The organism is Paenibacillus sp. EB106-05-06-XG162, assembly GCF_058791655.1.
In genome coordinates this window covers 1-57,671 of the sequence record NZ_JBYTDT010000024.1, presented here as the reverse complement: position 1 = coordinate 57,671, position 57,671 = coordinate 1, and the positions used below count along the sequence as shown (strand labels likewise).

Annotated in this window: 56 protein-coding genes and 1 riboswitch (1 of these 57 running past the window's edge); all 56 genes read left to right on the top strand. The window is 47.6% G+C overall.

The window, feature by feature from the left end:
- Positions 1-86, top strand: the 3' portion of a protein-coding gene (locus tag AC3WU2_RS28690; RefSeq protein WP_492458298.1) for an HD domain-containing protein. Its footprint begins 1,210 nt before the window's first position; 86 of the gene's 1,296 nt are visible here — the last part of the coding sequence; the start codon falls outside the window, past its left edge; the stop codon is at positions 84-86.
- Between the two features lie 50 nt (positions 87-136).
- The gene (locus tag AC3WU2_RS28685; RefSeq protein ID WP_492458297.1) at positions 137-904 is read left to right on the top strand and encodes a TatD family hydrolase; all 768 of its coding nucleotides are present in this window, start codon (positions 137-139) and stop codon (positions 902-904) included.
- 181 nt (positions 905-1,085) lie between these two features.
- A riboswitch (cyclic di-AMP (ydaO/yuaA leader) is annotated at positions 1,086-1,272 on the top strand.
- A 268-nt stretch (positions 1,273-1,540) separates the two neighbouring features.
- Positions 1,541-2,665, top strand: coding sequence for a resuscitation-promoting factor (locus AC3WU2_RS28680; RefSeq protein WP_492458296.1), 1,125 nt, complete (start codon positions 1,541-1,543; stop codon positions 2,663-2,665).
- 144 nt (positions 2,666-2,809) lie between these two features.
- Entirely contained in the window at positions 2,810-3,355 is a 546-nt protein-coding gene (rnmV, locus tag AC3WU2_RS28675) for a ribonuclease M5 (protein ID WP_492458295.1), read from the top strand.
- A gap of 5 nt (positions 3,356-3,360) precedes the next feature.
- A complete protein-coding gene (gene rsmA / locus AC3WU2_RS28670; RefSeq protein ID WP_492458294.1) occupies positions 3,361-4,263 on the top strand; it encodes a 16S rRNA (adenine(1518)-N(6)/adenine(1519)-N(6))-dimethyltransferase RsmA in 903 nt (300 codons plus the stop codon).
- A 106-nt stretch (positions 4,264-4,369) separates the two neighbouring features.
- Entirely contained in the window at positions 4,370-5,263 is an 894-nt protein-coding gene (yabG, locus tag AC3WU2_RS28665; protein ID WP_492458293.1) for a sporulation peptidase YabG, read from the top strand.
- Between the two features lie 125 nt (positions 5,264-5,388).
- Entirely contained in the window at positions 5,389-5,664 is a 276-nt protein-coding gene (veg, locus tag AC3WU2_RS28660; RefSeq protein WP_018759491.1) for a biofilm formation stimulator Veg, read from the top strand.
- Between the two features lie 153 nt (positions 5,665-5,817).
- A complete protein-coding gene (locus tag AC3WU2_RS28655; RefSeq protein WP_018759490.1) occupies positions 5,818-5,991 on the top strand; it encodes a small, acid-soluble spore protein, alpha/beta type in 174 nt (57 codons plus the stop codon).
- 143 nt (positions 5,992-6,134) lie between these two features.
- Complete coding sequence (gene ispE / locus AC3WU2_RS28650) at positions 6,135-6,989, top strand: 4-(cytidine 5'-diphospho)-2-C-methyl-D-erythritol kinase (RefSeq protein ID WP_379351592.1); 855 nt, start codon at positions 6,135-6,137, stop codon at positions 6,987-6,989.
- 84 nt (positions 6,990-7,073) lie between these two features.
- Entirely contained in the window at positions 7,074-7,907 is an 834-nt protein-coding gene (purR, locus tag AC3WU2_RS28645) for a pur operon repressor (protein WP_018759488.1), read from the top strand.
- Between the two features lie 6 nt (positions 7,908-7,913).
- Complete coding sequence (locus tag AC3WU2_RS28640) at positions 7,914-8,291, top strand: RidA family protein (RefSeq protein WP_492458292.1); 378 nt, start codon at positions 7,914-7,916, stop codon at positions 8,289-8,291.
- A gap of 138 nt (positions 8,292-8,429) precedes the next feature.
- Positions 8,430-8,714, top strand: coding sequence for a septation regulator SpoVG (gene spoVG / locus AC3WU2_RS28635; protein WP_018759486.1), 285 nt, complete (start codon positions 8,430-8,432; stop codon positions 8,712-8,714).
- 166 nt (positions 8,715-8,880) lie between these two features.
- Positions 8,881-10,275, top strand: a complete 1,395-nt coding sequence (glmU, locus tag AC3WU2_RS28630) for a bifunctional UDP-N-acetylglucosamine diphosphorylase/glucosamine-1-phosphate N-acetyltransferase GlmU (RefSeq protein WP_018759485.1) — start codon at positions 8,881-8,883, stop codon at positions 10,273-10,275.
- Positions 10,276-10,379: 104 nt separating this feature from the next.
- A complete protein-coding gene (locus tag AC3WU2_RS28625) occupies positions 10,380-11,333 on the top strand; it encodes a ribose-phosphate diphosphokinase (protein ID WP_018759484.1) in 954 nt (317 codons plus the stop codon).
- Between the two features lie 125 nt (positions 11,334-11,458).
- Positions 11,459-12,019, top strand: coding sequence for an aminoacyl-tRNA hydrolase (gene pth / locus AC3WU2_RS28620; RefSeq protein WP_492458291.1), 561 nt, complete (start codon positions 11,459-11,461; stop codon positions 12,017-12,019).
- 84 nt (positions 12,020-12,103) lie between these two features.
- Positions 12,104-12,334 (top strand): anti-sigma-F factor Fin, encoded by a 231-nt coding sequence (fin, locus tag AC3WU2_RS28615; RefSeq protein ID WP_083927291.1) that lies wholly within the window; start codon positions 12,104-12,106, stop codon positions 12,332-12,334.
- 229 nt (positions 12,335-12,563) lie between these two features.
- Positions 12,564-16,091 (top strand): transcription-repair coupling factor, encoded by a 3,528-nt coding sequence (gene mfd, locus AC3WU2_RS28610; RefSeq protein ID WP_492458290.1) that lies wholly within the window; start codon positions 12,564-12,566, stop codon positions 16,089-16,091.
- Complete coding sequence (locus AC3WU2_RS28605; protein ID WP_492458289.1) at positions 16,078-17,133, top strand: peptidylprolyl isomerase; 1,056 nt, start codon at positions 16,078-16,080, stop codon at positions 17,131-17,133. Before mfd ends, AC3WU2_RS28605 begins: the two co-directional genes overlap by 14 nt.
- A 285-nt stretch (positions 17,134-17,418) precedes the next feature.
- The gene (gene spoVT / locus AC3WU2_RS28600; RefSeq protein ID WP_018759480.1) at positions 17,419-17,961 is read left to right on the top strand and encodes a stage V sporulation protein T; all 543 of its coding nucleotides are present in this window, start codon (positions 17,419-17,421) and stop codon (positions 17,959-17,961) included.
- A 131-nt stretch (positions 17,962-18,092) separates the two neighbouring features.
- Positions 18,093-19,790 carry a putative polysaccharide biosynthesis protein gene (locus AC3WU2_RS28595; protein WP_492458288.1) on the top strand — a complete coding sequence of 566 codons (1,698 nt, stop codon included), beginning with the start codon at positions 18,093-18,095 and terminating at the stop codon, positions 19,788-19,790.
- On the top strand, positions 19,783-21,261 hold the full coding sequence (yabN, locus tag AC3WU2_RS28590) for a bifunctional methyltransferase/pyrophosphohydrolase YabN (protein WP_492458287.1): 1,479 nt from the start codon (positions 19,783-19,785) through the stop codon (positions 21,259-21,261). The genes AC3WU2_RS28595 and yabN overlap by 8 nt, the downstream gene beginning before the upstream one ends.
- Before the next feature lie 147 nt (positions 21,262-21,408).
- Positions 21,409-21,681, top strand: a complete 273-nt coding sequence (locus AC3WU2_RS28585) for an HU family DNA-binding protein (protein ID WP_018759477.1) — start codon at positions 21,409-21,411, stop codon at positions 21,679-21,681.
- A gap of 1 nt (position 21,682) precedes the next feature.
- Positions 21,683-21,961: an RNA-binding S4 domain-containing protein gene (locus tag AC3WU2_RS28580; RefSeq protein WP_018759476.1), complete on the top strand. Its 279-nt coding sequence runs from the start codon at positions 21,683-21,685 to the stop codon at positions 21,959-21,961.
- A gap of 209 nt (positions 21,962-22,170) precedes the next feature.
- Positions 22,171-22,452: a sporulation protein YabP gene (gene yabP / locus AC3WU2_RS28575; protein ID WP_314590661.1), complete on the top strand. Its 282-nt coding sequence runs from the start codon at positions 22,171-22,173 to the stop codon at positions 22,450-22,452.
- On the top strand, positions 22,449-23,036 hold the full coding sequence (yabQ, locus tag AC3WU2_RS28570; protein WP_492458286.1) for a spore cortex biosynthesis protein YabQ: 588 nt from the start codon (positions 22,449-22,451) through the stop codon (positions 23,034-23,036). Before yabP ends, yabQ begins: the two co-directional genes overlap by 4 nt.
- Positions 23,037-23,069: 33 nt before the next feature.
- Positions 23,070-23,390, top strand: a complete 321-nt coding sequence (locus tag AC3WU2_RS28565; RefSeq protein ID WP_018759473.1) for an FtsB family cell division protein — start codon at positions 23,070-23,072, stop codon at positions 23,388-23,390.
- A 133-nt stretch (positions 23,391-23,523) separates the two neighbouring features.
- Positions 23,524-24,006: a S1 domain-containing RNA-binding protein gene (locus AC3WU2_RS28560; protein WP_018759472.1), complete on the top strand. Its 483-nt coding sequence runs from the start codon at positions 23,524-23,526 to the stop codon at positions 24,004-24,006.
- A gap of 394 nt (positions 24,007-24,400) precedes the next feature.
- Positions 24,401-26,830 carry a stage II sporulation protein E gene (gene spoIIE / locus AC3WU2_RS28555; RefSeq protein ID WP_492458285.1) on the top strand — a complete coding sequence of 810 codons (2,430 nt, stop codon included), beginning with the start codon at positions 24,401-24,403 and terminating at the stop codon, positions 26,828-26,830.
- A gap of 96 nt (positions 26,831-26,926) precedes the next feature.
- Entirely contained in the window at positions 26,927-27,595 is a 669-nt protein-coding gene (locus AC3WU2_RS28550) for a tetratricopeptide repeat protein (RefSeq protein WP_492458284.1), read from the top strand.
- A 78-nt stretch (positions 27,596-27,673) separates the two neighbouring features.
- Positions 27,674-28,417: a vWA domain-containing protein gene (locus tag AC3WU2_RS28545; RefSeq protein ID WP_018759469.1), complete on the top strand. Its 744-nt coding sequence runs from the start codon at positions 27,674-27,676 to the stop codon at positions 28,415-28,417.
- Positions 28,401-29,369, top strand: coding sequence for a serine/threonine protein kinase (locus AC3WU2_RS28540; RefSeq protein ID WP_018759468.1), 969 nt, complete (start codon positions 28,401-28,403; stop codon positions 29,367-29,369). The genes AC3WU2_RS28545 and AC3WU2_RS28540 overlap by 17 nt, the downstream gene beginning before the upstream one ends.
- Before the next feature lie 39 nt (positions 29,370-29,408).
- Positions 29,409-30,863 (top strand): tRNA lysidine(34) synthetase TilS, encoded by a 1,455-nt coding sequence (gene tilS / locus AC3WU2_RS28535; RefSeq protein WP_492458307.1) that lies wholly within the window; start codon positions 29,409-29,411, stop codon positions 30,861-30,863.
- 67 nt (positions 30,864-30,930) lie between these two features.
- The gene (gene hpt / locus AC3WU2_RS28530; protein ID WP_018759466.1) at positions 30,931-31,470 is read left to right on the top strand and encodes a hypoxanthine phosphoribosyltransferase; all 540 of its coding nucleotides are present in this window, start codon (positions 30,931-30,933) and stop codon (positions 31,468-31,470) included.
- 88 nt (positions 31,471-31,558) lie between these two features.
- Positions 31,559-33,616: an ATP-dependent zinc metalloprotease FtsH gene (gene ftsH / locus AC3WU2_RS28525; protein ID WP_492458283.1), complete on the top strand. Its 2,058-nt coding sequence runs from the start codon at positions 31,559-31,561 to the stop codon at positions 33,614-33,616.
- Between the two features lie 230 nt (positions 33,617-33,846).
- Complete coding sequence (gene nadA, locus AC3WU2_RS28520; protein WP_018759464.1) at positions 33,847-34,785, top strand: quinolinate synthase NadA; 939 nt, start codon at positions 33,847-33,849, stop codon at positions 34,783-34,785.
- 191 nt (positions 34,786-34,976) lie between these two features.
- Positions 34,977-36,344: an extracellular solute-binding protein gene (locus tag AC3WU2_RS28515; RefSeq protein WP_492458282.1), complete on the top strand. Its 1,368-nt coding sequence runs from the start codon at positions 34,977-34,979 to the stop codon at positions 36,342-36,344.
- Positions 36,345-36,431: 87 nt separating this feature from the next.
- Positions 36,432-37,325, top strand: coding sequence for a carbohydrate ABC transporter permease (locus tag AC3WU2_RS28510; protein ID WP_018759462.1), 894 nt, complete (start codon positions 36,432-36,434; stop codon positions 37,323-37,325).
- Positions 37,326-37,341: 16 nt separating this feature from the next.
- Positions 37,342-38,223 (top strand): carbohydrate ABC transporter permease, encoded by an 882-nt coding sequence (locus AC3WU2_RS28505; RefSeq protein ID WP_018759461.1) that lies wholly within the window; start codon positions 37,342-37,344, stop codon positions 38,221-38,223.
- A gap of 9 nt (positions 38,224-38,232) precedes the next feature.
- Positions 38,233-40,029 (top strand): sensor histidine kinase, encoded by a 1,797-nt coding sequence (locus tag AC3WU2_RS28500; RefSeq protein WP_492458281.1) that lies wholly within the window; start codon positions 38,233-38,235, stop codon positions 40,027-40,029.
- Complete coding sequence (locus AC3WU2_RS28495) at positions 40,026-41,219, top strand: response regulator (RefSeq protein WP_492458280.1); 1,194 nt, start codon at positions 40,026-40,028, stop codon at positions 41,217-41,219. Before AC3WU2_RS28500 ends, AC3WU2_RS28495 begins: the two co-directional genes overlap by 4 nt.
- A 268-nt stretch (positions 41,220-41,487) precedes the next feature.
- A complete protein-coding gene (gene nadB, locus AC3WU2_RS28490; RefSeq protein ID WP_492458306.1) occupies positions 41,488-43,104 on the top strand; it encodes an L-aspartate oxidase in 1,617 nt (538 codons plus the stop codon).
- Positions 43,097-43,963 (top strand): carboxylating nicotinate-nucleotide diphosphorylase, encoded by an 867-nt coding sequence (gene nadC / locus AC3WU2_RS28485; RefSeq protein ID WP_492458279.1) that lies wholly within the window; start codon positions 43,097-43,099, stop codon positions 43,961-43,963. The genes nadB and nadC overlap by 8 nt, the downstream gene beginning before the upstream one ends.
- A 2-nt stretch (positions 43,964-43,965) precedes the next feature.
- Positions 43,966-44,736, top strand: a complete 771-nt coding sequence (locus tag AC3WU2_RS28480; protein WP_018759455.1) for a type III pantothenate kinase — start codon at positions 43,966-43,968, stop codon at positions 44,734-44,736.
- A gap of 28 nt (positions 44,737-44,764) precedes the next feature.
- Positions 44,765-45,658, top strand: coding sequence for an Hsp33 family molecular chaperone HslO (hslO, locus tag AC3WU2_RS28475; protein ID WP_018759454.1), 894 nt, complete (start codon positions 44,765-44,767; stop codon positions 45,656-45,658).
- A 78-nt stretch (positions 45,659-45,736) separates the two neighbouring features.
- The gene (locus tag AC3WU2_RS28470; RefSeq protein WP_492458278.1) at positions 45,737-46,699 is read left to right on the top strand and encodes a peptidylprolyl isomerase; all 963 of its coding nucleotides are present in this window, start codon (positions 45,737-45,739) and stop codon (positions 46,697-46,699) included.
- 223 nt (positions 46,700-46,922) lie between these two features.
- On the top strand, positions 46,923-47,861 hold the full coding sequence (gene cysK / locus AC3WU2_RS28465; protein WP_492458277.1) for a cysteine synthase A: 939 nt from the start codon (positions 46,923-46,925) through the stop codon (positions 47,859-47,861).
- A 208-nt stretch (positions 47,862-48,069) separates the two neighbouring features.
- Positions 48,070-49,623: an anthranilate synthase component I family protein gene (locus AC3WU2_RS28460; RefSeq protein ID WP_492458305.1), complete on the top strand. Its 1,554-nt coding sequence runs from the start codon at positions 48,070-48,072 to the stop codon at positions 49,621-49,623.
- Between the two features lie 330 nt (positions 49,624-49,953).
- Positions 49,954-50,544 (top strand): aminodeoxychorismate/anthranilate synthase component II, encoded by a 591-nt coding sequence (pabA, locus tag AC3WU2_RS28455; RefSeq protein ID WP_492458276.1) that lies wholly within the window; start codon positions 49,954-49,956, stop codon positions 50,542-50,544.
- A 3-nt stretch (positions 50,545-50,547) separates the two neighbouring features.
- Positions 50,548-51,540 carry an aminotransferase class IV gene (locus AC3WU2_RS28450; RefSeq protein ID WP_492458275.1) on the top strand — a complete coding sequence of 331 codons (993 nt, stop codon included), beginning with the start codon at positions 50,548-50,550 and terminating at the stop codon, positions 51,538-51,540.
- Complete coding sequence (gene folP / locus AC3WU2_RS28445) at positions 51,489-52,340, top strand: dihydropteroate synthase (RefSeq protein ID WP_492458274.1); 852 nt, start codon at positions 51,489-51,491, stop codon at positions 52,338-52,340. The genes AC3WU2_RS28450 and folP overlap by 52 nt, the downstream gene beginning before the upstream one ends.
- Before the next feature lie 430 nt (positions 52,341-52,770).
- Positions 52,771-53,133: a dihydroneopterin aldolase gene (folB, locus tag AC3WU2_RS28440; protein WP_018759447.1), complete on the top strand. Its 363-nt coding sequence runs from the start codon at positions 52,771-52,773 to the stop codon at positions 53,131-53,133.
- A 215-nt stretch (positions 53,134-53,348) separates the two neighbouring features.
- Positions 53,349-53,894: a 2-amino-4-hydroxy-6-hydroxymethyldihydropteridine diphosphokinase gene (folK, locus tag AC3WU2_RS28435; RefSeq protein ID WP_492458273.1), complete on the top strand. Its 546-nt coding sequence runs from the start codon at positions 53,349-53,351 to the stop codon at positions 53,892-53,894.
- Positions 53,846-54,061, top strand: a complete 216-nt coding sequence (locus tag AC3WU2_RS28430) for a helix-turn-helix domain-containing protein (RefSeq protein ID WP_026264165.1) — start codon at positions 53,846-53,848, stop codon at positions 54,059-54,061. Before folK ends, AC3WU2_RS28430 begins: the two co-directional genes overlap by 49 nt.
- A gap of 30 nt (positions 54,062-54,091) precedes the next feature.
- Positions 54,092-55,108 (top strand): tRNA dihydrouridine synthase DusB, encoded by a 1,017-nt coding sequence (gene dusB, locus AC3WU2_RS28425; protein ID WP_492458272.1) that lies wholly within the window; start codon positions 54,092-54,094, stop codon positions 55,106-55,108.
- A gap of 245 nt (positions 55,109-55,353) precedes the next feature.
- On the top strand, positions 55,354-55,830 hold the full coding sequence (greA, locus tag AC3WU2_RS28420; protein WP_314590717.1) for a transcription elongation factor GreA: 477 nt from the start codon (positions 55,354-55,356) through the stop codon (positions 55,828-55,830).
- A 110-nt stretch (positions 55,831-55,940) separates the two neighbouring features.
- Positions 55,941-57,449, top strand: coding sequence for a lysine--tRNA ligase (lysS, locus tag AC3WU2_RS28415; RefSeq protein ID WP_379351590.1), 1,509 nt, complete (start codon positions 55,941-55,943; stop codon positions 57,447-57,449).
- Positions 57,450-57,671: the final 222 nt, after the last annotated feature.

The following is a 57,671-nucleotide window of genomic DNA, read 5'->3' as shown; positions in this document are numbered from 1 at the left end:
TGTATTTTCCTGAAAATAAACTACGCGCCGTTGCCCACCTGCTTGATCGGGAAATTTCTAAATTATTCGATGTGCCAACGACATAATCAAGGACAAAAGATATCAAATTAAGACATTAGAAGGGGATTATGGACTGATGTTATTCGACACACATACGCATTTAGACGCTGAACAATTCGACGAAGATCGGGAGGAAGTCATTGCAAGAGCGCTGGAACAAGGCGTTACGCAGATGGTCAATATCGGGTTTAACCGTGAGACGATCCCGACGACCATGAAATTGGCGGAAAGCTATGATTTTATCTATGCTGCTGTAGGCTGGCACCCGCAAGACGCGATTACGATGCAGCCTGGTGACCTCGAGTGGATTGAAAAGTTATGTGCACATGAGAAGGTTGTTGCGATTGGTGAGATCGGACTGGACTACTACTGGGATACCTCACCAAAGGATGTGCAGCATCGCGTATTCCGTGAACAAATTCGGTTAGCAAAGCGTCTTAATATGCCGATCGTTATTCATAATCGGGATGCGCACGAGGATGTCGTTCGCATTTTGCGCGAAGAGCATGCTGAGGAATGTGGAGGCGTAATGCACTGCTTCTCCGGCAGCTGGGAAATTGCCAAGCAATGCCTAGATTTGGGATTCTATATTTCATTTGGCGGCCCCCTTACATTCAAGAATGCAAGGGTTCCCAAAGAGGTCCTCGCGAACGTTCCGAATGACCGATTTTTGATCGAAACGGACTCGCCATATTTGACGCCGCACCCCTATCGCGGGAAGCGAAATGAGACAGGTTATGTACGTCTTGTTGCGGAGGCGGCAGCGGAAATAAAAGGGCTAAATTTGGAAGAAGTTGCTAAAATTACGATGAAAAATGCCCAAGCCTGTTTCCGGTTAGGATGAAAAACGGTGAAAAACGCATGAAAAACTTAATAAACGGGTGAAATAGGTAGTTTTCATCTCAAAAATCGAAGAATATTACAAAATTTTAACCATTAATATCTAAAAATGAGTTTGATGCCTTCTTTACAAGCATGGAGCATTCAGAGTATGATTCAAATCAGAGTTTGAATATTGTTCCATCCATTTTGTATCGCTGAGTCTCCAAATTGGAGAGCGGGGGAACCGATATGGACCTTCTCAGGAGGGTTCGTAATTGATTTCTTAATGGGGTGAATAGAGGGCTTCTCGCCATGAGCGGGATAGCAATCTTAGGGCGACTCTCACGTCCGAATCCGACAGCTAACCTCGTAAGCGTGCAGGGAGAGGTACCCTCGTGCGGCCATCAACTATTGTTTCCAACAGGAAGCCACGAAAGAGACCCTCTTTACGCTAGGCTTCTTTTCTTTTGAATAAAGTTGAGTAGGACGTCATACTGTTACAGAACAGGAGGTGGGGGGACGTACCTAACAGAGGATGGTGTACAGCTGTCACATGCAGGTTGATGCGGCCGTTGTGCAAAAATACAGTATATAGTCTTCGTCAATTTATGATCATGCGTAACACCTGACGGCGGGACTATGAAGGAGGTCTGAAGACGTGGGCGTTTTCCAAACTAAGGAATCCCATGGTACACGATCATCCAGCATGTCTTTCGCATTGCGATGGATGCATGAAAACGTGCGTTTGATATCACTCGTGGCTCTACTGTCACTCGCGATGACTTTCATGTTAATGGTGGTGCTGAATGTTTACGCCAAGAAGGATATTTCTCTGGTCGTAGACGGACAACATATCCAGGTCGAAACGACTAACACAGTATTACAGCACCTACTGGATGAACAAGCTATACAAGTCGGCGCATACGACAAGCTGTCGATGCCGCTCCAATCGGAGCTCAAGGATGGTGACAGCGTTGAAATTACGCGTGCGGTTCCCGTTCTTGTCACAGCAGATGGTCAGACAAAAAACTTGTTTACGACCGAAAAAACAGTCAAAGAAGTACTCGCAGCTGCGAATATAACATTATCTGAAGACGATAAAATTACACCTGCGCTGAATACACCGATTTCGAACAAACTGGAGATTAAGATTACACGCGTCAGTACGAAGTTGGTAAACCGCGAAGTATCGATTCCTTTTGAATTCGTCAAAAAGCCCGATGCAACGCTCCTGCAAGGCAAACAGAAGCTAATCCAAGACGGAAAGTCTGGACTTGTTGTTCAGAAGATTGAGAAGGTCTTCGAAGATGGTAAGTTGGTTTCGATCAAAATGGTTGATAAGGCCTATAAATCCAAGGCAACACACAAGATCGTTGCTTATGGTACAAAGAAACCTGAGGCTAAAGTCCGAACTTTGTCTGCTGGCGGACCAGGGGTTGCGAAAATTCATAGCCTTGGTAAAGAAGTGAAATATGCAAAAGTGCTGAAAAATGTAACGTTAACCGCCTATTCTTCGGAAGAAGATGGCATTGGAACGCGGACGGCTTCAGGCGCGACCGTAACCGAAGGGCGCACAATCGCTGTAGATAAGGACGTCATTCCGATTGGCTGGTGGGTATACATCGAAGGAGTCGGATTAAGACGAGCGGAAGATACAGGTGGCGCTATTAAGGGCAATAAGATCGACGTGTATATTCAATCCCTAAAAACAGCGAATAAATTCGGCCGTAAGAAGGGGCATACCGTCTATGTGATTGGACCGGTCAAACCGTCGGCGAGCTAATGAGGGTCGTAATTCTAGGCCATGCTTCATTTGCCAATCGTGTATTAATCATATAGTATTATCCATAACAATATGCCATGATAAGAAGAGGGAAACCTCTTCTTTTTGTATTTTGCGGAAGAAAAGAAAGGAAGCGGATTGTACATGATTAAGGAAGTCATCGTGGTCGAAGGGAAAGACGATACCACGGCCATTCGGCGGGCTGTAGAGGCCGATACGATCGAGACTGGGGGGTCTGCCATTAACAATGCGATATTAAAGCGTATTGCGCTGGCTCAGGAGCGTCGAGGCGTGATCATTCTGACGGATCCGGATCATGCCGGGGAACGTATTCGCAAGATTATATCGAATCGTATCCCGGGCTGCAAGCACGCTTTCTTGAAGGAAGCGGATGCCACCTACAAAGGGGACATCGGTGTAGAGAATGCATCGCCTGAAGCGATCCGGTATGCACTGGATCATCTGCGAACGGAATATGAGAAGAATGAACAGCTCATCGATTGGAGTGATCTGATGGATGCAGGACTAATTACCCATCCGAATGCAGCGAGTCGTAGAAGGGCGATGGGAGATATACTTGGGATTGGCATGTGCAACGGAAAGCAGTTCTATAAACGCTGCGGCATGTTCCAGATTAGCCGAGAAGAGTTCTTGGCCGCGTTAGAGCAAATTGAAAATGAAGGGCTGTAGAAATAATGAAAGAAATCAATTCAGCTGGGGCACGCATCGATATTGCGACGCCGAAGCGGACGAAAGATATTATTGGAAAACATGGATTTTCATTTAAGAAAAGTCTAGGTCAGAATTTTCTGATTGATATGAATATATTGAACAAAATTGTAGATGCTGCAGAACTTGATGAGACCATGGGGGCTCTTGAGATTGGACCTGGGATCGGAGCGCTGACAGAACGTCTTGCGCAGACGGCAGCGGAAGTGACAGCAGTAGAGATCGATACACGGTTGATTCCGATTCTGGAAGAGGTGCTTGCACCTTATCCGAATGTAGGCGTCATTCATGGAGACGTACTGAAAGTGGATTTGAAGGAAATTTTCGAGGAGCGGTTCTCTAAGGTAAACAAAGTCAGTGTCGTGGCGAATCTTCCTTACTATGTTACGACGCCCATTCTTATGAAGCTACTCGAAGAACGTCTACCGCTGCAAAATATTGTGGTGATGATCCAGAAGGAAGTGGCGGACCGGATGGCTGCTCGCCCAGGTGGGAAAGACTACGGCAGTCTAAGTGTTGCAGTCCAATATTATTGCGAGCCAGAGCTGGTATGTACGGTACCGCATACGGTGTTCATTCCACAGCCGAACGTGGAGTCTGCTGTGATTAAGCTGAAGGTGCGGGATACACCGCCAGTTCAGGTCGCAGACGAAGCCCATTTCTTCCAAGTAGTACAAGCCTCGTTCGCGCAGCGACGGAAGACGATTGCGAATAACTTAAAGGCGAGATTCTTCAATGAAGGCGGCCGTGAGGCGCTGGAGGCCGCGTTACAGGAAGCGGGTATCGAACCCCAGCGCCGAGGCGAAACGCTAAGTATCGCTGAATTTGCGCGTCTTAGCGACGTATTGTTGGCAGCAGGACGGGTATAACCGCTAAAATCCGGTTGATTGCATGAAATCGATGTGGATTCGAACAGAAGATAGACACCAATCCATGGGCACCTCCATACGATAGACAGAAGAGGTGATTTGGGCCATGAAGCAAGGAGATCTTGTCGTTCGAAAATCGTATGGCGGAGACGTCACATTTCGCATCGAGGCATTTATGAAAGATTTAGTGATTATCAAGGGGATTGACTTTCGTCTATTGGCGGATGCTCCCACGAATGATTTGATGCCTGTAACCGAGGGGAAACCTCTACACTATAAAGAAGAACAGGCGTTTATTCGTGCGAAGGAATCGACTCGGCTTCTGGAACAGCATAGACGCGTGCAGACCGAGCGGAACCAGGCAGATTTGAATCAGAAAATGATGAACCACCAACCGTACTTTGAAGTACCCGGCAAAGTGCTCCACTTGGACGGGGATCCGAATTATTTGAGGAAGAGTCTGGATTTGTATAATCAACTGCGGGTCCCAGCCGAAGGACATTACGTGACAGAAGCAAACATGGCTGACGTCCTCTACCGACTGCTTCCCCGCGTAAATCCGGATATCGTTGTCATTACCGGACATGACGGCGTCTATAGGCATTTGAAGAATCGTGATTTGTACAGCTTGTCCAGTTATAAGAACTCTCAGAATTTCGTGAATGCCATCAAAACGGCACGGCAATATGAACGGAATTTCGATGTGCTGAATATCGTTGCAGGGGCATGTCAGTCGCATTTCGAAGCACTGCTCCAAGCAGGTGCGAACTTCGCAAGCTCACCGGGACGTATTCTCATCCATGCGCTTGATCCGGTGTATGTTGCAGCGAAGGCATCTTTTACACCGATCCGGGAGACGATAAATATTGTGGAAGTTCTCTCCCAGACGATTACGGGAACCGATGGTATGGGAGGTATTGAGACGCGGGGAAGTTATCGAATCGGTCTTCCGAAACTTCGAGACTTAACCAATTTGGACATCGTTCCGTCGATTCCGTGAATAATTTTCGAAATTTAACAAAATTGCCGTTGACAACTTCAAATAATCGTTGATATAATATTCATTTATTTGACATCACCCCTTGAATTGGTTATAATGGACAAGGAAAGAGGTGGTAGTTGACAATGGCTAAAAATGCGCTGTTGGAAATTAAACGTAGCCTAGAAGCCCATGTCGGGCGAAAAATTATGCTGCGAGCAAACGGTGGTCGCCGAAAGACCATTGAACGTACCGGTGTACTTGAAGAAACCTACCCATCTGTTTTCATTGTTAAACTTGACCAGGACCAGAACGCATTTAAGCGTGTTTCATACAGTTACGCCGACATTTTGACGGAGTCTGTGGAATTATCGGTATGCGAGGACGATGGCCAAGTGCGCATCACATATATCCAGAATTAAGGCTTTTGTAGTAAGCATCACGGCAGCCCTTCGGGGCTGTCTTTTTTCATGGAGTGATAGGTGAGTATGATCTGGATAGGGAACAGCCATACTAACGATAAGGGCAACGAATACACTCCAGTCATAAATACATCCCTTAAAGGAGGACCTGAGATGAGCCGCAGAAGAAGTGTCATGTCAGATCAATTGAAAGTTGAGCTTGCGAAGGACCTCGGGTTTTATGAGACAGTCCAGAATGAAGGTTGGGCCAACATCCGAGCGAAGGATGCAGGAAATATGGTTAAACGCGCCATCCAATTGGCTGAACAAGCCGCATCAAGAAAATAATCATCATGAGCGAAGGATGTCCGACACAGGTGGCGTTCTTCGCTTTTTATTTCCTGTGACGGCTTCAAATGACTTCAATATATGATTCTGATATAATATGTTAAGTTCGTAGAACGTTCGATCAGATAAAGTAGGTGAAGACCGTGAAAGTATATGAGAAAGCGCCAGCCAAGATCAACTTATTGCTGGACGTGTTACATAAAAGAGAAGACGGTTACCATGAAGTTGAGATGATTATGACGATGGTCGATCTCGCAGATCGTCTCGAGATGGAGGAATTACCTCGCGACACGATTATTATATCGAGTCAAGCGGGTTATATTCCGCTTGATGAGAAGAACCTTGCCTTTCAAGCCGCGAAGCTTATTAAGAACCGTTATGACGTCAAGCAGGGTGTCTATATCCACCTGGATAAGAAGATTCCGGTCGCTGCAGGTCTTGCAGGGGGAAGTAGTGATGCAGCAGCAACACTGCGTGGATTGAATCGCCTCTGGAAGCTGAATATTCCGGATCATGAACTTCAAGAGCTGGGTGCTGAGCTAGGTTCAGATGTTCCTTTCTGCGTGACGGGAGGCACGGCGATTGCGCGAGGTCGTGGCGAGAAATTAGAAATGATCCCGAATCCGCCGCAATGTTGGGTGATTCTAGCAAAGCCACCGATCAATGTCTCTACCGCCGATGTCTATGGACGTTTTCGGGTAGACAAGTTGAACGGCCACCCTTCTATGGCGGATATGATCTCAGCGATCGAAAATCAGCAGTTCCACGATGTGTGCGGACAACTTGGCAATGTGCTCGAAGATGTCACCTTATCGCTATACCCTGAAGTGCACCAGTTGAAGGACGCAATGATGAAGCTGGGAGCGGATGGGGTATTGATGTCGGGCAGCGGACCGACGGTCTTCGGCCTTGTATCGAAGGAATCCAAAGTGGCGAGAATCTATAATGGACTTAGGGGATTCTGCAAAGAAGTATATGCTGTTCGTATGCTCACATAATGAAATGAAGGAAATGTTGGTAAAATCCGTACAAAAATGATATATTTTCATTATAATATTCGGATTTAACAGAGGGGGAGTAGAATGAAAAAGTTAAAGAGAAGCGCCCGTCTGGTGGAAATGACACAATTTTTGTTACATCGACCCCATACTTTAATATCGCTCACGACTTTTGCTGAGCGCTACAATGCAGCGAAATCATCGATCAGTGAGGATCTAGTGATCATTAAGGAAGTGTTCGAAGAAGAGGGTATGGGAGATCTTCTTACGCTCGCTGGAGCGGCAGGCGGTGTGAAATTTATCCCGCGCATGCCGAAATCTATTTCATTGCCTATCATTGAGGAATTGTCTCGCAAGCTAGAGGATCCTGATCGGATCTTGCCGGGCGGCTACTTGTATATGACGGATCTTTTGGGGCAGCCTGCCCTGATGAATGAGGTTGGCAAAATGTTCGCAGCGGCATTTGCGGATGCTCAGATCGATGTGGTCATGACGGTGGAGACGAAAGGGATCCCGCTCGCTTACGCGACGGCTGCCCAGCTCAATCTTCCCGTGGTGCTCGTTCGACGTGACCACCAGGTGACAGAAGGCTCTGCTGTAAGTATTAACTATGTTTCGGGTTCCAATAAGAGCATTCATACGATGACGCTAGCACGTAGAGCACTCAAAGAGAAATCACGTGTACTGATTATTGATGACTTCATGAAAGCAGGCGGGACGGTTCAAGGAATGATTGATCTGCTGCATGAATTCGAAGCCGTTGTTGCAGGTGTGGGCGTTCTCGTCGAGTCTGGTGAACTGGAGAGCAATGAACGACTGCTGAATGATTATTATTCGCTTGCGAAGTTAACACATATTGATTTCAAGACCAAACAAATCTCGGTCGAACCTGGTAATTATTTTGGAGAGGAAGCGTGATTGAGGATGAAATTAGAAACGGTTGCAACAACAAATGCTCCGGCAGCGATTGGACCTTACTCACAGGCCATGAAATTTGGTAATTTATTGTTCACATCAGGGCAAATTCCACTTGGCCTGGATGGACAAATTGTTGAGGGTGGAATTGCAGAGCAGACGCATCAGGTTTTCCATAATCTACAAGCTGTCTTGGCCGAGGCAGGGGCTACACTCTCCAGCGTAATTAAGGCGACGGTGTTCATTAAAGACATGAATCAATTTGCAGCGTTGAATGAGATTTATGCATCGTATTTTGGTGACCATAAGCCAGCTAGATCAACCGTTGAAGTTGCCCGTCTCCCTAAGGATGTCCTTGTCGAAATTGAATTGATTGCGTCGATTTAATTCGATTAATGTCGAATCGCATAAATATTAGTTTTAAATTCAAAAAATATTCATAACAATGGTAAAAAAAAGAAGGAATTAGCATGGATGTGTGGAATTATACACCAAGTCTCTGATGGAAAAAGGTGGTGAACACACATGCAAATTACCGATGTAAGGCTCCGCCGCGTCAACTCCGAAGGGAGAATGAAGGCGATTGCTTCCATCACTATTGACAATGAATTCGTTGTGCACGACATTCGCGTCATCGACGGGAACAATGGGATGTTCGTTGCAATGCCGAGTAAGCGGACACCAGATGGTGAATTCCGCGATATCGCTCACCCGATCTCTTCCACAACTCGCGAGAAGATTCAAGCAGCAGTTCTCGCTGAATATGAGCGCGCAGCTACGGAAGAAGAAGTCATCGAAGAGGGAGCTTAAGGTTTGTAATTGCGCTTAGAGGAAGGGAGCCGGAGGACGGCTCTCTTTTCTTTTTGTTCAGAATAGGATATATTCTTTAATGAACTGATTAACATGTGCGAAGTATGTCTATTTGTTATGCGTCTAGAATGAGCATATGGTAAGAAGCGTTTGGGAGGTCGGAACCTTGAAGAGAATGGCAGTTGTGCTTGCTGCAGGACAGGGCAAACGCATGAAGTCGAAATTGTATAAAGTGTTGCATCCGGTATGCGGCAAACCGATGGTAGGTCATGTCGTCGATACCGTATCGCGTGCATCCTGTGAGCGTACAGTCGTTATTGTAGGTCATGGAGCTGATGCTGTGAAATCGTATTTGGGAGATCGTGCTGAATATGTATTGCAGGCAGAACAGTTAGGTACAGGTCATGCGGTGAAGCAAGCGAAATCGCTGCTAGGACATGAAGAAGGTTTGACATTAATTGTATGCGGAGATACGCCGCTAGTGACGGAGACGACACTTGAGCGTTTGATTGCGTTGCACACGGAGAAGGGTGCATCCGCAACGATTCTATCAGCGCATATGGCTAATCCTACCGGTTACGGAAGGATTATTCGTGGTGCCGACGGATCGGTTCAGAAGATTGTGGAGCAGAAAGATTGCACGCCTGACGAACAAGCGATTCAAGAGATTAATACAGGAACCTATTGCTTCGATAATGCGAAGCTTTTTGCCGCGCTGGAGCAAGTGACGAATCAGAATGTGCAGCAGGAATATTATTTAACGGATGTCATTGGCATCTTGCGTGCTGCGGGCGATATCGTTGATGCGTATTGCACAACGGATGAAGCTGAAGCGATCGGTGTGAATGACCGCGTTGCGTTATCGGAAGCCGAGCAATTAATGCGTGCTCGCATTAACCGTCAACATATGATCAATGGTGTGTCATTGATTGATCCAGCATCCACTTACATTGGTGCTGACGTTGTGATCGGTCAAGATAGTGTCATCTATCCGGGAACGATGATTCGCGGAAAGACCATTATTGGTAATGAATGCATGATTGGGCCTCATACTGAAATTGAAGATTCTGAGATTGGCGATGGCGTCATTGTGAAGCAATCCGTATTGTCGGAAGCGACGGTAGGCAACGGCTCGGGAATCGGACCGTTCGCTTATTTGCGCCCAGGTGCACGGATTGGTCAAAATGTGAAAATCGGCGATTTCGTTGAAATAAAAAATGCAACGTTAGATGACGGTGCAAAAGTAAGTCATTTGAGTTATATTGGCGATGCAACGGTCGGTAAGAATGTAAATATCGGTTGCGGAGCGATTACGGTCAACTATGACGGGTATAATAAATCTGTTACAGAGATCGAAGATGATGCCTTTGTCGGCAGTAACGTGAACCTAATTGCGCCAGTTAAGGTAGGCAAAGGGGCATATGTCGTGGCTGGATCAACAATAACGCATAATGTAGCAGAGAACGAACTAGCTGTTGCAAGAGAACGCCAAGTGAATAAGCCGGGATATGCGGAGAAATTGCGAGCCCGTGCTAGAGCGAAGAAAGAGCGTAATTCGTAAGCACAATAGGATTTATCATGTTTGGTTATCGGCAGGAACAAGACGAACTAGGTTATGATAGCAACACTGACTATACAACGACTGGCACGGAGGGTTTTTATTCTATGGCTTATTGTGACTCAAAATTAAAGATTTTTACATGCAACTCGAATACGTCTTTGGCACATCGCATTGCTGAACATATCGGCGTACCGATGGGAGATTCGGAGACACTCGCATTCAGCGATGGCGAGATCCATATCAAGCTAACCGAGAGTGTTCGTGGTTGTGACGTCTATGTCGTTCAATCAACGTGTGCACCGGTTAATGATAACTTGATGCAGCTGCTCGTTATGGTAGATGCTCTGAAACGGGCATCGGCGAAGAGTATCAATGTCGTCATCCCGTATTACGGCTATGCACGTCAAGATCGTAAGGCTCGTTCACGCGATCCGATCACAGCGAAGCTCGTTGCGAACTTGATCGAGACGGCAGGCGCACATCGCGTCATTACAATGGATTTGCACGCAACGCAAATTCAAGGTTTCTTCGATATTCCAGTGGATCATATGCTGGGTGTTCCGATTCTGGCGCAATATTTCCGTTCGAAGCAAATCGAGGATGTCGTTGTTGTCTCACCTGACCATGGTGGTGTTGTTCGTGCCCGTAAATTGGCTGATTTCTTGAAAGCCCCACTTGCTATCATTGACAAACGTCGTCCTGAGCCGAATGTGAGTGAAGTCATGAACATTATCGGTGAAGTTAAAGGGAAAACTGCCATTGTTATCGATGATATTATCGATACGGCTGGAACGATTGTTCTAGGTGCCAATGCATTGCGTGATGCAGGCGCCAAAGAAATTTATGTTTGTTGTACACATCCGGTCTTATCCGGACCTGCGATGGAACGTCTTGAAAATGCACCAATCACGGAAGTTATCGTGACAGATACGATTCCAATTACGCATCCTAATCCAACAAGCAAACTCAAAGTATTATCCGTTGCGCCTTTGATGGGCGAAGCGATTATCCGTGTCCACGAAGAGTTGTCGATCAGCAAGCTGTTCGAAATCGAATAAGAGTAAGCTAAGCATACGAATGATGAAGGGTTACAGCTCCGCGCCTAGTGGAGAAGTAGCCCTTGTCGTTCAAATATAAGAATCTATAAGTTTTACCTATAGGCATAGAGAGGAATTGCACACATATGAAATGGATTGTCGGACTTGGGAATCCCGGGACATCGTATCAGAAAACGCGGCATAATGTCGGATTTATGGCGATTGATGAACTAGCGAGACGTCATAACATCGCCGTCACCCAGAACAAATGCAAAGCGCTTATCGGCGAGGGGCATGTGAACGGGAAGAAGGTTGCCTTGATCAAACCGATGACGTATATGAATCTATCAGGAGAGTCGGTTCGGGCATTCATGGATTACTACAAAGTGAATCTGGAAGATTTAATTGTCGTCTACGATGATCTTGATACGGAGATTGGACGGATTCGTCTTCGTTATCAAGGAAGCGCAGGTGGGCACAATGGGATTAAATCAATCATTCAGCACACCGGCACCCAGATTTTCAACCGTGTTCGGATGGGGATTTCAAGACCGCCAGCAGGATTCAATATTGCCGATTATGTCCTCAATAATTTCCCGAAGACTGAAGCAGCGCCGCTCGAAGATATGATCGGAGCAACCTGTGATGCACTTGAATTTGCGTTGCAGCATCCGTTCGAAACGACGATGGCGAAGTTCAACGGGTAACCTGAAATCCATACTGGATAATACGGCTAATTCTGAGAAGGATGGGCATACTGGGGGTATATCCTACTCTCAGGAGGCATATAGATGTCAGTAAACTATATTTGCAGGCATTGCGGGACGTCGCTAGGCCGTATTGATCAAGAACATGTAAGTGAGACGCAACTCGGGTTCCATTCCTTGACCCCTGAAGAACGCAACGATATAATATCGTATAACTCAAATGGAGACGTTACCGTGCGAGTGACATGTGATTACTGCAGAGAAGCACTCGACAACCACCCAGAATTGTCGCTCTTATCGAGTCCACTACAGTAGAAGTGTTGTACAAAAGATGATAGAAGCCTTGGCATGTTCGCCGAGGCTTATTTGTAAAAGATCCGAAGAATGGTATGGCCCGTGTATACAAATTTGTAGAGGCGCTTCCCGTCATGAAGACGGCGAAGCCAATTCTACATGGTGTTGGTACGCGTTCTTGAACGCTGTATTTCCATGCCATTCCATGGATTCTCTTAAGAGATGAGTTATTCAGAGAGAGGTGCCCGCGTTGTTACACGCACTTATTCAAGCATTATCCGAAGATCGAGATTTTAAATCCATTACAGCAGGCCTTGAATCCGGGATGCGAGAGCAGCTCATATCAGGACTCACAGGTTCTTCGCGACAAGTTGTGATCGCTGCGCTATTCGAGAAGCTGCAGCGTCCGATCCTCATTGTGACCCATAATATGTTCGCAGCGCAGAAAATCACCGAGGATTTGCAGGAGTGCATTTCACCGGAGCATGTGATGTTGTATCCTGCCAATGAGCTGGTCGCAGCAGAATCAGCCATTTCAAGTCCTGAGACATTAGCGCAGCGCATCGATGTCTTGATGAAGTCCTCTCGCGGCTTCCGCGGTGTTATCGTCGCTCCTTATTCCGGTGTACGCAGATTCATTCCGACTCGAGAGATGATGAAGAGTGCACACCTCGATATTAAAGTCGGGGAGACGCTGGAGATTAATGCCTTTATGAAGCGTATGGTGGAGCTCGGATATGAACGGGTAGAGCAGGTCCAATCACGCGGTGAAATGAGCGTACGCGGCGGAATTGTTGACTTCTATCCACTAACCTCACGGCTTGCTTACCGGGTGGAGTGGTTCGGTGATGATATCGACTCGATTCGTACATTCGATCCGACGGATCAGCGTTCGGTGGACAAGGAAGAAGCCATCGTCATTCCACCATGTAAGGAGATTATTGCCGATGCACGGCGATTCCAGAATGCGGCTGTGCATGCATCGGAACTGCTCGATAAGCAGCTGGAGAAGATGGCGGATCGCAATGCGAAGATTTTGCTTCGCGAAGAGATCGGTCGTGAGCTCGAGATGCTGCGGGAGCAGATCTATTTTCCGGACCTCTATAAATATATTTCGATGTTGTTCCCGGAGCGGGAGACGTTATTCGACTACATGGCAGAAGATACTCTCCTCATTCTGGACGAACCAACGCGTATCTTGGAGATCTCGAAGCAGCTTGAACGGGATGAGAGTGAGTGGAATCTGCATTTGATGCAGAATGGCAAATCAATGCCAGGCTTCGTGCTCGGTCATACGGCCGATCATATGCTGCATCATCCTCCGTTCCAGACGTTGTTCTTGTCGCTGTTCTTACGTCAAATTCCGCATACGCAGCCGCAGAATATCGTTAATTTCATGTGCCGCGCGATGCAGGATTTCCATGGGCAGATGAACGTGCTCAAGGCAGAGATGGAGCGTTGGAAGAAGTCTGGGGCGACGGTCATGATGCTCGCGAGCAATGACGAGCGGACAGAGCGGATGCGCCGCGTTCTGCAAGATTACCAGATTGACGAGCCAATGATTCTGAAGGGCAACCTGCAGACAGGGTTCGAGCTGTCTTCCATCCACCTTGTCGTTATTACCGAAGGCGAGATGTTCTCGCAGAAGCAGCGTAAAGTTCGTAGTAAAATTGATAAAAAAGTCGATAATGCCGAACGCATTAAGAGCTACACCGAGCTGAAGGTCGGCGATTATGTTGTGCACACGAACCATGGTATCGGGAAATACATGGGGATTGGGACGCTGGAGATCAACGGCATCCATAAAGACTATCTGCATATTCTGTATGCAGGCGGCGACAAGCTATCCGTGCCGATCGAACAGATCGATATGATCCAGAAGTATGTCGGTTCGGAAGAGAAAGAGCCGAAGATATACAAGCTAGGCGGTAACGATTGGGCGAAGGTTAAAAATAAAGTGCGTTCTTCCGTGCAGGACATTGCGGATGATCTAGTCAAGCTCTATGCGGAACGTCAATCTGCACCGGGTTTTGCTTTCGAGAAGGACACGCCTGAGCAGCAAGAGTTCGAAGCAATGTTCCCCTATGATGAGACGATCGACCAATTGCGTGCGATTGAAGAGATCAAGAAGGACATGCAGAACAACGTGCCGATGGACCGTCTTTTGTGCGGTGATGTTGGATACGGGAAGACGGAAGTTGCCGTTCGTGCAGCATTTAAGGCAGCGATGGAAGGCAAGCAGGTGGCCGTCCTTGTTCCGACAACGATCTTGGCGCAGCAGCATTACGAGACATTCCGCGAACGGTTCGCGGGTCACCCGATGAATATACAAGTCCTTAGCCGATTCCGTTCGAAGAAAGAGCAGAATGAGACGATCAAGGGCATCAAACGTGGGACCGTCGATGTCGTCATCGGGACGCATCGTATTCTCTCGCAAGATATGATCTTCAAGGATTTGGGACTGCTGATTGTCGATGAGGAGCAGCGTTTCGGCGTATCGCACAAAGAAAAGCTGAAACGTCTGAAGACGAATGTCGACGTACTCACCTTAACGGCTACGCCAATTCCGCGTACGCTGCATATGTCGATGCTTGGGGTTCGCGATTTATCTGTTATTGAGACGCCGCCGGAGAACCGGTTCCCTGTACAGACTTATGTCGTGGAACATAGCAATACACTTACCCGGGAATCCATTGAACGTGAATTAGCACGCGGCGGACAGGTATACTATTTATATAATCGTGTTCAAGGGATCTACCAAATGGCAGAACAAATTTCGGCGTTGGTGCCGGATGCGAGAGTCGCTGTAGGGCATGGACAAATGTCCGAGCAGGAGCTAGAGAAGACGATTCTCGATTTCTTGGACGGCGAATATGATGTGCTCGTCAGTACGAGTATCATTGAGACGGGCGTCGATATTCCGAACGTGAATACACTCATCGTCCATGATGCCGATAAAATGGGCTTGTCTCAGCTATATCAGCTGCGCGGGCGTGTTGGACGTTCGAATCGGATTGCCTATGCGTACTTTACGTATCAACGGGATAAAGTATTGACGGAGGTTGCGGAGAAGCGTCTGCAATCGATTAAGGAATTCACAGAGCTTGGCTCAGGGTTCAAAATTGCAATGCGCGACTTGTCGATTCGTGGAGCAGGTAATCTGCTCGGTGCGGAGCAGCACGGCTTCATTGCTTCGGTCGGATTTGATCTCTACTCGCAAATGCTCGCGGATGAAATTCAGAAGCGGAAAGCTGAGATGGGCGGGGATTATGTTGCACCGCCGAAAGAGATATCGACTGTGATTGACTTGAGTGTCGATGCATATTTACCATCCGATTATATTTATGATAGTATTCAGAAGATTGAGATTTACAAGAAAGTCGCATCCTTGCGTTCCTTCGATGAAGGTGATGAATTGCAGGATGAGCTGGTGGATCGCTTCGGCGACTTGCCACTTGCTGTTCTACATTTGCTAGCGGTTGCGAGGCTCAAAATTTACGGTCGCTGTTATGGCATCGAGGCCATTTCGAAGAAAGGCGATGACGTTGTCATCCGTATTGCAGCGAGCGAGACCGATCACATTTATCGTGACAAATTAGCGCAGCTGGGTGCACAGTTCGATAAGCGTATTCGCTTTGAGCAGGGTCCAAGTATTATAATGAATGTGAGATGCAAAGGGCTAGATGATTCGCAGATGCTGCAATTGGTAGAAGATGTGCTTAAAAGCGCCAAAGAGGCGTTCAAAACGAAGGGAGAATTACAAGATGTTGTTAAATAACCGTAAAAGTGCTTGGAAATCCTTGATGATCACGCTTGTGGCGGTACTTATGGTATCGTTAATCGCGGGATGCGGACAGAAGAATGAGGGTTCTGCTGCCAAAGGAGATCAGAGCAAGGTCGTTGCGACGTATAAAGGCGGAACGATTACTGAGAATGAATTTAATAAAGAGCTCAGCATGATGACGCTTCTCTATCCGCAATACGCGCAAGTCGTAACGATGGATGAGTTCAGAGAATATTTGCTCAAGCAAGAGATCGCCTACAAAATTCTAGCTGACAAAGCAACAGATGCAGCGAAGAAAGACGGCGAGAAGAAAGCGAAAGAGCAATTGGACCAAATGAAAAAAGCAGCTGGGGATCAATACAAAACCGAGTTGGACAAGCTTAAATTATCGGATCAAGATGTGCTCGCTTATATGACGCGCTTGCTTACAGTTGTTGCGGATTACAATGCGAAAGTAACCGATGACCAGGTGAAGGCCGAATTCGAAAAGAATAAGCAAAACTTCACTACAGCATCTGTTCGTCATGTCCTTGTTGCCCTAGAAACGCAAGACGGTAAAACAAAGCGTACGAAAGAAGAAGCATTGAAACGTGCGAAAGAAGTTCAAGCGAAGTTGAAAGCACCAAATGCTGATTGGAATAAAATTGCGAAGGAGTACTCCGATGACGGAGGTTCCAAAGACAATGGCGGATTATATAAAGATGCAGCTGTAGGTCAGTGGGTTGAGGAATTCAAAAAAGCAGCCATTGAGCTTCCGCTCAATAAAATCAGTGATCCGGTTGAGACACAGTTTGGTTATCATGTGATGAAGGTCGAATCTCGTGTTGAGATGACGTTCGACAAATTGACAGCGGATCAGAAGGAATCGCTTCGTGGACAAGTTTCGGGGGCGAGCATGAATCAATTCATGGAGAAGGAATTGCCAGGTTTGATTACAAAAATCGACCTGCCTAAGGTAGGGAAAAAGGAAGATCCTAAGAAAGAAACTGGCAAAAAAACCGATGAAAAGACAGAACCAACCAGTGATAAAAAGTAATTAAATGTAATATCTGTAAATAAAATTGACTATTTTATGAACAAGCAGAAAATACGTGAAATTTTTTCACTATTTTCTGTTTTTTTGTGAAACGAATCCTTTATTTGAGCGTACAATCGAGATGTATAAGAAACTGGGAGCAGATGAATACTATGGTCAGATTTTAAATCAACCACCAGTTAAAGTTATTTCAAAGGACAGTTTTTTGAACTAACCACATCTCCTCATTTCCATGAACCGTAGTAGTAGAAGTACAACTGATAAGAAAGTGAGGCAACAAGAAATATGAAAGCTACTGGTATTGTTCGTCGTATTGATGATCTCGGACGGGTCGTCATTCCTAAAGAAATTCGCCGCACACTTCGAATCCGCGAGGGAGATCCACTCGAGATTTTTGTTGATCGCGATGGTGAAGTTATCCTTAAGAAATATTCCCCGATTGGTGAGCTTGGCGACTTTGCAAAAGAATATGCGGAGTCTTTATTCGAGAGCACAAATCATATAACATTGATTACAGATCGTGATAATATTATCGCAGTTGCTGGTGGATCCAAGAAAGAATATTTGGACAAGTCCATCGGATCTTTGGTTGAGGAATGTATGGAAAACCGTAAAACATCGATTGAGACGAATTCCGGCACGTATGAAATCGGAAGAGATAATCAAGAGACCATCAGCTCTTACGTTGTAGCACCGATCATTGCAGGTGGCGACCCTATTGGTACCGTTGTCATGCTTAGCAAAGACGAGAATACGAAGATGAGTATTCTTGAGACAAAAATGTCTGAGACAGCGGCTGCATTCTTAGGTAAACAAATGGAACAATAAATCGGGCTACCGATTTTATGAACTCCTATACTCGAAACATACGCAAAGCGTATGCTCGATTATGGGAGTTTTTTATATGTTATAATGAATGGATATAAATTCGGTTAGAATGGATGATTAGAGGGAGAACGATGAGAGAGCAGCAGGACATGGGTTCGATACCGACTACGGAATCCCACGTCGTTAAGGGCGCAATGGTACTTGGACTTGCAGCGTTGCTGTCGAAATTGATCGGGACGTTGCAGAAGATTCCACTGCAGAACATTGCGGGTGACGGAGTTTTTGGTATTTATAATGCGGTGTATCCTTTTTATATTTTGATTGTATTCCTCGCGACAGCCGGCTTTCCGGTGGCCATATCGAAGTTCGTAGCGGAGCGTATGGCCCATGATGATGAAGCGGGAGCAAGACGGATCCTGCATGTATCGATGGCCCTCCTCAGTGCAGCAGGCATCGCCGGGTTTATCCTTCTGCATCAGGGTGCAGATCGGATTGCTGGTTGGATGGATAACATCCACACGGCGGAAGCTATTCGCTGCTCTTCATTTGCGCTGCTGATTGTACCGGTGATGTCCGCCGTGCGGGGTTACTTCCAAGGGAAATCAATGATGGTCCCAACGGCGGTCTCTCAAGTGGCAGAACAATTGATCCGGGTAGCAACGATGCTCTTCTTGCTGCTCATCCTTACACGTGCAGGCTTGGAAGAATCGATCGTTGCTGCGGGTGCAGCACTAGGCTCGACAGCAGGAGGCGTGGCCGGGTTACTGGTGATGATGTATTACTATCGCAAAGATCGTAGAAGACCATCTCTACAGAGGGTTGAGATACGTGCACAAGGTGCCTCGCACGTGCAAGAGGTTGCTCCATTGCAGACGCTCCTATGGCAGCTTGTACGCTATGCGGTGCTCGTGTGCCTCGGAGCGATTGTGGTACCGATGATGAGTATTGTCGATACGTTTACCGTACCAAGGCTGCTGAAGATGTCCTTTGCAGATGAAATGCAAGCCATGGCAGCTTTCGGCATATATAATCGCGGTTTGCCGCTGGTTCAACTTGTTGGGATGGTTGCGAGTTCGATATCCGTATCGATCATTCCAGCCATCACACAGGATCACCTGAGCGGCAATCTAGACAAGCTGCGGCAGCGATCGACGATTTTGCTAAGATGGTCATGGATATTGGGCTCGGCATCGACACTCGGAATTGTACTGCTCGCAGAACCGATTAACGTGGCATTATACCGCGATTCGAATGGAACAGATACGATGGCATGGGTCGCATGCATGGCCGTGGTGAGTACGATCAACATCATGACTGGAGCGATACTGCAAGGGATCGGTAAGGTGAATGCGCCGGCTTGGCATTTGCTCATTGCTGTTGGAGTCAAGATTGCGCTCAATCTCTGGCTTGTACCTGTACTAGGCATGAATGGCGCAGCTATAGCAGGCGTGGCTGCTTACGGTATCGCGGCACTATTAAATGGGATTGTACTCTTTCAGACCCTAGGGCTGCGGATCTCATGGGGTGAGCTGGTCGTGAAGCCGCTTCTCATGATGGGGATGTTGTCCGTAACCGTGGGTGCGACCACAACCCTAATGCCGGAGCTGCTGCATGGATTCGGTCTAGCAAATGGGCGAATAGAAGCAGTCATTGTTACGCTTGTTGGCATTGTGATCGGCGTCGTTACCTTTGCAGGTAGCGGAATGGGATTCGGGGTCATTACGGCCCAAGAACTTGCGATGCTTCCCGGTGTGAAGAAGTATATCCCTAGGTTGGAGAGACTTGGGTTTTTAAAAAGAGGCATTAATGGAGGAATGAAGAGTGGATAAATCAATTACAGTGCTGGGGCTTGGTTCAGGTGATCCTGATCAGTTAACCCTGGGCAACTGGAAGAAACTTCAGTCAGCAACCCATGTGTTCGTACGTACAGAGCATCATCCGATGATGACGCTGCTGCAGGATGAAGGAATTGCTTATACGTCCTTCGATTCGCTCTATGAGCAGCATGATGACTTTCCTGAGGTCTACCGTGCGATTACAGATCGGTTGATTGTATTAGCCGGTGAACATGGCAATATTGTCTATGCCGTACCGGGACACCCAATGGTCGCAGAATCGACGGTACAGCAGCTTAGACAGCGTTGTGGTGAAGCGGGTATTGCCTTGCACATTACAGGCGGCGAGAGCTTCTTGGATCAGGCGTTTACACGTCTTGGGTTCGACCCCATTGAGGGTTTCCAGCTGCTCGATAGCAGCGGCCTGTCGTCGTCCTGGCTTCAGCCGCAGCTTCATACCGTGATCGGTCAAGTCTATGATGTCTTCACCGCTTCGGATGTGAAGCTGGTCTTGATGGAGCTGTACCCGGACGACTATGAAGTCGTGGTAGGGCATGCCCTCGGCGTACAAGGCGAAGAGCAGATCATTCGCGTGCCGCTCTATGAACTGGATCGTGTAGAAGGTTATGGTAATTTATCGCTGATCTGGGTGCCGCGGAGCGACGATGAACAGCTTCGTAACCGCACATTTGCAAGATTACACGAAATTGTCGGAATTTTGCGCAGTCCGGAAGGCTGTCCGTGGGATCAAGAGCAGACGCATCAGTCGATTCGCAAAAATTTGATCGAAGAAATGTATGAAGTGCTTGAGACGATCGATGATGATGATCCAATTCATATGCAGGAAGAACTTGGAGATGTTATGCTGCAGGTGATGCTGCATTCCCAGATGGAGGAGGAAGTCGGGACCTTCACGGTATATGATGTGATCCAGACGTTAAATGAGAAGCTATTGTTCCGTCATCCGCATGTATTCGGCGACCAGTCGGCAGGCGATGCGAGTGAAGCGCTCAAGAATTGGGAGCAGATGAAAGCTGAAGAGAAGCAGCGTAAAGGCCTAGATCAAGGCGTCACTTCGGTGCTCGATGGCGTGCCTCGCGATCTACCAGGATTGATGAAAGCTTACAAGCTACAGAAGAAGGCTGCGAAGGTTGGTTTTGACTGGGAGGACTTAAATGGTGTATACTCCAAAATCGAAGAAGAATTTGCGGAGCTGAAGCAAGCCGTCGCAAATGGCGATTCGCATGACGAGCAAATCGGCGAGCTGGGAGATTTATTATTTGCTGTTGTCAATGCGGCACGATTTATCGATGCAGACCCGGAAGAGGCGCTAGCGCGAACCAATCGTAAATTTACTTCTCGTTTTCACTATATTGAAGACCAGCTCCGTATAAATGGTAAATCTTTTGACCAAACTGATTTACTAGAGATGGAAAAATGGTGGCAAGCCGCCAAACGTCAGTAGAATAGGGGCTCAAGATCGACCTATTCGCTGGCAAAATTCTTCTCTATTTGACCTTTTTCGAAAAAAGCTGTCAAAAGAAGCAGGAATTTACTAACAAAACAAGAATACATAATCGATCTATTTTTCTAATTATGGGAGGAACTAATAATGAACAAGACAGATTTGGTAAACAACATTTCTACAAAAAGCGGATTAACTAAAAAAGACGTTGAATCGGTACTAAATAGTTTCCTTGGCGAAATTACAGATGCGCTTGCTGGCGGCGACAAAGTTCAATTGATCGGTTTCGGTACTTTCGAAACTCGTAAACGTGCAGGTCGTACAGGCCGTAACCCACAAACAGGTAAAACAATCGACATCCCAGCTTCGAACGTTCCTGCATTCAAAGCAGGCAACAAACTTAAAGACGCTGTAAAGTAAGATGCGTGTCGATAAATTCCTGAAAGTATCCCGATTAATTAAGCGTCGTACCGTTGCGAAGGACGTGTCCGATCAAGGGCGCGTACTCGTGAATGGGCGAGAGGCCAAGCCAAGCAGCAGCGTCAAAGAGGGCGATGAGATTACGATTCAATTCGGCCAGAAGCTGGTTACTGTTCGTGTCGAGCGTACGGCAGAGACGACCAAGAAGGATGAAGCTGCGCAGCTTTATACGGTGATCAAGGAAGAGCCGATTGCGAAATCGAATGATTTCCCTTGGTAGACATACATAGGTACAGAGAAGAGACGGAGGCGTTAATCGCTTCCGTCTCTTTTTGCTATACTAGTTTTCATCATTTTCGGGGCCCCCGCAAAGTACCTGACTCACCTTCGAAGTTAAGTCTCCACTTTGTAGGGTTATTTTGCTATACATGAAGTTCTAAAGTGGACGTCCCTCCCATAAGCTAGTCTTAGTAAAGGAGGGGCCATGCGATGGTGGAACAGGTGAAGACGAAACGGCAAGAAGTGAAGATGCTAAATCGTAAGCAGCTCGAGATTACCGGCGTAAGTAACGTGGAGAGTTTCGATAATGAGGAATTCCTGCTCAATACGGATTGCGGATTCCTCGCGATTCGAGGGCAAAATTTACATATCAAGAACTTAAGTCTCGAACAAGGCCTGATCGCGATTGAAGGCATGATTAACTCCCTGACTTATTTAGATGCGAACTCGCAAGGCAAATCCAAAGGATTTCTAGGGAAGTTGTTTAAATGAGTTTAAATGAACAATTTGTGGCCATGTTTGCGATGTTGATCAGTGGGCTAAGCATGGGGATCGTTTTCGACGGATACCGCGTGGTTGCCCACCAGCTTCATTTTCCCAAGTGGACCAAGCCAGTGTTGGATTTTTGTTACTGGGTGATCGCGGTTTGTTTCATTTTTCGAATGCTATATCTCACAAATCAGGGAGAATTGCGGTTTTATGTCTTTTTCGGACTCTTTCTAGGCGTTTGGTTCTATTTTTTATGGTTCAGCTTTACAACCGTACGCATTGTGGTAATCTTAATGAAGGTTATTAAGCAGATTGTCCGGTTGATTCAGCGCTTAGTGGAGATCTTCTTACTGAAGCCAATCATCGGCTTGTATAAATTGGTAAAGTTTCTCGTTCGAATTCTATTCCTGTCCGCTATGTTCATAGGCAGGATTGTGTTACAATTATTAAGTCCGTTTTGGCGGTTGTTCAAATTCCTAACGCGTCCCCTGTGGAGACACTTCAAGGTCCCTCAATGGGTGAAGCGGTCGCACGACTATGGGACAAGATTATGGAACCGCCTCTTTAAGCGCAAGCGTGAAGAATGAATCATGCTCAAACATCTCAGGGGGGATTACGGTATGTCGTCTAGGGTTCGTCAAGAACAGCCAACTAAATACACGGGCGCACGGAAACGAATCCGGCTCTGGATGATGTTCATGGTATTGTTTTTCAGCTGGGGGATTTATACATTCATTCATCAGACGGTGACACTGGCAAGTGAACGCGTGAAGCTGGAGGATAATCAGCAGATGCATCAGGAGACGAAGCTGCTGCAGTCGCAATTAGAGCAAGAGATTGCTCGGCTGAATGAGGATGAATATATCGGACAGATTGCAAGGAAGACACTCGATATGTACCCGCCGGGTGAGACCCCTATTGATAAGGGAATGCTCAAATAGCGGATTCGAATCGTGACGTGATATGCGTCTGTTGACCAAAGCTTCGGCATTCGGTATAATCACCATAGCCAAAGATTTTAAAGTATCAGAATCTACGGATTTGTATATTTTTAAGGGAGGATCATTTTATTCTATGGCAATTGAAGTGGGCACCAAGTTAGAAGGAAAAGTGACAGGGATTACGCATTTTGGAGCATTTGTAGATCTGTCAGGAGGTGTCACGGGTCTCGTTCACATCTCGGAGATCGCCGACAACTATGTTAAGGACGTCAATGATCATTTGAAAATTGATGATGTTGTCACGGTAAAGGTCATTAACGTGGATAAGGACGGCAAGATTGGTCTATCCATCAAGCAAGCGGTGGATAAGCCGGTGGAAGCGCAGACCAGGCCGCCAAGAGCGCCAAGACCAGATCGTCAGGGCGGACGTCCAGACGGTGACAGACCAGGCGGATTTCAACGAGATCGAGGTGGGCGTTCATTCAAACCACCAGCGAACAAGGCTACTTTTGAAGATAAAGTGTCCCGTTTCTTAAAAGATAGTGAGGAGCGCATTTCTTCCCTGAAGAAGAACACCGAAGGGAAGCGCGGAGGCCGCGGCGCGAAACGCATGTAATTCACAACTTCATCATGAAATAATGAACACCGCAACAGCTTCGGCTGCTGCGGTTTTTTATTGTTCTATTTTATTCGTCGACGCGGAATAAAAATACCGACAGGTTCCTACGGCATTCCTTGAAGTTCTGACGATTTGCCGTAGACTCTCCCCGAAAGCGTCTACAATTCGGTTGGAAATTCAGACATCATTCTCAATGCGATCATGTGTTATATTGGCGGGACCCCTTGTGCTGCAAGGGATTTAACGTGTTATGGGCAACGATTGTTTTTGTCGGAAACTTTTTTTGACGAGCCTACGCATTGTGACAAACTTTCTAAGGTCTCCTTTCTATAATGAGAATCACTCACTCATTAAGAGATTATGAGATTACGAGAAGAGGTGGTGTTCACCCATGCAAACCCCTAATGTGATGAATCGAGCTTATGAAGGGATCGCCGTACGGAAATGGACGATCGTACTGACCGGTATGGGCTTTCTGCTCGGGAAAGCAATGATACTTAATGAACTTGCGCCGTTCGCGGTAGCGTATTTTGCAGTGATCTATATGCTAAGGCGTGATCTTAGCGGCTGGCTCGCGTTAGCGCTGCTCGCAGGCAATTACTTCTCGGCCGAACCGGGTATATGGGCATTGGCTGCACAAATGCTTCTAGTTCTTCTCATTCAACGGGGAGTTGAAGCGTATAATCGACCGGAGTCCTCTTTTATGCCCTTAATCGTATTCACCTCTATGATGCTTGTCCGGTTGTTCGAACTCGTGGTCGGTAATCATATGTCATGGTATACGATTCTAATGGCGGTCATGGATGGAGGATTAAGCCTTGTTCTGACGATTGTATTTATGCAGGCACTGCCGATTCTGACGCGTGTTCGCAAACAGACGGCGCTTAAGAACGAAGAAATCATCTGTCTGATCATCTTGCTCGCATCGGTTATGACGGGTGCTGTCGGCTTTACAATCTATGGACTGTCGCCGGATCATATTTTCTCACGTTATTTAATTCTCTTATTCGCTTTTGTTGGCGGTGCGCCGCTCGGGGCATCGGTGGGTGTTGTGACCGGATTAATCTTAAGTCTTGCAGATTTACATGCCATCTATCAGATGAGTTTGCTGGCCTTCGCAGGAATGCTCGCAGGTATGCTTCGTGAAGGGAAACGTTGGTGGGTAGCTGGTGGTATGCTGCTTGGCTCCTCGATTCTTGTGATCTATCTCGGAACGACGGCAGAAGTGATTATGTCTACAAGTGAGACGGTTGCAGCCATTGCACTATTCCTATTAACACCTAAGGCTATGATTACGATGATCTCGAAATATGTACCAGGCACGCAAGAGCATGCCTCCACGCAACATGAATATGCGCGGCGGATCCGAGATATGACAGCGGAACGCGTGAATCAATTCTCGGAGGTGTTTAGGCAACTGGCAAGAAGCTTCGGACAAGTCGCGAGTAGCGGAGAGATGGTGCGTAAAGAAGAAGAGTTCGATCATTTTATTAATACAGTCACGACGCAGACGTGCTCGAATTGCTATCGGAAGGATCAATGCTGGGAAGGGAGGTTCCATCAGACATACTCCTTCATGACCGATATGATGACGGCGATTGAGGAGAATCCGAAGCTGAAGAAGGAGGATTTACCGGGATCATGGCTGAAGCTGTGCAGTAAGACGGATCAAGTAATGGGGGCGATGAAAGGGCAGTACGACCTGTATAAGAATGATTTGCATTGGAAAAGACAGGTTATCGACAGTCGGCAATTTGTGGCCGAACAATTAAGCGGGGTATCACAAGTGATGGATAGTCTCGTACGGGAAATTCAACGGGAAGGGGCGGCACTTCACAAGCAAGAGGAACAAATTCGAACGATGCTCGAAGAGCTCGGACTCCCAATTCAAGATATCGATATTATTAGCCTCGATACCGGCCAGATCGAGATTGAGATTGTACATACCTTCCGAAGGGGGCATGATGAATGCCGTAAAATTATCGCGCCTGTGTTATCCGATATTCTAGGGGAGCATATTGTTGTCGCTAGCGAACGGTTCGGTACAGCCGATGGGGGCCGGGACGGGGTGGTCATGGTCACATTCGGATCTGCGAAGGCGTTCGAGATTGATACGGGGGTGGCGAGTGCGGCCAAGGGGGGCGATGCATTATCTGGAGACAGCTACAGTACGGTGGAGCTTGGCAATGGGAAGTTCGCGGTAGCCATCAGCGATGGCATGGGCAACGGTGAGCGTGCGAAGCTTGAGAGCAGCACAGCGCTCTCTATTCTGGAGCGATTACTGCAATCGGGAATGGATGAGCAGATGGCGATTAAATCGGTTAATTCTGTTCTGCTGTTACGCTCTGCGGAGGAAGTGTTCGCGACCGTCGATATGGCGATTATTGATCAATATACGGCGAAGACAACGTTCATGAAGATTGGGTCAACACCGAGCTTTATTATTCGTAAAAATGAGGTGATCTCGATCTCGGCAGCTAATCTGCCGATCGGAATACTGCAGGATATTGAAGTGGATCTGTTGACGGTTCAACTGGAGCCGGGCGATACGCTTGTGATGATGACGGATGGCATTTATGATGCGCCGGGTCATGCGGTGAATAAGGAGCTGTGGATGAAGCGGGTGCTCCAAGAGATGAAATCGGACGATCCGCAGATGATTGCGGACGCCTTGCTCGAGATGGTTGTCAGGTGGCATCACGGCAGCATCTCAGATGACATGACGGTCGTTGTCGCACGGATTGAGCGGCACATTCCTGAATGGTCTACCGTGCATTGGCCAGGTTCAACACGGCTAGAACGTCCAAGGACGGTGAGCTGAAGAATTATGAAATGAGAAATTAAACAAAGCCTCCCTCATATGGTAAAATAATGAGCGATATGCCGTTATTTTGAATATAAGAGGGAGGCTTTTTGCTTGTTAACGAAATTTTTTCTGTTCTCGTTCTTACTCTATATTACGCGTAGTCCGATTCTAGCCATTATTCTACTTCTTGTGATCCTATATGTGTTGGATCGGCGATATGTCGGACTCACACCGAGCTTATTCAAGCCGTTCAGTCGGAACCGCCGCATCAACCGATTGAAGGAAGAGCTCCGGGCCAATCCGCATGCTTCCACATCGCGGTTCGAGCTAGCAAGATTGTACGTTGCACAGAAGAAATATCATGAAGCATGGGGTCATCTAGAACAAATCGAACGAGCAATGGAGGAGTCGGCGGATTATCATTTTGAAGTCGGTGTATGTCATTTGAAGCTAGGGCGCATCGAAGCAGGCGAGACACATATCTATAGAGCACTTGAGCTGAATCCACGCGTTGGATATGGAGATCCATACCTGCAGCTGGCTGAGGCATATCGTACGACGGAGCCGGAGAAGGCGATCGCGATGCTGGAACAATTCCGCCAGGTGAATTCCTCTTCTTGTGAAGCCTACTATCGTCTGGGGCAGCTCTATGAGCAATTAGGCCGCGGAGAGGATGCTCGCCGAGCATATCGCGAGACGCTCGAAATCTATCGATCCTTGCCGAAGTATAATAAGCGGAAACAACGACGCTGGGCAATTCTAGCGCGATTCAAAGCCTAACTTGGATTAAACTCTCTTAAATCTGGAAAGGATAGAATAGAGCATCGTATTCATCTTATTCCTAGGGGAGGGTTTATTGTGAAACAAATTCTATTGATTACGGATGGCTGCTCGAATGTCGGTGTAAGTCCGATTGTTGCTGCAGCGCACGCACGGGAAGAAGGAATTACCGTCAATGTTGTAGGTGTGGTTGACCAAGGTGCGATTGGCGAGCTTGGGGCGGCAGAGATTGCCCAGATTGCCAAAGCAGGCGGCGGGATGGATCGGATCGTTCAGCCGCATCAATTGTCACAGACGATTCAGATGATGACGCGGAAGACGGTCGTGCAGACGATTCATCAGGTGGTCGAGCGTGAGCTTCGGCAAATTCTGCACACGGATGCGACCCATATTGAAGATTTACCACCACAGCAGCGGTCAGAGGTTGTGAAGGTGATGGACGAGTTAACCGAGACAAGCGAATTGCAAGTTGCCCTGTTAATTGATGCAAGCGCAAGTATGAAGCCCAAGCTGCAAGCGGTTGAAGAGGCCATTCGGGATCTGATGCTGAGTCTGCAGGCGCGGCAAGGGAAGAGTGAAATCGCTGTATTCCACTTTCCAGGCCGAGCTTCCGACGAGACAGTTATGGATCTGGATTGGACACAGGACTTGTCCGGCGTGGGCTCATTATTCCGTCGAATGCAAATGCGCGGAGCGACGCCAACGGGGCCAGCGATCTATAAGGTGATCGAATTCATCCAATATGATAGAATGGTTGGAAGCGATCCTGGATTTCGCAATCAGTCAGAAACGGATGGGATGTTAGGTGACTACGTCGTTTAATGCAAGCTCGAGCCTTGCACCTGGTACGTGGATTGAGGGCAAATGGCATCATCGCAGGTACCTCGTCGAGCGTCTTCTCGGTAGAGGAGCGAATGGCGCCGTTTATTTGGTGAGACGGGGGCGCGGGACTGAGCTGGCTGCTTTGAAAATCGGATATGATGCGGTGGACCTTCAATCGGAGATTAATGTATTGACAACGCTCGCTACTCATCAGAATAAATCAGATCGCCGCATGCGGAATTCAGCATCGCGGCCTTTTCTGCTCGATGTCGATGATTACAAGCTAGGACAGATGGATATGCAATTCTATGTCATGCGGTATGTCGAGGGCGTTACGCTTCATCAGTATATGGAGAAGAATGGTCCTGAATGGATGGGGCTGATTGGGTACCGCTTATTACAAAAGCTGGTCGAACTGCATGAAGCGGGCTATGTATTCGGAGATTTGAAACCCGAGAATATTATGGTCTCGTCCTATGGACAGGTTGAGCTGGTTGATTACGGCGGCGTAAGTCGCATCGGACGAAGCGTCAAGCAATTCACCGAGAGGTATGACCGGGGATATTGGAATGCGGGATCTCGTGCCGCAGATCCGGGATATGATCTATTCGCCTTTGCGGTGCTGTGGTTGCATGTCATGGATGGCGCACGTCTGCGCCGGCAAGGCCCGGACCAGCTGCCTCAAGTTCGGAGTGCGAACGATTTGATCAACCTTGCACATACTCATATTCGTCTGAAATCTTATGAATCGTGGTTCAAGCGAGCCATTAGCGGTCAGTTCGCTTCTTCGCATGAAGCATGCAGTGAATGGAAACAGGCTGCAATTCGCAGTGGCAGCAAAATTTCATCGCCACCGATTCGTAGGCATACACCGGGTTGGTTGAAAGGGATATTCGTCGCATCCATTATTCTGTTAGGCTCGACCCTATACATCATCCTGCAATCCAATTAGAAGCTTTCCATGTTATATAGAGAGGGGCGGCATGAATTGATGCGAATGACGAAGATATACGCCCTTGCGGGGCAAGTCGAGCAAGTGGTAAGGGAGCACCAGCTATGGACTCCGGGGAGCACGATCGTTGTAGCTGTCTCGGGAGGGCCGGACTCGGTTGCGCTTCTGCATGTTCTTCATATGCTGGCGGCTCCCGAGCGGCATCATCTTCAATTGATTGTCGCTCATGCGAATCATGGATTCCGGCAGGAGTCTGTTGCTGAAGCTGAGATTGTTAAGCGCATCGCTTCAGACCTCGAGCTCCCTTGTGAAGTTGCGCATTTAGAAATTCCCGAATATATAGAACGTACAGGGATGAATAGCCAGGCGGCAGCACGTGAGCAGCGATATGCTTTCCTGCATGCGACAGCGGCCAAGTATGGTGCATCGCATATCGCACTGGCGCATCATGCAGATGACCAAGCCGAGACGGTGATGATGCGACTGATTCGTGGTTCAGGGGCAGCGGGTCTTGCGGGGATGGCCATTTCAAGAACGGAAAAAAATGTGGAACTTATTCGCCCTTTTCTACGTATATACAAAACAGATTTAGTGGACTGTTGTGAAGAAAGTGGCTTACAATATGTAACTGACGAGAGTAATAACTCCCGCAAATATGTCAGGAATCAGATTCGGTTGGATGTGTTGCCATTTTTGGGGCAATATAATGAGCAGATTGTGAAGGCATTGAACCGAACCGCAGACTTACTTCGTGCAGATAGTGATTATTTGGAACAGGAAGCGTCAGAGCAATTGACTGCGATTCTGAAGCGTACGAAGGGCGGATATCAGCTTGCCCGCGCTGATTTAACCAATACACATGTTGCTTTACAACGAAGATTTATTAAACTAATATTAAGTTATCTTGCACAAAAAACGGATACAGAATCCGATTCCTTCGATTATGAGAAGATTGAAGCGATCAGGCTGGGGATTCTTCAAACGCAGCCTACGACGTGGATGCTCGATATTTCGGAGCGAATCCAGTGCGTTCGGTCCTACGATCAGATCGATTTTATACATAGGCTTGATTCGCAAGGACCCGTAGCGTATGAATATCGAATAGAACGGGGGCACGGGGAACAGTGGATTTCTGATCATTCAGGGCTGTTGCGCTGGAATGAAATCAGCTACGATTCGGATTTAAGCGAAGTGAGGCCGAAGCATCGATGTATTGCCTTTTTTGATGCGGACTGCGTACACTTTCCGCTAATCTTGCGGAATCGTCGTCCAGGTGATCGAATGCGAATCCTTGGATTAAATGGGTCCAAAAAAGTACAAGATATTTTCATTGATGAGAAGATTGCACCAGTGCTTCGTGACGCTTGGCCTGTTATAACGGACTGCACAGGTCAAATTCTGTGGATACCCGGCGTTCGCCGTTCAGCACATGCGACGGTTGAAGAGCAGACGACGCGACTTGTTCGGTTGGAGCTCTGCAGTTATGAAGGGTAGCAACATCAGCTTTGAAATGTAATGGAAGGCAAGAAGCTTTCATAGTATACATTAGGAGGGGCCATCATTGTTTAACGACATTCAAGAAGTACTGTACAGCGAGGAACAAATTCAGACGAGAATTAAAGAATTAGGGGAAGTACTAAGCCGCGATTACGACGGGAGAAATCCACTTGTGATTTGTGTGCTGAAGGGTGCATTTATTTTTATGTCCGATCTAGTGAAGAACATGACAATTCCGCTCGAGCTTGATTTTATGGCTGTATCCAGTTATGGGAAAGCCACCAAATCATCCGGCGTTGTTAAAATTTTGAAAGATTTAGATGTACCTGTGGAAGGTCGCGACGTTATCATTGTCGAAGATATTATCGACAGCGGCTTAACACTCAGCTATTTAATTGATGTTCTGGAGCGACGCAATGCGAACTCGACACGTGTCGTTGCGCTCTTTGATAAACCGGTTCGTCGTACAGTCGACCTCGAAGCGGATTATAAAGGATTTGAACTACCCGATGCATTCGTCGTCGGATATGGTCTCGATTATGCTGAGAAATACCGTAACCTCCCCTACATTGGGATCTTGAAACCAGAGGTCTACTCGAACTAACAGCTGCAATCGATGCTTACCTCGTTCTATTGTGGTGGTAAGACATGCTATGGTAAAATAATTAAAGTGTCTTGAGAGGAGGTTGGGGATGAACCGGTTCATCCGTAATTCGGGTTTTTATTTGATTCTATTTTTGGTCGTGGTGGGTCTTGTTCAATTTATAGGCAATCGCAACGAATCTGCTGTAGAAATACAATATAGCCAACTTCGCGAAGCGTTAGAGGCTAAGAACGTAGCGGATATCTCGGTCCAATATCAAGGCAGAGCCAACTTGGTGACAGGTAAGTTTATTAAAGTACCTGATGGCGCCAAGACGGATAGTTTCTACTCTGTCATGCCTGACGACCCTACTGCTTATAAAGAAGTGATGGACGCAAGTAAGTCCAATGGATTTTCACTTAAAGTTAAACCGATGGAAGGCGAGAGCATTTGGCTCACGTTCCTGACTTCGATTATTCCGTTCGTTATTATGTTCGTCCTATTCTTCTTCTTGTTCAATCAAGCGCAGGGCGGCGGCGGTAAGGTTATGAACTTCGGCAAGAGCCGTGCTCGCCTATATAATGAAGAGAAGAAGAAAGTTACGTTCGAAGATGTGGCTGGTGCTGACGAAGAGAAACAAGAGCTTGTTGAGGTTGTTGAGTTCTTGAAGGACCCTCGCAAATTCGCAGCTGTCGGTGCTCGTATCCCGAAAGGGGTCCTGCTTAACGGTCCTCCGGGAACAGGTAAAACATTGCTTGCTCGCGCCGTTGCTGGTGAAGCTGGCGTACCGTTCTTCAGTATCTCCGGTTCGGACTTCGTTGAGATGTTCGTCGGGGTCGGTGCATCCCGTGTTCGTGACTTGTTCGAGAACGCGAAGAAGAATGCACCATGTATTATCTTCATCGATGAGATTGATGCTGTAGGTCGTCAACGTGGTGCCGGACTCGGCGGCGGACATGACGAGCGCGAACAGACGCTCAACCAATTGCTCGTTGAAATGGACGGCTTTGGTGCGAATGAAGGTATTATTATCGTCGCTGCGACGAACCGTCCAGATATTCTTGACCCGGCTCTTCTTCGCCCAGGACGTTTTGACCGTCAGATTACAGTTGACCGTCCAGATGTCAAAGGCCGCGAAGCGGTATTGAAAGTACATGCGAAGAATAAGCCGCTTGCCAAAGACGTGAAGATGGATGTTATCGCGAAGCGTACAACCGGATTTACCGGTGCAGATCTCGAGAACTTATTGAATGAAGCGGCGTTGCTCGCAGCCCGTAAGAATCGTAAAGATATCTCGATGCAAGAAGTGGATGAAGCGATCGATCGCGTTATCGTAGGTACAGAGAAGCGCAGCCGCGTGATCAGTGACCGCGAGAAACGTATCGTGGCTTACCACGAAGCAGGTCATACGATCATCGGTTACTTCTTGGAGCATGCGGATACAGTACACAAAGTAACGATTGTTCCTCGTGGACGCGCTGGCGGATACGTCATTATGCTTCCGAAAGAAGATCGCCTGCTTGTTACGAAGCAAGAGCTTCTTGACAAGATTACAGGATTGCTTGGTGGACGCGTGGCGGAGGAGATCTTCATTGGTGAGATCGGTACTGGCGCATACAGTGACTTCAAGCAAGCGACAAGTATTGCTCGCAGCATGATTATGGAATACGGGATGAGTGATCGTCTCGGACCAATGCAGTTCGGTAATTCGCAGGGCCAAGTATTCTTGGGTCGTGACTTCGGTCATGAGCAGAATTACAGTGATTCGATCGCTTATGAGATCGATCAAGAAATGCAGACGATTATTCGTAGTTGTTATGAGAAAGCGCAAGAGCTTCTTAAGAAGCACTCGCGTGAGGTTCATATCATTGCGAAGACATTGCTTGAGAAAGAGACGTTGGAGCTTGAACAAATTAAGCAATTGATCGATACAGGTTCGTTAGATGGTGTGACAGTTGAAGCAGATGAGAATTCAGCATCTACTGAGACTAGCCAAACGGTTGAATCCACGGATACTGCAAATGCAGTGAAAGTGAATATTCAATCGCAATCCGAATCCGATCAATCGAATAAATTTGCTTCAGACAAGGTCGATGAAGAAGTGAAAGAAGAATCACCAAGCACGGATGTGCATAACGATAACGAAGACACGGATAAAAAAGAGTAATGTATCAAAAAACCGGACAATAGCCTTTATTGTTCCGGTTTTTTTGATTTTTCCGGGGACCTCCTCAAAGGATCTGAATCACTTCGAAACCAAAGCACCACTTTGTAGGATGATTTTACGGTTTTGACAGATTGACATGCAACGCAAGGGTGTGTAAATTAAATGGTAACTGATTCGAGGGTCATAACGCGTTAAGCGTGGATGTACGAAATACTAAAGGGGTGGGTCTAGTGGAAGCTTTGGCATTGCAGCATAAGGCAGAGCAGAATCGCGAGTTGCGAGAACGGCTAATGCAATTAAAGAAGGAACGTAATGCAATCATTCTTGCGCACTATTATCAACGGGACGAAATCCAAGAGGTTGCGGATTTCCGAGGAGATTCATTCCTGCTCGCACAGAAAGCAGCAGAGACGGATGCTGAAGTCATTGTGTTCTGTGGTGTTCATTTTATGGGTGAGAGCGCGAAGATTCTAGCTCCGAATAAGACGGTTATTATCCCCGATGAGCGTGCAGGTTGCCCTATGGCGGATATGGTCAATGTCGATGGACTGCGCAAGCTCAAAGCCGAGCACCCGAATGCGACCGTGGTCACGTATATCAATTCATCTGCGGAAATTAAAGCCGAGACAGATATTTGCTGTACTTCTGCGAATGCAGTAAAGGTGATTCAATCGGTTGATTCTGAAGAGATTATTTGGGTTCCAGACAAAAATTTGGGCCACTATGTTCAACAATTCACAGACAAGAAGATGATTATCTGGGAAGGATATTGCAATACGCATGACATGCTTACGCTAAAAGATGTCGTAGAGATGAAGGCGAAATATCCAAACGCGCAGTTCGTTGTGCATCCGGAATGCCGTCCCGAAGTTGTCGAGATGGGCGATTTTATCGGTAGTACGACAGCCATTCTAGAATATTGCCGCAAATCCGACTGCCAGGAGTTTATTGTAGGAACGGAAGACGGTACTGGATATCAGCTTCGCCTGGATAGTCCCGATAAACAGTTCCATTTTGCTTCGAAGTTCCTCGTATGTCCGAATATGAAAGTGAACAATTTGAAGAAGCTCGTGAAATGCTTGGAGACGATGCAGCCGCAAATCTACGTTCCTCCTCACATTGCAGACAAAGCCCGGTCATCGTTGGAGCGCATGTTAGAAGTGAAGTAGCACTTATTAGACTTATGATATCGAACACGCCAAGAGCTCTTGTAAATCAAGGGTTCTTTTTTTTCAATATGGAAAAACCCCCACGTTGGCATGTACCTTGAAAAAACAAACATGACTCCCTAAATAACTGCATTGTAAGCGGTTGCTTAATCTTGGATAATGAGGGCATAAACCTGAAGGGGGATACAAATATGACAAGAAGATCACGAATGCTCGGAGCGGTTATGGCTGGGGTACTCGCGTTAAGCCTAGCGGCATGTGGTTCCGGCAGCAGCAATACCAGCGATACAACAACAAAACCAGCAGATAATTCATCAACAACAACGACAACAGATAACGGTAATAGTAACAGCAATGAGAAAATCACGATTACCTTCCAAAATATTTATCCGGATACAACGGATCCTAAAAACAAAATGCTTCATAAAATCGTGGATCAATATCAAAAAGATCATCCGAACATTACGATCGAGCTGGATTCGCTCAATACGGATCAGCAGAAGTTGAAGCTCAAAACACAAGCGGCTTCCAAAGAAGTTCCGGATATTACAATCGTGAATCCTGCAGCGCAAATGCAGCCGTTCATTGATGCTGACCTGTTCGCTCCGCTCAATGACATGATCGAGCAGAATGGATTGAAGGATACGTTCCAGAAGGGCATCTTGGATTACTATACGTTCAACGGTAATGTATACGCGCTGCCGGATGGCAATAACATCGCCGTCGTCTACTACAACAAGTCGCTGTTCGAAAAAGCTGGCGTGAAAGTACCGACCACATTCGAGGAAATGGTCGACGTCGTGAAACAGCTCAAAGCAAAAGGCATTACACCAATGGCGATCGGCGAGAAAGACTCCTGGACCGGTTCCTTCTTATTCATGAACGTCTTGCTCCGTACGAATGGTGGACCGGGATTCTTGAAAGACGTGGTAGGCGGGAAGAAAACGTTCGAAGATCCTGCCTTCAAGGAAGCTGTAGATGCATTTGAGTCTCTTATTCAAGCAGGAGCCTTCCAAGATGGCGTTACCTCCTTCGATTATAATGCGGGCGAGAACCTGTTCAAGACAGGCAAAGCAGCCATGTACTTCATGGGAAGCTGGGCAACGGGCGGAATCGAGACCTCCGAAGCCGGCAAAGACAACAACGTAGGCGTATTCAAATTCCCTACCGTGAACGGGAAGGGTAACCCGGATGAGTTCATGTTGGCGCCAGGAAGTGCGTTCGCTGTATCCAAAGACAGCAAGCATTTGAAAGAAACATTAGATTTCCTGAATTACTTCATGCTGAATTATCCAAAAGAAACCTTCGCAGCAAAAGGTGCGGTAGGGATTGCTCAGACGGTGGATGGCGACTTTAAAGCAGCCGGCTACTCCGATATGGCGATGGATGTATTGAATTTGTTCAAAGAGGTCAAAGGCGGAGATTTGGCATTCGATAACACGATGAACCCAGGTACAGCGCAAGCTCACTTATCCAGCATTCAGAACCTATTCGTAGCGAAGAAAGATGCTTCGGAAGTTGCGAAGGAACATCAAACGGCTTACGAAGAGAATAAATAATGAAATGAATCCGTCGATGGTATACGGAGGGGGACGTCTTACGCCCCCTTTCGTTGTCGACGAGAGGGACTGAAGGAGGCGGAAGCCTTGAACGTATTAAAAGTATCTGGATGGGTCATTGCAGCATTTGTGCTACCGTGCTTGCTTCTATATGTTTGTCTCGTATTTATTCCGATTCTCGTGTCCATCTACAGCGGTATGCTCGATTGGAACGGGATAGGTGCTTCGAAGTTTATTGGAATCGCCAACTATACCAAAATGTTCACGAACGATTCCGTTTTCTGGCCGGCATTAGGTAGAACGTTCCTATTAGCTGGGTTTTCCATGCTTGTACAAGTACCTATTGCTTTGTTCGTCGCAATTTTGATCAGTCGTTATGTTCGTAGACCTAATTTTCTCGTATCCAGCTATTTTCTACCCGTCATTCTGTCGGTCGTTGTGATCGGTCAGCTGTGGAAGACGATCTATAACCCAGCGTCTATGGGGGGAATGATCAATCAAATTCTTATTGGGCTGGGTCTCGATTCGTGGACTCACTCTTGGCTAACTGAACCGAAGGTTGCGATATTCGCTGTCATCTTGGTTAGTCTGTGGCAGTATTTGGGGTATCACATCTTGATTCAATTTACTGGCATTCAGAACATTCCGGCTGACATTTATGAAGCTGCCAAAATCGATGGCGCCGATGGCTTCAAGGCCGATCGATATATTACACTACCTATGATCGTTCCGATATTCAAAATTTCTGTCGTCCTAGCGTTCATCGGCTCACTGCAATCATTCGATCTGATTATGGTCATGACGGGTGGTGGACCGGCACATGCCACCGATGTCATTTCCAGCCATATGTACAATATGTCCTTCTTGTCGATGAAATACGGGTACGGTAGTGCCATTGCAACATTCTTGGTGTTCGTCTGCATGCTTGCAACCGTGATCATCAACTTCCTGTTCAACCGATTAGACAAACGATACTCGTAAGAAGGAGGTGCTCCCGATGAGCCAATCCGTAATCACTCCGGCTGTGAAACCCGTTATTGCTAAGCGGCTTCGTGGCTACTCGATCAAAAAAACGATTGTATTTATCTTGTTCGGCATTCTCCTTGTTACGCAGCTGTATCCATTGCTATGGTTGCTCATTTATTCACTTAAGACGAATGAAGAAATCTTATCCGGCAGCTTCTTTGCCTTCCCAGCGATATGGCAATGGGAGAACTACACCAATGCGGTAGCTGGCGGCAAGTATTGGAGCTATCTATCGAACAGTTTATTGGTGACTTCGATTACGATGGTAGGCGTTATTTTTCTATCTTCCTTAGTGGCATTTGCGATTACGCGGTTTCGTTGGAAATATGGCCAGGCGGTTATGCTGGTCTTCTTGCTGGGGATGATGATCCCGATGCAGGGGACACTGCTCCCTCTGATGGTCATCTTTAAGAACGTGGGGATTCTGAATACGCATTTATCCCTGATCTTGCCGTATATTGCATTTCAGACGCCAATCGCTGTCTTTATTCTGAGTGGCTTCATGAAGACAATCCCGCATGAAATCGAAGAATCAGCCATTATGGATGGTGCGGGGGTATTTCGGATATTCCGCAGTATGATCTTACCGGTATCCATTCCACCGATCATGACCGTATGTATCCTAACCTTTATTAACATTTGGAATGAGTATATCTTGGCAGCGACTTTCATTTCTTCGGAAAAGCTAAAGACGCTTCCCTTCGGCGTATATAGCTTCGTTAGCCAGTACTCCGTGAATTATGGAGCGATCGGGGCATTCCTTGTACTCGGCGCATTGCCGGTCATTGTTATCTATTTCTTGCTTGCGGAGAAGATCACCAAAGGTATGGTCGCTGGCGCAGTAAAAGGGTAAGATGTAGCTATGAAAAGTTACAATTCGATCCATGGCCGCTTGTTCATGATTTTCTTGTTTAGCATGCTTGGTCTGCTGCTCATTGTAAGTCTGGTCTATTACCAGCGGGCGACGGAGCAGATCAGGGATAAAGTTAGCGTCGTTGCTGAGAAAAATATATCACAGACCGCAGGTCTGTTCGACCTCATGCTCAAAGGCTATGACGGTGTAACCAAATCGCTGAACAGTAACAATGAATTAATGAGATTGCTTCATGCCCAACCGACGGCTGCGTCAGTGGCTGCGGTGAATATGGAACATCGCATCACCGATATTCTTGGGGTCGTGTTCTATTCACGTAATGATATTGTAGGCATACATGTGATCACGGATCAGGGGACCGTCTTCAGCTTTGATCGTTCGATCCGAACAGAAACGATGGGATACGTGGGGCAGCCTTGGTATTCCGAGCTCAAACAGTCGACTGGCGAGATGAAATGGCTTGGCGTATATCCGCAATCCCTGATGAGCAGCGATATCGACCGGCCTGTTTTTGCCTTTGGTCGTCAATTGTTCGATTTGAGTAGCTTGAAGCCCATCGGGCTTGTGTTGATTGAAGCTGACGCCAGTGCCATCTTATCTGCACTCTCCAATGCGAGTCTTGCACCCGGGAGCAGCGTGATGATCCGAGGGGCTGACGGCAAAGAAATTATTCGTACGAAAGCTGTGAAGGAGGATATGAATATTATTCCGCCGGACTGGCCGGGGGATATCAAACCGAATACAGTCGCTGTTCGCGAATGGAATCAAGCGTTAGTTACCGCAGCGCGGATTAATATAGCCCATTGGACGGTCATTGGCGTCACGCCTGATCGCGAACTGAAATTAGAAGTCAAAGAAACACAGCAATTCCTGCTCACTGTCATCATTGTGCTTGTCCTGGTAGCTACGATTGTGGCCACATTCGTATCCCGTTCTTTTTCATATCCATTCAAACGTCTGATCCAGCAGATGAAGCAGGTGGAGCTAGGGAATTTCAAAGGGAAAGTGCATGTCGATTCGTACGATGAGCTGAATGTGCTCGTTGGTTCGTTCAACCGCATGGTCTATCAAATGGATGAGCTGATTGAGCGGATCAAGCTCGCTTCGATTAGTGAGAAGAATGCGCAGCTTCAAGCGTTACAATCCCAAGTGAACCCCCACTTTTTGTTCAATACGCTTGATATGATCTATTGGATGCTCGATGAGCGGGAGAATGACAGGCTCGGTAAGGTCATTCTAGCGTTATCTCAAATTTTTCGTTACAGCAGTGATTGGGAAGAAGCTTCCCGCGTCAAGCTTCGAACGGAGCTGGATCAACTACAGCATTATTTGACGATCATTGAGACGAGGGTCGGAGGACGCGTGCAGACGGTGATTGAAGTCGAGGAACGCTGGCTCGATGCCGAGGTACCGAAGATGATCCTACAGCCCATTGTGGAGAACGCCGTAAAGTATGGACTCGAGCCGCTAAGCCGACAAGGCATATTGAAAGTATACTCCAGGCAAACGGAAGATCGGCTGGAAATCGTAGTTCAAGATAATGGGCTAGGCATCGATGAGGAAGCGTTATCCCAGTTGTCTCGGCTTCTTGCAGGCACACCGATGCTTGAGCTAGCTCCAGAAGAGACAAATATGCGCCGCGGCATAGGGCTTCTGAATGTGCATCGTCGCATCCGTTTAATGTATGGCGATCAATATGGCATCCGTGTAGAAAGTGTCCGAAACGTAGGAACGACGGTGATTGTCTCGTTCCCAATTCCTGAGAAGGAGGAACTGGAAGCATGAATATTCTAGTCGTGGACGATGAGCTTATCATTCGAGAAGGGATCGAACGTACGATTCATAAGAATTTTCCGGAGCACCGTGTCTTTCAAGCAGCCAACCCTGAAGAAGCTGTCGACTTGTTAACGAATGTTCCGATCATGCTGGTCCTTACCGATGTTCTGATGCCAGGGATGACAGGCCTTGAATTGATGGAGATCTCTCGCAAACGCCATGCTCATATCAAATGGGTGGTAATTTCCGCCTATTCTGAATTTGCGTATGCCCAAGAAGCCATTCGGCTTGGTGCCAAGGATTACTTACTAAAGCCGATCGGTAAAGAGATCTTGGTAAGTAAGATCGAAGAGTTAACTGAAGAAATTTCGCATGAAAATGAGAGAACGCAGGAAACCCTGCTATTGAAACGGAACTTGCGATTTTGGAGGGAAGGGTTGCTCGCTCGCTGGGCCGCTGGTCTAGATCTGGGCGGGATCGATTTGGCTCCGATTACGGGCAATTACCCGCATTTCCATTTGGTTATGGTACGGTTGGAGAGCGACTCGCATAGGAAGCTGGAGCATTTCATCGTTGAGAACGTACTCACGGAATTGATTGATACGGTGGGTAAAGGGTTTGTCGCCAATATGGATACGAAAAGCTTGTTAGGCCTCGTGACGTTGAATCATGACGAAGGACTTAACCCGTTAATTGAGCAATTGCGGAGCCATCTGAAACGGTATTTGAAGATACCTTTTCAAGTTCTCAACTCGGGACGGATTTCTGATGTAGAAGGTGTCCCTAAACAAGTTCAGCAAATGGTTAAGAACTCTGCATCGCAGGTCTATGATCATTATGCGACGGGCGGTGAGCATGCAGTAAATGTAGCGCTCCAATATATTCATGCGCACTATGCATCGGAGCTGTCCCTGGAGAAGGTGGCATCGGTTATCTATTTGAACCCGGTCTATTTCAGCCAACTGTTCAAACAAAAGACGGGAAAAGGTTTCAAAACGTATGTTACCGATATCCGGTTGGATCGTGCGATGGCCATGCTGCGGGAGTCGGAGCTGAAGGTAAGTGAGGTTGCTGAGCGGGTGGGCTACCCGGATGTCCGGCATTTCTCCCAAATCTTTCGGAAAAAAACAGGGCTTACCCCTTCTGAGTTTCGTGCGCATGAGCCTTGCTCTATGAATTGTAACGCCCAACATGAATAGTAATCACCGAGAGAGCGCCTAGAAGGTGCTCTTTTTTGCTGCGTTTTGCATATTAAAACTTTGTGAAGAAGTATTTTGGATAAGGGGTTTATTTATGCTCTCAACAGCATTAAAATAGATACAGTTTCATGCGGGATGCTTGGAAGTGATTATTCCAAGCTTATATGTGATAAAAAGAACATCATTGAACAAGAGATGAAGAGCATAAATAAAATCCTACAGGATGCGACATCGCAGCACTCTAGTATGAGGATAGGTGGGAATGAAGATGATTCCACAGTATTTGGTTGATTTTTCTCTACAAGATTTACCGAGAATCGATACGGATGTTATTGTCATTGGCGTTGGGATTGCAGGGCTTTTCACGGCGATTAAAGCCAGCGAGCAGAATCAAGTGATTATGATCACGAAGAAATCACTGATGGACAGCAATACGCGTTATGCCCAGGGCGGCATTGCAGCGGTTATCGCAGACGATGATTCGCCGGAATATCACGAGGAAGATACGTTAACAGCTGGGGCAGGGCTTTGCTCCGAAGAGGCGGTTCATGTGCTGGCTCATGAAGGGCCGGAAGGGGTCCGGCAGCTCATGAAGATGGGTACGGAGTTCGACCTGGAGGATGGCGAATTGGCGCTAACGAAGGAAGGGGCGCACAGCCACCGCCGTATTCTGCATGCCAACGGGGATGCGACGGGATTTGAGATTGTTCGTGCGTTATCGGAGAAAGCCAAAGTCAATCCAAAGATTGATATCTGGGACGACCATTTCGTGATTGATTTAATAACACATGATGGCGAATGCATCGGCGTACTGGCTCAGAAACCAGATGGCAGTCGTGTATTTGTTCAGGCAAAAGCAACGATCCTGTGTTCAGGCGGCGCAGGGCAATTGTACCGTTATACGACGAATCCTGATGTGGCGACAGGCGATGGAATCGCCATGGCATATCGGGCTGGGGCCAATATTCAAGACATGGAATTCATTCAATTTCATCCTACCTCCCTTTGTTATCCGGGTGCTCCAAGGTTTCTCATCTCCGAAGCGGTACGCGGAGAAGGTGCTTACTTGCGCAATATAAAAGGCGAGCGATTTATGGACAAGTACCATCATCAGTTGGAGCTTGCCCCTCGTGATGTTGTTGCTCGTGCGATCGTGAGTGAAATGGAGGAGACGAATTCTACATTTGTATTCCTCGATATTACCCATGAATCCGAAGCCTTCATTAAGCATCGCTTCCCAACCATCTATGAGACTTGTCTGAAATATGGGCTAGATATGGCTGCGGATTGGATTCCTGTGGCTCCGGCTGCCCATTATACGATGGGAGGCGTGCAGACGGATCTGAACGGCGAGACGAATTTGAAGCGGCTTTTTGCCTGCGGTGAAGTGTCTTCGACAGGTGTCCATGGAGCGAATCGTCTAGCGAGTAACTCCTTGTCCGAAGCGATTGTATTCGGCCGTCGGATTATCGAACGTATCAATACGTTGTCACCACAGGCGCAGGTTTCAATGGATATCTCCTTTACGGAAGACCGCAAGGAGGTGCCAAGCCAGGCCATCGTAGAACGACGGTTGAAGCTGCAGAAGGTGATGGTGCGATATGTCGGATTACGGCGTCATGCTGCGGGGCTGCTCAAGGGTCTGGATGAATTAAAACGGCAATATCCGATTTATCATACATGCTTAACCAAACGTGAAGAATATGAATTTGCCAACATGCTGACGTGCGCAACACTCGTGACGGAATCCGCGTTATGGCGCGAAGAAAGCCGCGGTGCGCATGCTCGTGAGGATTACCCTGAGCGTGATGATCTAGCGTGGCACAAGCATACCGTGTGTCGCCGTAATCATGGCATTACAGAGGAGCGAATTGAACATGTTTAATGCATATAATCAGGCACTGCGCGACCAGATTCGCGCATGGCTTCAGGAGGATATCGGGACGGGTGACGTAACGACAGCCTTCACGATCCCAGTTGGTGCACAGTCCAAGGGCATCATCCACGCTAAGGAAGCGGGTGTGATCGCAGGGATTCCTGTGGCTCAGCTTGTATTCGAAATCGTGGATCCGACACTGACATGTTATTCGCAGGTGGAGGATGGGCAATATGTTGATAAAGGTACGACACTTATTATCGTTGAAGGCAGTACGCATAGTATTTTGACTGGGGAACGCCTAGCTTTGAACCTCATGCAGCGTCTTTCGGGGATTGCGACGAAAACCCGTAAGTTCGTGGATGCGCTAGAGGGGCTTCCAACACGTCTTGTCGATACGAGGAAGACAACACCGGGCCACCGTGCACTAGAGAAGTATGCTGTGCGCGTTGGTGGAGGCGCTAACCATCGCTTCGGGTTGTATGATGCGGTCATGATCAAGGATAATCATATTAAGGGTGCAGGCGGTATTATACCGGCCGTCGAACGAGCGCGTATGAACATTCCCCATACCATGAAAATCGAAGTTGAGGTCGAGGATTTCGATCAACTCGAAGAAGCACTGCAAGCGCAGGCGGATATTATTATGTTCGATAATATGAGTCCATCGCGCATGGCGGAAGCCGTACGACGAGTGAAATCGCGTGCGCCACATATTGTGACCGAGGCATCCGGCGGAATTACGCTTGAGAGTATTCGTGAGAAAGCAGAGAGCGGCGTTGAAGTCATCTCTGTCGGCGGGTTAACGTATTCGGTTGCAGCCTTGGACATTAGTCTAGATCTAAATGAGAAGAAGGCGGAGGCATAAAAGTGATATTGGTTATCGATGTAGGGAACACGAATATCGTATTGGGACTCTATCAAGATCGTGAACTGCTGCACCATTGGCGGTTAAGTACGAATCGGTCTGCAACGGTAGACGAATATGGCATTCAAATTCATAATTTATTCCGAATGGGCCGTGTGGAGACGAGTGCGATCGATGGGGTGATTATCTCATGCGTCGTGCCGCCGATCATGGGTACACTGGAGCATTTGTGCGAGACTTACCTTGGTAAGACGCCGCTCGTTGTTGGACCGGGCCTCAAGACGGGACTCAATATTCGTTACGAAAACCCACGTGAAGTGGGGGCGGACCGTATCGTGAACTCGGTCTCCGCGATTGAACAATATGGCGGGCCACTTATTGTAGTCGATTTTGGTACAGCGACGACCTTTGATTACATTGATCAGAAGGGTAATTATTTGGGCGGAGCGATCGTTCCGGGTCTTGGCATTTCAACGGAGGCTTTGTATCAACGAGCTGCCAAACTGCCGAGAATCGACCTGTCGAAGCCGAAATCCGTCATCGGGCGCAACACCGTACACTCTATGCAGGCGGGAATTATCTACGGTTATGCGGGGCAAGTCGATGGGATCGTTGAGCGGATGAAAGCCGAGACAGGTGAGAACCCTAAAGTCATTGCCACAGGCGGACTTGCGGCGCTTATCGCGAAGGAGTCGCGATCGATTGATGAGATTAACTCCATGCTGACATTAGAGGGCTTGCGTCTCATCTATCAACGAAATCAGCATGCATAATAGGAAATACAGAGCAGGAGGTACGAACATGACAGAAGCAGGACAACAGAAAGATTATTTGATTCGGGGTACAGCCTATAACGGAAAGGTGCGTGTATTTGCTGTAAGGACGACACAACTGGTGGACGAATTGAGACGCCGTCATGGTACCTATCCGACTGCAACAGCGGCACTTGGACGTACGGCATCGGCAGCTGCCATGATGGGTGCGATGCTCAAGGGTGAAGAGAAGCTGACGATTCAAGTGAAAGGGAACGGACCTCTTGGACAAATCGTAGTCGATGCGAATGCGTATGGTGAAGTTCGCGGTTACGTGAACAATCCAGATGTTCATTTGCCGAGCAATGCGCAAGGGAAGCTGGATGTTGCTGGTGCAGTAGGACGCGAAGGCTTCATCTACATGATTAAGGATTTGGGGCTTAAGGAGCCTTACCGTGGCAGTACGCCGATTGTCTCAGGTGAGCTCGCGGAAGATTTTACGTACTATTTTGCCAAATCAGAACAGACGCCTTCTGCGGTAGGACTTGGTGTTCTCGTGGATACGGACGGATCTGTTATTGAAGCCGGCGGATTTATTATTCAATTATTGCCGGGATTAACCGATGAAGAAATTACGAAGATTGAGAATGCACTTGGTGTGCTTCCGACGGTAACGACTTTGCTTAATCAAGGAATGGATCTCGATGAGATGCTGCGCCAGATCGTGGATGATGTGCAGATTATGGATCAGATGGACATTCAGTTCCGCTGCCAATGCTCGCGTGATCGGGTAGAGACGACATTGCTCAGCCTTGGAAAATCTGAGATTGAACAGTTGATTGCAGATGATGAACAAGCCGAAGTCATTTGCCACTTCTGTAATGAGCCGTACCAATTCAACCGTGAAGAGCTCGCTGCTTTGCTCGAGCGTGCCACGAAATAAGAAGCATGACGAGGTGTACCACCTGCTAGATCAGTCTTGAAGTACGATGGAAAAGGATATTGGGGAAGAATGACAAGGATGGAGAAAGGCCTTTGGGTTTCTGTTACGGTGCTGGTAGGTTGTGTTGTTATTTTATCATGTATTATTCTGCTTCGATTGTCGGCGTCGGAGACGAAGGAGCAGGAAGGTTCAGACGCCTCGTCACAGCGTGAAGATTCATTGTCATCCTCGAGCGTAATTGCTCGGCTTGGAGGTGATTCCATCACCGAAGGGCAGATGCAGCACGAGCTGTCGAGGAAATATGGCGTGCAAATGCTGCAAGACATGCTGAAGGAGAAGGCTGTTGATCAAGAGGCAGCGCTTCTAGGCATTGAAGTGACACCCACAGAGGTGGATCAAGAGCTGAAGCGTGTGGTGGCTGGGTACGAAGATGAGGAAGCCTATTATAAGCTGATGCTTGAGCAAGCTGGGTTAACACGGGCTGGCGTACGTGATGATATCTATCGCGGGCTACTCATGGATAAGATTATGATCGTTTATGCGAATGTTCGGGAAGACGAGATTAACGACTATATTTCGGCCAACCCGAAGGTATTCCATGCGCCTGAGCAGCTTAACATCTCTCAGATCATGGTGGATACGAAGAAAGAAGCTGAGGAAATCCTGGAACAACTTGCTGATCATGCTGATTTTGCATCATTAGCAGAACAATATTCAACGGATGTCTTCTCGTCGGATCAGGGCGGCGAATTAGGTCTTATTGATGTGGATGATCCCTTTACGGACCCTGTTATTCTTGCCTCTGCCAAGCGTCTTGAGGTTGGGCAAGTCGATGGTCCGGTCAAGCTCAAGCAAGGATACGCGATTATCCAGTTGAACGGCAGAATAGCAGCGCGATCGATGAGTGATGAGGAGTCTCGCATCGTGGCGCGCAAAGAGATTGCACATACGAAAGGGAAGTCTTTGCAAGAAATCGAGCAGGATCTCCTTGAGAAATATAGGGCGGAAGTCTTGGATTCGAAATATCTGGCGATCCAATGAATAAGTGCTCTGTAAATACGATATCGTATTTACAGAGTATTTTTTTGTGCCTAGTAGGCAATTCAGGCGTGGATTTTGGGCATATGCCTGTTATTTTAAAGATCTGGTACTTTTTTCATGTGATGTGTTGACAACCGCTTCGCTGGTTTGATACTATGATATTAATTTAAACCTACTGAATTAGTCGGAAATAATAAATTGATGAATACTGGGAGGCATTATCATGGCTAGAATCGTACAGAATGTTACGGACCTTATTGGAGATACACCTCTTGTTCGCTTGAATCGCATTGTGCCTGAAGGCAGTGCAGAGATTTACGTGAAGCTGGAGTATCAGAACCCAGGCTCCAGTGTGAAAGACCGTATTGCGATTAACATGATTGAAGCAGCGGAGAAAGAAGGCCGTATCAAACCAGGCGACACCATCATTGAGCCTACGAGTGGTAATACAGGGATTGGACTTGCGCTTGTCGCAGCAGCGAAAGGCTACAAAGCGATTCTTGTTATGCCAGAGACGATGAGTCTTGAGCGTCGCAACTTGCTTCGCGCGTATGGTGCAGACTTGGTGCTAACACCGGGTGCGGAAGGAATGAACGGTGCCGTTCGTCGTGCGGAAGAGCTCGCTGCCGAGAATCCCAGCTATTTTATTCCTCAACAGTTCAAGAACCAAGCGAATGTTGAGATTCACCGTCTAACGACAGGCCCTGAGATTGTTGAAGCGATTAACTCGCTTGATGGTCAGTTGGATGCCTTCATTGCAGGGATCGGTACAGGCGGAACCATTTCCGGCGCAGGTGAAGTCTTGAAACAGAACTTCCCGAATATTCGCATTGTTGCGGTAGAACCATCGGCATCACCAATTCTTTCTGGCGGTAAACCAGGACCTCACAAGATTCAAGGGATCGGAGCGAACTTCATTCCAGAAATTCTGAATCGTGAGATTTATGATCAGATCATTACGGTTGAGAATGATGATGCGTTCGAAATAGCGCGTCGTGTTGCGAAGGAAGAAGGGATTCTAGTCGGTATATCTTCCGGTGCAGCGATTCATGCGGCATTGAAGGTTGCAGCTGAGCTAGGAACAGGCAAACGTGTCGTTGCGATCGTCCCAAGTAATGGCGAACGTTATCTCAGCACACCGTTGTTCAATTTCGAGAACTAATCCTAAATTGATCTATTGCGAAAATAAATGATAAATGATAACCCTCCTGCGATTCGATATGCAGAGAGGGTTATTTGCACAAATAGAACATGGTATACTAGCAACCATATAAGAAGACATTCGAATCGACCTTCGAAGTCGTGGTGCGATATCGCGGTATTCGGAGTTCGTTCATATAGACCGTTCGCAGGGGGACAAGATCGTGAAGATGACAATGACGACAAGGGAGCAATGGAAGGAATGGAGTGCAGCGTATTCGGTGCTGCCGATGGTGCGCAGATTCCCATGGCATGAAGCGGAGCGGGGTATCGTATCATGGCGCAAGGCTTGGGAGGCTGCAAGTGAGTATTCTTTCGTTCTTGAGAGTGGGAAAGTTGGGCGATACACCTTCTTTGGCCTTGCACCGACTTCGGTTATTCGGGGGAAGGGAGATCTGGCGGAGACTTCCGAAGGGGTTAAGCTGGAAGGGGCACCTCTATCTGTTCTGAAGAAATGGATGGCACCTTATCAGGCTCCAACGATCGAAGGCGCACCGAAGTTCATTGGGGGCTGTGTAGGGTATCTTAGCTATGATATCGTTCGTTCCCTAGAGCGACTTCCGTTATATGCAGCAGATGATCTGGATCTGCCCGATTATGTGTTCATGCGGATGGATGAGGTCTGGATCGTGGATCATGAGGCACAGGAACTGATCTGTGCGGTTCATATGCCATGGGATAGAGATCGGAATTCGAAGGACAAGCTTAATTCGTTGTATCTCGCAGCGGAAGAGCGTATAGAGCGGATGAAGCGATTATGGGATGCACTGGTGGACCAAGGCGTTGGATCGGAGGAAGAGACGCGTATGAGGCGATTGGCGATGTTTCAAGAGGAAGGCCAATCGTTACTTCAGGGCGCAGGTACACTTGAAGGGATGGATACGGTATTCCCACGGGCCGATTTCGAAGAAGCCGTACGTCGAATCCAACAATACATTGGCCAAGGGGATGTATTCCAGGTTAATCTATCGCTTCGTCAGAGCATGGGGGTAAATTCCTCACCGGAGCAATTATATGAATGGCTGCGTCTCGTGAACCCTTCCCCTTATATGGGAATGCTTCGCTTCCCTGATTTCCAGATCGTCTCCGCATCACCGGAGCTGCTCGTGAAGCTGGAACAGGGGCGTGTGAGTACACGGCCTATCGCAGGGACAAGACGGCGTGGGCGCACGGAAGAAGAAGATCTTCAGATGGAAGAGGAATTACGTACGAATGAGAAGGAGCGGGCAGAGCATATTATGCTTGTCGACCTAGAACGTAATGATCTTGGACGTATATCGCGCTATGGGTCTGTTCGGGTAAGTGAATTGATGGCCATTGAACGCTATTCTCATGTGATGCATTTGGTGTCAGAGATTGAAGGCGAGCTTGCAACAGGCAAAGACGCTTATGATATCCTAGCGGCGACATTCCCGGGAGGGACGATTACGGGGGCACCGAAAGTGCGCACGATGGAGATTATCGAGGAGCTCGAGCCCGTTCGCCGCGGGCCGTATACCGGATCTTTTGGGTGGATTGACTATAATGGGAATATGGAATTTAATATAATTATTAGAACGGTGACGCTTAAGGATGCGAAGGCGCATATTCAGACGGGAGCAGGGATTGTTATTGATTCGGTCCCCGAACGGGAATATGCAGAATGCCTGAACAAAGCGAAAGCGATGTGCAAGGCGATTCAGTTGAGTGAGCTTGAAGCGAACACCATATTGAGCAAGAGCTAGGAGAGGTAGTTCAAAAAGTTATCTTTTGATCACGAAGTAGTTCGAGAAGTGATTCCACATCGAATCTTGCGTTCATCCTCGAATAGGGTATGCTTCCGAAGTATGTTTCCATAGGAAACATTTTAGGTACTCATGTAGGTTTTGCCTACACTCTGTTTCCTCCTGAAAGTTTTTCGCAGAAAAACTTGCTACGGAAGCATTATCCGAGGATTCACGCAACCTTGACGAGAGTGCTTCCGATGTGAGTTTTCTTCGAAAACTTCTAGGTGCTGAAAAGCCACCTTTTTGAACACGCATGATTTAGAACGAGTTGAGAGGAGAAGAGATGAGATGATTTTAGTAATCGATAACTATGATTCCTTCACGTATAACTTGGTGCAGTATTTAGGTGAATTGGGTGAAGAGGTGGTCGTACACCGGAACGATGAGATTGATATCGCAGGGATTGAGGCGTTGAAGCCTGATCATATTTTGATCTCACCGGGGCCATGCACACCGAATGAAGCGGGCATCAGTATGGAGGTTATTGCATATTTCAAAGGTAAAATACCGATTCTTGGCGTGTGCCTAGGCCATCAATCGATTGGACAAGTGTTTGGCGGCAACGTCATTCGTGCGGAGAAGTTGATGCACGGGAAGACGTCGGAGATGCACCACAACGGCGCAGGTTTGTTCGAGGGATTGCCCACGCCGTTCACGGCAACCCGTTATCACTCGTTGATTGTGGAGCGGGAGTCGCTTCCGGATTGTCTGGAGATTACAGCCGAGACAGCGGACGGTGAGATTATGGGATTACGGCATCGCGAGTACCCAATTGTCGGCCTACAATTTCACCCCGAGTCGATAATGACGGACCACGGGCACCGGATGCTGAGCAATTTCTTGCGATTACGCGCCGGCGCACCGACTGGTGAAGCGTAAACGATGCAGCTCATCGGATTTAACGGTCGTATCGTTTCGCCGCAAGAGGCCATGATCTCGGTACTGGATCATGGCTTTTTGTACGGACTCAGCTTGTTCGAGACGTTCCGCACCTACGGCGGACGTCCATTCCTGCTGAGTCGCCATTTGGACCGCCTCGCGGATGGCTGCCGCGCGGTCGGGATCGAGCTCCCGCGCGATGCACAGCTCGCGCAGGTCCGGCGCCACGTCGCCGAGCTGCTGCAGGCCAGCGGCCTGCGCGACGGCTACGTGCGCTACACCGTCACGGCTGGCGACGCTGCGCTCGGCCTGCCGGAGAGCACGTACACGACACCGAACGTCGTCGTGTACGCCAAGCCCTTGCCCGCCGCCGTGCCGCTGGTGGCCAAGGGCAAAGCCCTACAGCTATTGCGCACGCGCCGCAATAGCCCGGAAGGCGATGTGCGTCTCAAATCCGCACATTACATGAACAACATCCTCGCTAAGCGAGAGCTCGGTGAGACCCCTTCGGCCCGCGCGTCGCACGGCGCGCCCGCCGAAGGCTTAATGCTGAACGCCGCAGGTCACGTCACCGAAGGCATTGTCAGCAATGTCTTCTTTGTGAAGAACGGCGTGTGCTGTACCCCTGCGATCGATACCGGCATTCTGCCCGGTATCACGCGCGGCTTTGTGCTGGAGCTGGCGCAGCAGGCAGGCATCGCTATGGAAGAGGGTTATTATACGTGGGAAGACCTTCTCGATGCCGATGAAGTGTTCATCACGAATTCGATCCAAGAGATTGTACCGATCCATACCCTGTACGACCTCGAAGGTGTCAGATGGCGTGCCGAATCACGTCAGCCGGCAGGCAATCCAGTATTTATAGAGGCATCTCGTACCATTACGCTTCAATTACACCAGGCCTATCAACAAGCGATAGACCTACATAAAGGCGGGACAATAACATGCAACCAACCATCTACCATCGACAATATTCGCTCGGTCCCTCCTCGTTAACCCTTGGAACCCGGACACAAATCATGGGGATTCTGAATGTTACGCCCGATTCCTTCTCGGACGGCGGACGTTATAACGCCATCGATGCTGCAGTTGCCCATGCGAAGCAGCTTGCGGCCGAGGGTGCTGACATCATTGACATCGGAGGGGAGTCGACACGCCCTGGGTTTGCTGCCGTACCATTAGAGGGAGAACTGGAACGCGTCATCCCCGTGGTTCACGCTATCCATGCAGCAGCGCCAGAGATTATCCTGTCTGTGGATACGTACAAAGCTGAAGTTGCCCGACAGGCGCTCGAAGCCGGCGCACATATCATTAATGATGTGTGGGGATTCAAACGCGATCCGCAAATGGCTGCCGTCGCTGCGCAAGCAGGTTGTCCGGTGATTCTCATGCATAACCGAGAAGAACGGGATTATCGCCACTACATGACAGATATTTTGAATGACCTTCGGGATAGTATTGCGCTTGCTCGCGCTGCGGGTGTAGCGGATGAGCAGATTATCGTCGATCCAGGGATCGGATTTGCCAAGGATTATCAGGAAAACTTATATTTCATGCGTCAGCTGGATCAGCTTCATGAACTCGGGTATCCGATTTTGCTCGCAACCTCCCGCAAACGATTCATCCGTACAGCGCTTGATCTTCCTGTCGATGATGTCGTGGAAGGAACGGCAGCTACCGTTGCTTTTGGTATCGCCCAAGGCTGTCAGATCGTGCGCGTGCATGATGTGCAGAAGATTAAGCGTACCGTCGATATGTGTGATGCGATGCTGTATGCCTCAGAGCCGAATTACTAATTCCCTTATAGAGGTTGTTCAAAAAGTCATCATTTGCCCACATCAGAAAGTGACTTTCTTTCTGATTGGCGTCTAAACCTACATTACGATCGCGGTCGCTCATCGAGGAGTTACTTCGATAAAGGTTTATACATCACGAAGTCATCCAAGAAGCATAATCGACATCGAATCTTGCGTTCACCTTCGAAGAGCATATGCTTACGAAGTATGTTTCCTTCGGAAACATTTCAGGTACTCATTTAGGTTTCGCCTAAACTCCGTTCCTCCTAAAAGTTTTTCGGAGAAAAACTAGATACGGAAGCATTGGCCCTTCAGGTTCTCGCAACCTGAGCATATGCTTACGATGTAAGTTTTCTACGAAAACTTTCAGGTGCTGAAATGCCGACTTTTTGAACACGCACTTACAACTCACCCTAAAGGAGCTGAAATGATGGATACAATGACATTAACGCGCATGGAGTTCTACGGTTATCACGGCGTGTTCGAAGAAGAGCGTAAGCTAGGCCAGCGTTTCTACGTTGATCTGGAGATGAAGATGGACCTCTATCCAGCCGGATCAACCGATGATTTGACTGCATCCGTGAATTACGCCGAAGTGTTCTACACGGTCAAAGAAGTGGTCGAGACGAAATCTTTCCAACTTATAGAAACATTGGCGGAAAATATTGCATCTACCGTACTCGCCACTTATACTAAGATCAACGAATTGACGGTGCGTGTCATTAAGCCGCATCCGCCCTTTGACATTCATTTTCAAGGTGTTACAGTTGAAATTTGTCGCCCAAGACGTTAGATTGATGTGTAGAGGAAGTTCAAAAAGTCAACATTTGACCACGAAGCAATCCAAGAAGCATAATCGACATCGAATCTTGCGCTCACCTTCGAAGTCCGGTACTCATTTAGGTTTCGCCTAAACTCCGTTCCTCCTTCTTCAGGTTCTCGCAACCTTCTCGGTGCTGAAATGCCGACTTTTTGAACACGCACGTATAGAAAGTGAGAATATAGCCAATGACTTATTCCAACCCCTCGGATCATTCTGAGGTTTATATTGCTTTAGGGGCTAATTTAGGGGACCGTGAACACACGTTGATGACGGCGATTGAACTGCTGGACCGTCATCCGGCGATCACGGTTCTGCGTGTGTCTTCCATGTACGAGACAGACCCGTTTGGTTATGTGGATCAACCTGCATTTCTGAATATGGCGCTTGCCGCTAACACTAGCCTTGAACCCGAGGCCCTGCTCCGAGTATTAATGGAGACAGAGAAGGAACTGGGTCGTGTCCGAGATGTGCACTGGGGCCCGCGTACGCTGGATTTAGATTTTATTCTAATGAATAATCAGCTGTTTACATGGAACTCTGAGACATTGATTCTCCCTCACCCACGGATGCACGAGCGACTTTTCGTGCTGACTCCGCTCTCAGACATTATCCCTGCAGGACTTCTGCACGAATTCGTACAGGACGCTATGGATAAACTGGAGGGAAAGGAAGGCGTTCGCCGTTGGAGAACTATCAATTGGCACAGCGGATCCGAGCATTCCGCAAATTAAAAAACCTTACGCAGCAGCAGCTTGCGGACCGTATGGATATCTCTGTTGCCGTACTTGGCGCCATTGAACGCGGTAACCGTAGACCTGAAGAGACTCTGCTCATCCGGATTTCAGAACATCTTGGCATTACAATGGAAGAATTAACTGGTGCGATGAACACGCGATAAATATGGCAATTCTAGAAAGAGGTTATGATTATGCTTAAAATCGGCAATATCGAGATGAAGAACCAAGTTGTGCTTGCCCCTATGGCTGGCGTGTGTAACCCGGCTTTTCGTCTTATCGCCAAAGAATTTGGTACCGGTCTGGTATGCGCGGAAATGGTTAGTGACAAGGCCATTCTGCATGGCAATAAAAGAACGATTGAAATGCTCTACGTCGATGATCGTGAGAAGCCGTTAAGCTTGCAGATTTTTGGCGGAGACCGTGAATCGCTTGTCGAAGCGGCGAAAGTTGTCGATACGCAGACCAATGCCGATATTATTGATATTAATATGGGATGCCCTGTGCCGAAGATCACCAAGTGTGATGCAGGCGCACGCTGGCTCCTCGATCCGAACAAAATTTATGAGATGGTATCCGCCGTTGTTGATGCAGTGCAGAAGCCTGTTACGGTGAAAATGCGCATCGGCTGGGATTCCGATCATATCTATGTTGTAGAGAATGCGAAAGCAGTAGAGCGTGCAGGCGGTCAAGCGATCAGCGTGCATGGTCGTACACGGGAGCAATTGTATACAGGCAAGGCTGACTGGGCATATATTAAAGATGCCAAACAAGCGGTATCCATTCCAGTAATCGGGAACGGGGACGTAGCTACGCCAGAGGATGCTAAGCGGATGCTCGAAGAGACGGGCTGTGATGGGGTGATGATTGGTCGCGGCGCACTCGGCAATCCGTGGATGTTATATCGTACGGTAGAGTATTTGTCGACAGGGATTTTGCTGCCTGATCCATCCGCACAAGAGAAGATCCGGATTGCGATTCTTCATATGGACCGTCTTGTTGCCTTGAAGGGCGAATCGGTTGCGGTCAAAGAGATGCGTAAGCATCTGGCATGGTACCTCAAGGGATTATCGGGTGCTGCGCGCATCAAAGACGTTATTATGGAAGAAACGCGTCGGGACGAAATGGTACGAATTTTAGAACATTTTGTAGAATCATTAGACCAAGCCGATCAAGCTACCTCAGATGAAGGCGAAAAGGTCGTTCATTAGACAAATTGTGAGCTCAGCCGTGAATAAAGCGGTTTCATAGGGTGGAGCAAGTGTCATTGACATTTCGGTTGGCTTCCCCTATAATTCTGCATTAGTAAATTTGACTCGGTTTGAGAAGTACGTTCTATATGATTCAAGTCATCATGATTTCCGAGCGAAATATATTTTTAAATAAGAAAATGAATTCGTATCTGCAATCGTATCGGGTGCGAAAATCTCTCACATGACAGGAGAATCGGTGAAAAATGAGCGATAAAGAAGTAATTCTGACCCAGGATGGTCTGAAACGGTTGGAGGAAGAATTAGAGAACCTAAAATCCGTGAAGCGCCGTGAAGTCGCAGAACGGATCAAGATCGCAATTGGCTACGGCGATATCAGTGAGAACTCCGAATATGAAGATGCGAAGAACGAACAAGCATTTATTGAAGGACGGATTATTACGTTGGAGAAGCTGCTTCGCAACGCCCGCATCATTAACAAGGATGAGATTGATGTGGATACAGTAAGCATCGGTTCCAAAGTTGTTGTGGAGGATTTAGAGTTCGGCGATACGATGGAATATTCCATTGTCGGTACAGCAGAATCCGATCCGCTTCAGAACAAGATTTCGAATGAAAGCCCAGTGGGCAGAGCGATCCTTGGCAAGAAAAAAGGGACCGTAGTTGATGTTAACGTTCCAGCGGGCATTATCCAATATAAAATCGTAGATATCAAAAAGTAAACTCGAATTTCGTGTAGAAACGCTTTCTGTCCACAAAAAGGACGCCGAAGGCGTTTCTACTTGCTATAATAGGGTATAACGTTTGAGCTAATGAAGGAGATGACACAGGAATGTCGGAAGAAATAGTAAGCCAGGAAACCGAACTTAGTGAATTGCTTCAGATTCGTCGCAACAAATTGGACGAGCTGCGCAAGTTAGGGATCGATCCATTCGGCAAGAAATACGTGAGAACACATACAGCGAAGGAAATCCTAGATGCGTATCAAGATGTGAGCAAAGAAGATCTTGAAGCGCAAACTGTTGAAGTCAGTCTAGCAGGTCGTATTATGGCCAAACGCGGCATGGGTAAAGCAAGCTTCGCCCACATTCAAGACTTGAGCGGCAAAATCCAAATCTATGTGCGTCAAGATACGGTACCTGCTGAGAAATATCAAGGTTTTGATATTCTTGATCTTGGCGACATCGTAGGTGTAACAGGCACCGTGTTCAAGACGAAGACAGGCGAGACTTCTATCAAAGTGAAGGATCTCGAGGTTCTGTCGAAATCTCTATATCCGTTGCCGGATAAATTTGCAGGATTGAAAGACGTAGATCTTCGTTATCGTCAACGTTATGTTGATTTGATCATGAGTCCGGATGTACAGCAGACATTCATTTTACGTTCCCGTATTATTCAGTCGATGCGTCGTTACCTCGATAGCAAAGGATTCTTGGAAGTGGAGACACCGACACTGCATACCATTGCTGGGGGTGCCGCAGCACGTCCATTCATTACGCATCACAATGCGCTTGATATGGAATTGTACATGCGTATCGCAATCGAACTTCACTTGAAACGTCTAATCGTCGGTGGTATGGAGAAAGTCTATGAGATTGGCCGCGTGTATCGGAATGAGGGGATTTCGACTCGCCACAATCCAGAGTTCACGATGATCGAATTGTACGAAGCGTATGCGGACTACGAGGATATCATGAACTTGACGGAGCAGACGATTGCACATATCGCACAAGAAGTGCTTGGTACCACAACGGTTGATTACCAAGGACAAGAAGTGAACCTGGCTCCGGGCTGGCGTCGTGTATCCATGGTTGATGCTGTTAAGGAAGCTGTAGGCGTAGACTTCAAGCAAGAGATGAGTCATGAAGAGGCACATCGCCTTGCCAAAGAACATAAAGTTCCTGTGGAGCCGCATATGTCGGTAGGCCATATTTTGAACGCGTTCTTCGAGCACTTCGTGGAAGAGACGTTGATTCAACCAACGTTCATTACAGGACATCCGGTTGAAATTTCGCCGCTTGCGAAGAAGAATGAGCAAGACCCGCGCTTTACGGATCGTTTCGAGCTATTCATCGTGGCACGTGAGCATGCGAATGCATTTACGGAGTTGAATGATCCAATCGACCAACGTGAGCGTTTCGAAGCGCAGTTGCGTGAGAAAGAACAAGGTAATGACGAAGCGCATGAGATGGACAATGACTTTATCCGTGCATTGGAATACGGTATGCCACCAACAGGTGGACTGGGTATCGGGATTGACCGTCTTGTGATGCTGCTTACGAATGCACCATCCATTCGTGATGTGCTGTTATTCCCGACGATGCGTCATTCGGCGGAGTAGTTTGCAGTGATAAGGGGCAATCTTGGAGCGTACGCGTTCTAAGGTTGCTTTCTCTTTTTTAGAATGATTTAGTTTGTAAAATAATACCTGTTGCATCAAACTTCGTGTCCGTGATATATTAGTATTCCGCCCAAGAGAGACGGGCCAATAATATATCGCAGCTTATCTTCTTTAAAAGAGATTTTAAAAAAGATTCAAAAAAAAGCTTGCATTATGAAATCA

What these genes read in the sequence shown, in the direction of transcription:
- tilS (WP_492458307.1), top strand. Translation starts at nt 29,409, where the DNA reads ATGCGAATGACGAAGATATACGCCCTTGCGGGGCAAGTCGAGCAAGTG.
- spoIIE (WP_492458285.1), top strand. Translation starts at nt 24,401, where the DNA reads ATGCAAACCCCTAATGTGATGAATCGAGCTTATGAAGGGATCGCCGTA.
- pth (WP_492458291.1), top strand. Translation starts at nt 11,459, where the DNA reads ATGAAATGGATTGTCGGACTTGGGAATCCCGGGACATCGTATCAGAAA.
- AC3WU2_RS28460 (WP_492458305.1), top strand. Translation starts at nt 48,070, where the DNA reads ATGACAATGACGACAAGGGAGCAATGGAAGGAATGGAGTGCAGCGTAT.
- rnmV (WP_492458295.1), top strand. Translation starts at nt 2,810, where the DNA reads ATGATTAAGGAAGTCATCGTGGTCGAAGGGAAAGACGATACCACGGCC.
- folK (WP_492458273.1), top strand. Translation starts at nt 53,349, where the DNA reads ATGACTTATTCCAACCCCTCGGATCATTCTGAGGTTTATATTGCTTTA.
- AC3WU2_RS28505 (WP_018759461.1), top strand. Translation starts at nt 37,342, where the DNA reads ATGAGCCAATCCGTAATCACTCCGGCTGTGAAACCCGTTATTGCTAAG.
- AC3WU2_RS28470 (WP_492458278.1), top strand. Translation starts at nt 45,737, where the DNA reads ATGGAGAAAGGCCTTTGGGTTTCTGTTACGGTGCTGGTAGGTTGTGTT.
- AC3WU2_RS28565 (WP_018759473.1), top strand. Translation starts at nt 23,070, where the DNA reads ATGTCGTCTAGGGTTCGTCAAGAACAGCCAACTAAATACACGGGCGCA.
- ftsH (WP_492458283.1), top strand. Translation starts at nt 31,559, where the DNA reads ATGAACCGGTTCATCCGTAATTCGGGTTTTTATTTGATTCTATTTTTG.
- nadB (WP_492458306.1), top strand. Translation starts at nt 41,488, where the DNA reads ATGATTCCACAGTATTTGGTTGATTTTTCTCTACAAGATTTACCGAGA.
- spoVG (WP_018759486.1), top strand. Translation starts at nt 8,430, where the DNA reads ATGCAAATTACCGATGTAAGGCTCCGCCGCGTCAACTCCGAAGGGAGA.
- AC3WU2_RS28595 (WP_492458288.1), top strand. Translation starts at nt 18,093, where the DNA reads ATGAGAGAGCAGCAGGACATGGGTTCGATACCGACTACGGAATCCCAC.
- yabQ (WP_492458286.1), top strand. Translation starts at nt 22,449, where the DNA reads ATGAGTTTAAATGAACAATTTGTGGCCATGTTTGCGATGTTGATCAGT.
- AC3WU2_RS28585 (WP_018759477.1), top strand. Translation starts at nt 21,409, where the DNA reads ATGAACAAGACAGATTTGGTAAACAACATTTCTACAAAAAGCGGATTA.
- AC3WU2_RS28450 (WP_492458275.1), top strand. Translation starts at nt 50,548, where the DNA reads ATGCAGCTCATCGGATTTAACGGTCGTATCGTTTCGCCGCAAGAGGCC.
- AC3WU2_RS28495 (WP_492458280.1), top strand. Translation starts at nt 40,026, where the DNA reads ATGAATATTCTAGTCGTGGACGATGAGCTTATCATTCGAGAAGGGATC.
- spoVT (WP_018759480.1), top strand. Translation starts at nt 17,419, where the DNA reads ATGAAAGCTACTGGTATTGTTCGTCGTATTGATGATCTCGGACGGGTC.
- AC3WU2_RS28655 (WP_018759490.1), top strand. Translation starts at nt 5,818, where the DNA reads ATGAGCCGCAGAAGAAGTGTCATGTCAGATCAATTGAAAGTTGAGCTT.
- rsmA (WP_492458294.1), top strand. Translation starts at nt 3,361, where the DNA reads ATGAAAGAAATCAATTCAGCTGGGGCACGCATCGATATTGCGACGCCG.
- veg (WP_018759491.1), top strand. Translation starts at nt 5,389, where the DNA reads ATGGCTAAAAATGCGCTGTTGGAAATTAAACGTAGCCTAGAAGCCCAT.
- yabG (WP_492458293.1), top strand. Translation starts at nt 4,370, where the DNA reads ATGAAGCAAGGAGATCTTGTCGTTCGAAAATCGTATGGCGGAGACGTC.
- AC3WU2_RS28500 (WP_492458281.1), top strand. Translation starts at nt 38,233, where the DNA reads ATGAAAAGTTACAATTCGATCCATGGCCGCTTGTTCATGATTTTCTTG.
- dusB (WP_492458272.1), top strand. Translation starts at nt 54,092, where the DNA reads ATGCTTAAAATCGGCAATATCGAGATGAAGAACCAAGTTGTGCTTGCC.
- pabA (WP_492458276.1), top strand. Translation starts at nt 49,954, where the DNA reads ATGATTTTAGTAATCGATAACTATGATTCCTTCACGTATAACTTGGTG.
- AC3WU2_RS28640 (WP_492458292.1), top strand. Translation starts at nt 7,914, where the DNA reads ATGAAATTAGAAACGGTTGCAACAACAAATGCTCCGGCAGCGATTGGA.
- greA (WP_314590717.1), top strand. Translation starts at nt 55,354, where the DNA reads ATGAGCGATAAAGAAGTAATTCTGACCCAGGATGGTCTGAAACGGTTG.
- AC3WU2_RS28580 (WP_018759476.1), top strand. Translation starts at nt 21,683, where the DNA reads ATGCGTGTCGATAAATTCCTGAAAGTATCCCGATTAATTAAGCGTCGT.
- purR (WP_018759488.1), top strand. Translation starts at nt 7,074, where the DNA reads ATGAAAAAGTTAAAGAGAAGCGCCCGTCTGGTGGAAATGACACAATTT.
- folB (WP_018759447.1), top strand. Translation starts at nt 52,771, where the DNA reads ATGGATACAATGACATTAACGCGCATGGAGTTCTACGGTTATCACGGC.
- nadC (WP_492458279.1), top strand. Translation starts at nt 43,097, where the DNA reads ATGTTTAATGCATATAATCAGGCACTGCGCGACCAGATTCGCGCATGG.
- cysK (WP_492458277.1), top strand. Translation starts at nt 46,923, where the DNA reads ATGGCTAGAATCGTACAGAATGTTACGGACCTTATTGGAGATACACCT.
- folP (WP_492458274.1), top strand. Translation starts at nt 51,489, where the DNA reads ATGCAACCAACCATCTACCATCGACAATATTCGCTCGGTCCCTCCTCG.
- fin (WP_083927291.1), top strand. Translation starts at nt 12,104, where the DNA reads ATGTCAGTAAACTATATTTGCAGGCATTGCGGGACGTCGCTAGGCCGT.
- AC3WU2_RS28685 (WP_492458297.1), top strand. Translation starts at nt 137, where the DNA reads ATGTTATTCGACACACATACGCATTTAGACGCTGAACAATTCGACGAA.
- AC3WU2_RS28625 (WP_018759484.1), top strand. Translation starts at nt 10,380, where the DNA reads ATGGCTTATTGTGACTCAAAATTAAAGATTTTTACATGCAACTCGAAT.
- lysS (WP_379351590.1), top strand. Translation starts at nt 55,941, where the DNA reads ATGTCGGAAGAAATAGTAAGCCAGGAAACCGAACTTAGTGAATTGCTT.
- hslO (WP_018759454.1), top strand. Translation starts at nt 44,765, where the DNA reads ATGACAGAAGCAGGACAACAGAAAGATTATTTGATTCGGGGTACAGCC.
- AC3WU2_RS28515 (WP_492458282.1), top strand. Translation starts at nt 34,977, where the DNA reads ATGACAAGAAGATCACGAATGCTCGGAGCGGTTATGGCTGGGGTACTC.
- AC3WU2_RS28560 (WP_018759472.1), top strand. Translation starts at nt 23,524, where the DNA reads ATGGCAATTGAAGTGGGCACCAAGTTAGAAGGAAAAGTGACAGGGATT.
- yabP (WP_314590661.1), top strand. Translation starts at nt 22,171, where the DNA reads ATGGTGGAACAGGTGAAGACGAAACGGCAAGAAGTGAAGATGCTAAAT.
- AC3WU2_RS28605 (WP_492458289.1), top strand. Translation starts at nt 16,078, where the DNA reads ATGTTGTTAAATAACCGTAAAAGTGCTTGGAAATCCTTGATGATCACG.